Here is a 57,671-nt window from a genome sequence, read left to right on the forward strand (position 1 = left end):
TGAAAAAGCTGTCCTGCATCAAGTAATAAGAACAGCCAAACAAAAATAGTTCCTCATATTTTGCCGTTTGTAGAGCTAATATCGAGGGCCAGCTAATTGAACACCGTTTATTTGGAAAAAGGGAATGTGACACGATTTTTGTCACATTCCCTTTTCGCTTCTTTTGAAAATTGGATGAGATAAAAATATGCCAATTGGCTGTTTTTCTTTTTTGAAAATTTCGTTATACTCTTATTCATGGAGGGAAATGTTATGAAAAGAATCTTGACGATTGGTGGTTCTGATCCATTTGCTGGCGGAGGAATCCAAACAGACTTAAAAACTTTTGAAGATTTTGGTCTATTCGGGCTAAGCGCCCTGACATCTATAGGGGTACTAGATACGAATGGGCGATTTATCCTGGAATCTATTCCTTCAGAATTGCTTGAACGACAGTTGGCTTCAATTGATCAAATGACTTCATTAGATGGAATCAAAATCGGGTTATTGAATTCAAGTGAAGCAATCATGGTTGTTCGAGACTTCATAAAAGCAAAACAGAATATCCCAATCATTTTAGACCCTGTTTTGGCATTCAAAGAAACTGAAACTGTGATCAATCAATTATATATTTCGCAGCTCATCGAAGAACTTTTTCCACTTGTTACGATGATTACGCCTAATTTGGCAGAAGCTGCTTTACTTTCTGGTCAAGCTCTCCCCTCTTCGTTGATAGAAATGATCCATCTCGCTAAAGAGCTCACTGCTTCAGGAGCAAAAAAAATTGTAATAAAAGGCGGCACAAGGATGGCTGGCGAACAAGCTGTGGATCTTCTCTATTCAGTTGACCATCATGAGGTGTTTTCTCAGAAAAAAGTCGACACCCCAACAGTAAATGGTGCCGGTTGTGCCTTTTCTTCTGCAATAACAGCGGATCTTGTATTAGGATTAGATGTTTCAAAAGCCGTAGTAGAAAGTAAAAAATTTGTTGCCCATTGTATTTCCAATGGCGTGCTGATGAATGATCATACAGGAAGCGTCTGGTCTGGCGGTATCCAAAAAGGAGGAACGATAAATGAAAACTAAACAACTAACAATCTATGCGATGCTGATTGCGTTGACCGTTGCACTTTCATTAACTATTTTGATCCCTGTGCCGGCTACGAACGGTTTTGTGACATTATGTGAAGCTGGAATCTATACTGCTTCTTTTCTTTATGGTCCAATGGGTGGATTAGTTGTCGGTGCTTCCAGTGGTCTATTAATCGATTTGATTTCAGGGTATCCGCAATGGGCTATTTTTTCATTAGTGATTCACGGATTACAAGGATATGTTGCCGGATCTTTCAGCAAATCTTCTACTCGCATGTGGCTATTTGGTCTTTTTTTAGGAAGCTTAGTTATGATCGTCGGCTATGGTATCGCCGGTTGGATTTTGTATGATTGGCCGGCTGGAGTGGCTTCTATCCCCGGGAATATCTTTCAAAATCTTATCGGTATGGGTCTTGCCTTTCCTATAACTGCAAGTCTTCAACGTATTCAAGCACGGAAGCAATATTAATTGAAAAGAAGGTTTTAGAGAATGAAGTTGTCAGAAAAAGAATTGAAAGTTCAATTGACTGAAATAGTTAATGACGTATTGGCTGAAGCACACTTGAAAAAAGGAGATCTCTTTGTTTTAGGGTGCAGCACAAGCGAAGTCGTCGGTGGACATATTGGAAAAAATTCCAGTGCGGAAGTTGGTCAGTGGATCATCCGTACATTAAAAGAGTTGTTAGATCCTAAAGAAATTGCGTTAGCTGTCCAAGGTTGCGAACATCTGAATCGAGCATTGGTGGTAGAACGAACAGTGGCAGAAGCAAAAAAATTCGAAATCGTCTCTGTTATCCCTGCATTACATGCTGGAGGTGCTTGTTCTGTTGCTGCTTTTGAGCAGTTCAATGATCCTGTCGAAGTGGAGCATGTAATTGGGCAAGCCGGCATCGATATCGGTGACACTTCAATCGGTATGCATATCAAACATGTCCAAGTGCCTGTCAGACCTCGTTTGAAAACCTTGGGACAAGCCCATGTGACAGCCCTTCGCTCTCGTCCTAAATATATTGGTGGTCCTAGAGCAAATTATTAAGATGGGTAATTGACAGACCAATCAGAAAAACTTCCTCGAAAAGTCCAACTATTGAACTTTAACGAGGAAGTTTTTTAATTGTTTGTTTTATAAAGACGAGCTTCATAAGGTGCTAGTGTTCCTTTTTTTTCAAAGTTTCCGCTAGAAGAATTTGACAAGAGTAATGTCCATGACTGATCTGCTTCTTTTGGGAGTTCATAGTCAGCAAATGATTCCGTCAAGTTTACCATAATAAGATACTGTTCATCTTCTAAATTTCTTTCATAGACATATAGTTGTGGATGTTCATGAAGATATTCTTTATAAGAACCGTATATCAGGCCTTTATTGATTTGTCTAATGCGGATCATGTTCTTATAGAATTGCAAGATCGAATCCGGTTCATGTTCTTGTTGTTCTACATTGATCGTTTTGGTATTTGGATTAGTGATCATCCAAGGCTCATGTGTTGAAAAGCCAGCATATTCTTCTGAAGTCCATTGCATGGGTGTTCTGCTATTGTCTCTGGTGGTTTCGCGAATAATATCTAATGCTTCTTCTCTTGTCTTACCTTCCGCAAGAAGCCTTTCATATAGTCTTTTCGAATCCACTGCATCAACTTGATCGATCGATTCAAAAGGCATATTCGTCATTCCAATTTCTTGTCCTTGATAAATAAATGGCGTTCCTTGCAAAAAGAAATACATCATAGCGATTGCTTTTGCAGACATAGCCCAAAATTCGGGACGGGTATCTCCGAACACAGAAACGGCACGAGGAACATCATGGTTTTCCATATATAAAGCGTTCCATCCGATACCATCTAGGGAAGTTTGCCAAGCACTTAATGCATGTTTTAACTTAAGGACGTCTAATTGCCCTTCTTTTTCTTGCTGCCAAATATGGATATGATCGAATTCAAAGATCATATCGAAATAACCGTCTTTTCCTACCCATTCCGGTCCTTCTTCTGCAGTAACGCCGCTTGCTTCTCCGACTGTCATGATATCGTACTCTTCAAAAATATGTTTCAAATCAGTCAAATGTTCTTCGATTCCTGAGACATTTTGAAAGGGTGAAAAAGGGTTCTCTGTGGCATTTACTGAATATTCATCTTTTTTTACATGAGAAATCGCATCTAAGCGAAATCCGTCTATCCCTTTATCTAGCCACCATCGAATCATATTGAATAGTTCCTCTTTCAATTTCTCACTTTCCCAATTTAAGTCTGGTTGTTCTTTCGCAAAGACATGCAGATAATACTGTCCTGTTTCGTGAGAATATTCCCAAGCAGAGCCGCCGAAAATCGATGTCCAATTATTTGGTTCTTTGCCATCTACTCCATCGACCCAAATGTAATAATCTCGATAAGGGCTTTCTTTGGATTTCTTCGATTCTTCAAACCATTGATGCTGATCTGAACTGTGGTTGATGACAAGATCCATAATGACTTTGATTCCCAGTTCATGTGCTTCTTTCAGCAATAAATCAAAATCTTCCATCGTTCCGAATCGCTTTTCTATGTCTTGATAGTCACTTACGTCATAACCATTATCAATAAATGGAGATTGATAGATTGGATTGATCCAGATAAATCCGATGCCAAGATCTTTCAAGTATCCAAGTTTTTCGCGGATCCCATTGATATCTCCTTGACCATCGCCGTTGCTATCTTTGAAACTATCCGGATAGATTTGATAGCCTACTGCTTCTTTCCACCATTTTTGTTCTTGTATCATATCGTTTCACTCCTTTAACGGTCCCTCTTGATTATAACCGATTCTATTTTAGAAGTATCCTTGTTACCGGTAACTAGAAACGAAAAGCTCAACGAATCTGCTAAGTGCATTCGTTGAGCTTTATTTTATCATAGATAACGGGCAATCAATTGAATCATTTGCTTGGGAAATTCATTTAGGTCAGTAATATCTACAAAACGGCTTTCACCGTAGATCGTCTTGATTTCTTCTTTGTCTTGACCAATAGCTGCGGAAACAAATAATATGCCTTGACGCTCGTATTCTTTCAAAACAGACTGGATGTCCTCTTTTGCTTTTTTGCCAGTATAATCTGGCAACGCCTTTGGCTGACCGTCACTAATATTAAGCAACAGTTTGGTTGTGGCGGATTGTCTGTTTAATTTTTCCGCTGCTAAACGAAGGGCCGCTCCATCACGATTGTTTTGTCTTGGTTTCATAGTGACTAATTTTTCATTTAACCATTGAAACCCGTCTTCAAATTCTTTATAAGAAAACAAAGAAGTTTTTTCTCTTACTGAACGGTCTGCTGTATCCCCGTAAATCAACAAGGGGATATCGACTTTCTTAGCAAATTCGGCAATGGCAATCGCTGCTTTTTTTGCCGCTTCGATCCGATCATCCCGTATCATTGATCCAGATTCATCGATCCGCACAGCTACCGCTAAGGAAGGCTGCTCATGTGGCGGGTTCTTTTTGTCATAATTTCTCAAATCACCATATGCTACTCTGCTGGCGTTGAACCGCTGGCCTTCGTATTTTCCTTTTTGGTACGTCTCTGTTTGTTCATTATCCAGTAATTCTAAAATTTGTCGGCTAAGTGATTCTACTATCGGCATGACTTGCACTTGTAGCTCACGTGCTTCCTGCGTTTTTCCTTGGAAAGCTGGTCGGTGAACGATGAGACCTTCTTTTTCATGAATCGTTTCCTTCATGATTTGTCGCGCTTCTTTATTCAATTGCTTCTTGATTTCCTTATCATGTGTTTCCATGTCAGAAGCAGACATTTCTTGGAAATCCTCTTCTGTTTGTTGTTGTTCCTTCTGATTTTTCCCTTCGATATCGCTCCTGCGTTCTTTTTGCATTTGAGGAGGCATCTCGTTTTTTTCTGTTGTTTTCTCTAGTCTCTCTTCTCCCTCATTTGGTTCTTCAGCAGACAGTTGTTTCTTTTCATCTAAGCGCAAAGTTTCTTCAGCATCTTCAGTGATGTTTCGTTCGTTTGCTTCTTCGGCGCTGATAGTTCTTCCTTTTGCATGCTCAGATTGAGGTTCTATTTGAGGATAGCCCCATTTTTCTTTTCTCAAAATGTCTTGAAGTTCCAATAACAATCCACTCTCAGACAAAGCTTGCTCAAGGATCGCCAATTCATCTGGATCAGTGGATAATTTATACAAAACTTTTGGATAAATCGACTGGAGTAAATCTTGTCCTTGCTTATAGGTATTCGCCCAATAAAAATATGAACGCATTCCTGCTACACCTTTGATGGCATTTGCTTTTGCAGTTTCATCCAATAAACGGATAATCTCTGCCATCTTCATAAGGAGTTCTTGATTTTGAATCATGGTTTTCGCCATCGCACGTTCTGCCATGACTTCTAAGGCAGGAAGATCCATTTTTTCCGCATGCTGCATCCGATCTCTTAAGGATTCATTTAAGGGACGATTTCCTTGATAGTTTCGATTTGTGGTAATGACAATAATACAATCTGGATGGCGACGAATGATTCCTGTTGGCAAATTCAACATCCCATTTGGTTCGAGCGCTGAGTTAAGTGCGACAAGAACAGAGGCATCACGGATGACAGTCGGCTCTTGGATCTCTAATAGATATCCTTTTTCAATCGCTCGAACGATTTCAGAAGGATAATAACTATAATGGATTGCCTCTGGATAATCGGCTTCGATTCTTTGAACTAGCTCTGCTAATTTTTCTTTGGCAGAAAAAGGATCAATGCCGTAATGGTTCTGGATCAGTGTCAGTACAGCTTCAAGTGTATCTGTTTGGTAAATAGCTTCCAGCAATTCTTGGTCTTGTTCTTTATCGGAATCTACTACAGGTAATAAGGCGCCGAACACATCTGATTTGTCCATATCTGCAAAACAGGTCACTTTTGTATAGGGAAGTTGCAAATCAGCAGATAGTGCTTTTGCTAATTGTGTCTTACCCGATCCGGCGTCTCCTTCTAAAAGAACGTTACTGATTTTCATTTCAGGATCTTGCCAATTTTCTTTGATTTCGGAGGCGATCCGCCACTCTTCTGCACTTGTCCGATGGCTTTTCGGTTTCTTCCAGATCATTTGCTTTTCTAGCCGTGAAAAGGTCCGGTTTTCTGTTAGTGAGAAATTCTCCATGCTTCTCTTCCCCTTTTGATCATCTCTGTCTATTAATATCCTAACTCATCTAAAAGACGTTTTAAAATACGGAATCGTTCCCCAATCAGTTCTCCGTCTTTTTGTAGTGTATCGTAATACAAAATAATGTCTTCATCGATCTTTGGATTTTTGGTATCTACCTCGACTGTCATCCGGTTTCCCTGCAAACCAATGATGTCCACAACTGGATTTTCTGGATCATAGAATTTTTCATAACGATAAGCATCTTGGAAATATAAACTTCCTTGTGCAGCTAAGATCGCTAAGTCTAAAATACGTGTAATTGGTAATTCTTCTGATTGTCGAGACCATTTTTCTCCAGTATGTCGCCATACTTTACCTGATATGTCGACTTTTCCACGGTCATTCCATTGAGCGAGACCCAGAGAAAGACCTTTTGCGTCCGTATGCAATGCATTTCTTCCATCAACTTTATCGTAGTCTTCTACAACGAGCACTGGTTTATGTTTTAAATTTGTAGGTATTTCCATGATTTTAACTCCTCGTCTTTCTATTTTTAGTAAATTAGTAAATCAGTAGTTTACTAATTTACTAAACTATATGCGACATTATAAATGACTGAAGAGAGAAATGCAAAGAAAAAGAGCCTGTTTGTTAGAAATACATAAAAACATCATCTTGCTCTTCTGCACGTTCATTTATCGCGTGAATAAAGAGCAAGATGATGTTAGAATATTTTTGGTATGTTTTTTGAATAAAAGGAATTATTGCGCTGAAATGGCGATGCCGATGGCTTTTTCGCCTAAATGTGTACCAATGACTGGTCCAAAATGGCCAACTTCGATTTCTGCATTTGGATACTTTTTCTGCAATTTCTCTTTTTCCGCAATCGCTACTTCTAAATTGTTTGCATGTATCACGTAAAGTTTGACTGGCGGTTGTATTTCGTTATTTCTTTTGCCAATGATTTCTTCAGCCCGAGCAAATGCTTTTTTACTTGAACGGATTTTTTCGAATAAAACAATTTTTCCTTCAGAAAATGTCAGGATCGGTTTGATTTTCAATAAGCTACCAATCAGCGCAGCGCCATTGGTCAATCGCCCTCCCCGTACTAAATTGTTCAAATCATCTACAATTAGATAAGCGTAAGTATTATCTCGAATTCGATCGACATGCGCAAGTATCTCATCAAGGGGCTGACCTTCATCGTTTAAGTCTAAGGCAGCTTCTACCATATGTCCCATCGGCATACTAGTGATCTTAGAGTCATAAGGAATGACCGTTACTCCACTGATATCGTCTTTCATCGCAAATAAGGTGTTGACGAAACCAGAAATACCTGAAGAAAGGTGGATACTTAAAATCGTGTCATACCCTTTCTCTTTCAATTCCTCATATAAAGCCAAAACTTCCCCTACGACAGGTTGTGAAGTAGTAGGAAAATCTTTGCTGTTTTTTAAAAGTCCATAATATTCATCCGCTTCGATATCGATTCCTTCGTTATAAATTTTCCCATCCATAATCAAAGGGATTGGAATCACGAATAAGTCGGGATGGTTCTTGATACGTTCCGGCAGATATGCCGAACTATCTGTAACTACTGCAAGTTTCATGTGTTTAATTTCCTCGTTTCAAAGAATTTTTCCAGACCTCATAACTATATCACAAGTAAGATTAGATATGAAACTAAAATTGGAAAATAGAAAAACGACAAGCGTAATCATACGAGTTGCCGTTTTTCTAGTGACAGCAAAAAGACGACTAGTTAGCCTATTCTTTGCTTCCGCTACGATGTTTAACATTTTTCAACATTCGGAACCCATTTTTTCCGAATTGAGAAAATAAAAATACTAAACCCCCAATACTTCCTAAAGCCACACAATAAACCATTGCATAACTTTTTGATTCCATTGACAATCGCTGATTCAGCAAAAAGAAAATGATAAAACATACCGCAAGCATAATCAAGGTAGATCGGAAAGTTTTTAAGAAAAAACTGCTGATTTTTGCTAAAGGTGCTATTCGGTATTCTTTGCACATAAAGTGATAGCCACGAACAAAGACGATACCGAATGCCAAGCCATTTGATAAGCTCATTCCGTATCCGCCAACTAGTCCTAATCCGATTACTTGGAAGATGACTTTCAGGATAATTGCTTCTACAGTTAGTCGAATCGCAAAACGATGGTGGTTCAGAGATTGAAGCATCGTAGACAGGATCGTGAATAAAGAGAAAAACAAAGAAGCTAACAAAGCCATTTGGAAATAACCAACACTTTCAGGATCATAACCAAAAAACAATGTGTATAATGGTCCAGCTAATAAAGACATCCCGGTCAATGAAGGAAGAAGGATCAATAACGCAATCGAAAAACTGTCTCCTACTGTCTTTTCGATTTGTAAACGATCTTTTTTCTTCATTGTGCTTAGTATTGGCAAACTACTTATAGCAACCGTTCCTACCATGGAAATCAGGATCAATGTCAGTTTGTTTGGATTAACAGAAGCACGACTGAATAAGAATTCCAGTTGCTGATCTGCAATCTCTGGACGGAAAAAGTGAAGCAGTGGTTTCATTGTTACTTGGTCGATCATTTGAACGATAGTAATGACGGAGCCGACAAAAATGAACGGTAGTGTTTCCCGAATAATAGAGACAGAGGCAGATCGGTTTTCTCTTTCGAAGTAACGGCTGGAAATCAAAAAGTCTTTAAGTTCAAAGAAGTCTTTTCTGCGTCCGACGATATACATATGGATAATCGCAGCTAATCCACCGAAGAAAGAAGCAACTGTACTGATCAATACAGCTTCTAATATGGTTCCGTCAGTCAATACGCGCAAGTAATAAGTACCAGCCAAGATAACGATCACTCGTACAGCTTGTTCAATAATCAAAGAAGTTCCATAAGGTCGTAAATCGTTTTTCCCTTGGAAGTATCCTCTCATTGCACTCAAAATCGGGATAGCAACCAAAGATGGGCATAAACTTCGGATAGCTAGTATCCCGTTGTTAACGTTAGCGATTGGACTGATTCCGGCTAATAAAGGAGCAAATAAATACATCAACGCAGCAGAGGCGATACCGATGACGAACATGATATTGATCGTACTCCGAAAAATCAGCCGACAAGCAGCGTTATCTCCTTCTTTTGTTGCTACAGCTACTTTTTTTGCAATCGCATTTGGAAATCCGACTGTACCAAGCATCAGGAACAATCCATAAGGAAGGTAGCCAACATTGTATAATGTCGTAGCAAGCATACCATCTTGATTGTTCCCCATCATACTTAGCCAGGGAATCAAATAGACTACCCCTAAAACTTTACATAGAAGATTAGCAAAGGTTAGCCAAAATGTTCCTTGCATCAATTTTTTATTCATCTAAATTCCCTCAACTATTCTTTCATAAAATAAACATCTTCCCTATTATAGCAAAAAAACATAGAAGGACAAATCCCTCTTTAATTCTTAAAACAAAAAAGAGCTTGCATCATAAGCCAACACTAATCTTTTTATCCGAACAAATGAATTTGCATCCACAATTGGCTGATGCAAATGCAGTTTGGATAGATCAGTTTGAACAACTTATGTCGCAATCTCTGTTTTTTAGGGAATAAAACAGTTTAAAGCATGGACAGTAAAAAGACAGACGCAAGTCCTGTCAAAACTGACAATGCCATCGAACGTGTTTTGTAAGCCACACCTGCTACTAGAATCATTGCAGCTATTTTGATATTCCAAGCAATATCCAGATGTTCATGAGTAATGAAGACATCTTTAAAAGCTAACGCCGCAAACAATGCTACTGGTACATACTTCATCCAGTCACTAAACCAAGCCGGCACTTTTCGATGAGTAAAATAAAGCATCGGGAACAAGCGCGGGATATACGCAACGATGAACAGACAAGCAACTAAAAACAGCAAATATAGTTTAGTCATGATGGTTGGCCTCCTGTTCCGGGAAGTTGAAGAGCGGTTCATTGACATCTTTGCCGCGATCCCTTAGTTTCTTGGCTTTTTCTTTTTTAAATGCCTTCTCCAACATAAATCCGGCAAATGAAGCAATAACAGTAGCTGCAATCAAGCCGAATGTGTTTTGGAATAATACCATGAATATCACCCCTAATACACCTGAAAACAAACCTGTAAAGATCAGTAGTGCGTTTTTCATTTGCATGACAAACATGAAAATGAACATAGCAGTCAAAGCAAAATGGACAAGGTCAGCATCTACTCGAATCACCGAGCCAAAAAAATTACCGATCATGTTGCTACCAGCCCATGCAGCCATTGAGAACCAATTGACATATAAAGCTTTTCTTTTGTTCCAAGAAGGGTCAGTTGAAAACTTTAAGTAGTTCACTGCATAGTTTTCATCATTCAGTGATTGAGAAAAGGCAGCTAAAAACGTCCGCTTTTCTTTTTTCATAAAACCGGCAAGACTTGCTCCTAATAATGTATAGCGTAATTCTAAAAAGAAAACCATCAATAATGTCGTTGCAAATGACGCTTGCGTCGTAAGCATAGATGCAACTAAAAACTGCGCGCCGCCGGAAAAGACCAGAATCGATAACAGCCCTGATAAGAGAGGATCAAATCCAACTTTTTGCAACAATACTCCGCAAGCTAATCCCACTGGTATATAGCTTATACAAAGCGGCATCACTGCATGCAAAGCTTGAAGCCATGGCGCACTTTTCTTTTTGTTCATTAAAATATCTCCTTTAATTACAACAAATAAACAGCGGACTCATTGTAACATAAATTCGCTAAATTGTAGCCGTTTTATTTAAAAACAAGATTATATTTTTCTCATTTTTGCTTCAATTCATGAACATACGTTTTATTTGTGAGAATAATTTGGGTCATATTTATCTGTTTCAATGTATATATACATCTTCTTGTCAGGAAGAGACTGACGCATATTTTTTTCAATATCATTGATAATCGAATACGTTTCATTTTCTTTGTTTCCAACAATATCTGCTTTTGCAGCGACTAAAATTTCCGTTGGACTTAAATGAACGGTTTTGATATCAATTAGCCGACTGATCTCAGGTCGTTCAAAGGCTAACTTGATTTTTGACAAATCGCTTGCTGTCACACTTTCACCAATGATCAGACTATAAAATTCTTTTGCTAGGAAAATCGCAGCTCCCATCAGTAAGAAACCAATTAGTAATCCGCTGATAGCATCAAATGCAGCAATCCCGGTTGCATAAGTCAAGATTGTTCCCGCTAAAGCCAAGACCAAACCGATTACAGCACACAAGTCTTCCGTAAATATAATCAGTATTTCACTATGTCGACTTTCGCGTAAAAAGCGCATCGTGGAAAGATTTTCAGTATTCAATTCTTTGATTTCTTTCATTGCGACACGCAAAGAACTTCCTTCGATTACCAAACCAAATAACAAAATGGCAATGACAATGATTGGATTACCAACTTCATGGGATGGATGCGTCAATTTTTCAAAAGCTTCCATCACCCCTAGTGCTCCCCCACCGAAGAAAAGCATCATTGCGACGATCGTACTAAAAAAGTATTTTGCTCGACCTTCACCAAATTGATGCAAGTCGCTCTGACCTTTATTAGCTTGTTTATCGCCAAATAGCAGCAAAATCTGATTACTACAATCAACGATACTATGGATGCTTTCATTCAGCATGGCGGCACTGCCACTGATTGCATAGCCGACAAATTTGCTGATAGCAACTAGAATATTAGCCCCTAGAGCAGCAATTACGGAAAACATTCCGCTTTTTTTAAAATTTTCCATATTCTTTTCCTTCTTTCGTCAAGTGAACTGACTAAAGTGCGGCAATATCCGCCCTTTAACAGTTTTTATGAAACTTATAATTTAGATAAATTGAAAATGACCGATTGTCCATTGTTCAATTCGATCTCTTTTGCCCCAGTAGTAGCACTTTTCCCATCCACAGTAAACATCCAATAGGTTTGATTCTTTTCATCCTGAGAACGCCCTTCAAGCGAAGTGATGAAGCCATCATTTTCCTCGACTTCAAAATTTTGTTTCAAAATAGTCAGTAAAGTTTCTCCTTTTTTGAAAGTCACTTCTTTTTTCAAAAAGTTTTGACCATTTTCTTGTAACGTGATCGTTGCTTTTTGCGATGTTTTTACTTCCTCCTTTTGGTTGGAAGTCGATGGTGTGTTAGTTGTACTACAACTTGTCAACATGAGTACACTGACACTCATTGCAAGCAGACTATAAATTATTTTTTTCATTTTTTCCTCCTGAATGATTGTAAAAACGTTTGACGACTGGCAGAAAAACAAGGAAGAACACAACATTACCTATACTGTGCATCAGATCAAACGACACCCCTTGAAGGTAATAGACCCAAGGTTGAGGTAAATGATAGAGCAGCGTATCGAAAACAGTCATCCCTATTCCATAAACTATACCTGCTAGAAAAAAGCAGGTTCCTTTTAACCAGAGATTCCTTCGAATTGTTCTTCTCGAGCAGAAAATTGAAAACAACGCCAGAACGACGGTATAGCTGAGCCACTGACCGAAGACCCATGGACCCACACCAAAATAAAAACTGCTGATTGCGATAGAAAGACTCATGACAATTAGCGCATCTTTCAAGCTTAAGTAAAGGACAATAAACAAAAAAATAGCAGTCATTGGCTGGAAATTCGGAATAAATTGAAAAGCGATCCTACCTGCTACACAAGCAGCAGACAATAAGCTAAGCTGGGCGATTTTATTTGTGGACATTCTTGATGTAACTCCTCCTTCACCAGCAGATGATTCACGTTCATTCAGTACATACAGAAAAGACTTGTGACAATTATTCTGGATAACTGCCGCAAGTCCTTTGGAACAGAATTATCTGAATGACCTCTGGTAATCCAACTTATCCAATCAGGACTTTCTCACCATTAACGGAACCAAGAATTCGTAATTGATAAAGAAATCAATGACGGATCGTGGGTAATCTCCAGATGAGATCGACAAGACCGTTTGATCTTTTTCGTTTATTGCTATCGTTAAAGACTGTCCTTTATCTAATCGTACTTGATAAGTAGTTTCGTTGATCTTTTCCATATCATAGGATGGATTTTTCATCGCCACGATAAAAATATCATCCAATACTTCATTCGTCAATTCAAATTCGCTCTGAAGGTTCAAACGAAGTGGCTTCGTATTGTCTAGTAGTGTCTGATTAACTGTAAAACCAAGTGTTCTAGCGTGGGCTAATAATTGATTCAATTTGTGATTAGAGATCGTGATCTGTCCTGCTGAGAATACTCGATCAACTGACCAGTATCGGATCAAAGAAAGCACTCGATCATCCTGGACATCGATTTCCATCGTCTCTGGTGATACATTTAGAAGACTCATCGATTCCACTTGGTATCGTTGATCGATGGTCGGTAATACAAAGGAAAAGACTAATTCGTTTTGTCCATTCAACGTATAATTGATAGAGAAATGTCTTGTTTTCCATGTGTCATAAGCTGAATTTGATCGTTCCAGACCAATATCATTCAACGGTTTCAGTAATTCATACGTGAAGTATTCGATCAGACTTGTCTTTCCAATCGTTGAGATCGGTTCTTCATTCAATATAAAGCGGTCATATGATTCTAATAATTCGGGAAAATCTGATTCCATCAAATATTTTCTCATACGTAAATCCGCTAATTCTGCTTCCGCTGTTTCAATCAAACTGACGATATCTTGATGATCTTGCTCTTTTCCTTCTAAATACCCGGGATTTTCTGATACTTCATAAGCACGGGTATTTTCTGAAGTATCCGTATTCGTCGGAGTTACTTTTTCTTTTTCATGGATTTTTGTTTCTTCTGGCATAGGGACTTTTTCTGTGTCCTCCAGTGGATTACTTGTTTGTTCCTCTAATGAAGTGTTCGTTTCTTCATGATCTTCTGTCTGTGCTTCATTTTTTGTCCATTCTGCTTCATCGTGTTCATTCATACTCGGAACCTCCTTCATTAGATTGATTATTAGGATTTTCATTACCAAGATAATTCATCAAGAATTCATGGATTGCTTGACCAAATCCCTCTTTGCTACCGAAATAGCGACTGATTTGCCGTTGCTCTTTTTCTACGATGGCTGCGCGAAGCTGGTCCGCTCTTGCTTCTTGTTTCAATGCTTCTTTTTGCTGCTGGATTGTTTCAGGTGTCTCGATATAAGGAAGCCAGCCTAATTTTTCATTAGATAGCACTTGCTTCTTCTTCTCTAATTCTTGAATTTCTTCCTCGATTTTCTTACGATTCAAGAATCCTTTATTATCATCCAAATCAGTCATCTGCCGATTGATTTCTTTTATCTGTTCGTCTAAACGTTCGATCTCTGTCTGAGCTGTGATCACCTTTGCGTCTAGCTCATTGATTTTTTTGTCATAGTCCGTTGTCTCCGGTTGGGAATATTTCTCCCACTCTTCATCGATCTTAGGCAAAACAAAAATTTCTGGCAGACTTGCATCGATACCAATTGTAGGGCGATCATGGTAATAAGTGCCGATTTTGTAATAGCTCATCGTTGGTGAGATGCTTTCTACTTGTTCCATAAAAGGAAATTCTTGCAAAAAACGATCATGGATCTTACGCATCAGCAATTGGTCAATCTCGTGATTTTCATTTGAGCTTCGTTTTAATTCTTCATTCAATCGGCCGTTGTACAAACGGTAGATCTCAGGAATATCTTCTTCGCGGACAGCTTTTTCAAAAGCCTGTAAATCTTCTAATAATTGGGAAAGATTCATGCTTGCTTTTTCTTTGATATCATAAAAAGAAGACGATTCTTTTGCTGTATCCTGATTCGTGCTCGTCTCCTCTAGTTCGCCTTGCTCGTAATTTGTGTTTGTATCTGGCTCTTTCATACTACTTGCCTCCTCTTACTCATCTGATTTTCACTTATTAATACTTCAATAGTACCATTTTCTGTAAAAAATTGTTATAAAAAAGAGCGGGCAATGCTCCATAAAACAGGCTGCACCAAAATTTGGCACAGCCTTTTTTTCGATCAACTAGTCTTTGATATCTGATTCATCTGATAGGACAGAATCGAATACAATGACTTTTATCATATTCTTTTATTTACTAGGCAGATCTCTTGTTGTGAAATGAATGCGCTGATGGTCATCACGAGTTAGTTGCGTTTCTTCGTTTAAATAAGTAAACGTCAATTGTTCTAATTCGGGATCTTCAAGCATTTTTTCATAACCGGTAAAAATCGAACGGATATAGTGTTTATATGCGTTTTTCTTTTTCTGTCTTTTTTTCATGTAGCACCTTCCTTATCAAAAACTATCATACCAATGAATAACTATCTAGACAAGTTGGTTTAAACCATTTTCTTTGTTTTTTTGAGGAATTTTGCTCTTCCAGTTGACGAATCCAAAAAAAAATGAAAAAATGCTTTAGTACTTAAGGAGGGAACCCAGTGAAAAAAATTGGTTTTGATTCAGATAAATATATTGAAGAGCAGTCCGCGTATATTTTGGAACGAGTGAACCACTATGATAAATTATATTTGGAATTTGGTGGAAAGCTAGTGGATGACAAACATGCGAAACGTGTACTTCCAGGATTTGAAGAAGATGCGAAAATCAAATTGCTACAAAAATTGAAAGATCAAGCTGAAATACTGATTTGCGTCTATGCCGGAGACATTGAACGTAATAAGATCCGCGGTGATTATGGGATTACTTATGATATGGATATCTTGCGGCTGATTGATGAATTACGCGGTTATGGATTATTGATCAACAGTGTCGTTATCACTCGCTATAGCGGCCAGCCTGCCACGAAAGTCTTTATCAATAAACTAGAAAGACGAAATATCAAAGTCTATAAACATTCAGCAATCGAAGACTATCCAGTCAACGTAGAAAAAATCGTTTCTGAAGATGGGTTTGGGAAAAACGAATACATTGAAACAACTAAACCAATCGTTGTAGTGACAGCTCCTGGACCAGGAAGCGGCAAACTCGCTACTTGTTTGAACCAACTGTATCATGAAAGCCAAAAAGGACATGCAGCTGGCTACTCCAAGTTCGAAACTTTTCCAGTATGGAACGTTCCGTTGAAACATCCATTGAACATTGCCTATGAAGCAGCCACAGTCGATTTGAAGGATGTCAATATGATCGATTCCTTCCACTTTGACGCCTACAATAAAGTAGCTGTAAATTATAATCGAGATGTTGAAACCTTCCCTGTAATCAAACGTATTATTGAAAAAATTACTGGTAAAGAATCTGTTTATCAATCTCCTACTGACATGGGTGTGAATCGTGTAGGATTTGGTATCGTGGATGATGCGGTTGTCCAAGAAGCTTCTAAACAAGAAATCATCCGCCGCTATTTCCAAACAGAGTGTGACTTCAAAAAAGGATTGATTGACGAAGAAGCAGTTAATCGAATAAAACTGATTATGGAAGAAGTCGGATTACGTCCTGAAGACCGAAACGTTGTCGTTCCTGCCCATGATTATGCAGATAAGATTCAAGCACAAAGTCCTACAAAAGATCCTTCTGCTGTGATTGCCATCGAATTACCAGACGAAGTCATTATTACCGGACGTACAAGCTCATTGATGGATGCGTCAGCGGCAGTCATCTTAAATGCAGTAAAACATTTAGCACATATTGCAGATGACATTCCTTTATTATCACCATTAGTTCTTGAAACAATACAAGGATTGAAATCAAAGACACTTCATTCCTCTTTGGATGCACTAAGCATCAATGAAGTCTTGATCGCTTTATCAATCAGTGCAGTAACGAATCCAATCGCTCAAGTTGCTTATGATAAACTAGCTGAACTTGAGGGAGCACAAGCCCACTCCACTGTGATGGTCAATAAAAATGATGAACAAACATTGAAAAAACTAGGAATCGATATTACTTGCGCACCTGTTTACCCTTCAGAAAATCTATACTACCAATAGAAAAAATTCACTTATAAAGTTTGAAAACGAAACTATTAGCATTAGCTTAAACAATAGTTTCGTTTTTTTATAACCATCACTAAGTGGATACACTTCTTGTCCCTTCTTGAGGGATATTCAGTTTGAAAGAAAAAACAAGAGTGTGATAAATTTTATTTCTCATACTTTAACTTGCTTTCCCTCTCTATTTGAAATACGAAAAAACAAAGGAACATCAGTTTTTTTAGCGTCTTTTATCTGTTTTTTCAATTTATTTTGGTTGCTTTGTATTCTAATGGAAAATGAATGCGTTTTACTCTAAAAAAGTAATGAAAATTTCACTAAAGATTAGTATTTTATTTACAAAACAGGTAAAATAAAACGGAATTTGGAATAGGAGTGATTATTTGAGTTATTTATTAGGTATTATTGGTTTATTTGTCACATTAGGACTTGCTTTTTTGATCAGCAGCAACAAAAAAGCAATCAAATTGAAACCACTAATTGTGATGTTCGTTTTACAGCTTGTTCTTGGTTTCGTATTGTTACGTACAACTTTTGGTACAGCGGTTGTTTCTGTATTGGCAAAAATGTTTGATCATCTTCTTGCTTTTGCTGGGCAGGGTGTTGACTTTGTTTTTGCCGGTGTAGCAAATAAAGGAAGTGCACCTTTCTTTCTTTCCGTATTGATGCCAATCGTATTTATTTCTGCTATTATCGGGATTTTACGTTACATCAAAATTCTTCCATTGTTTATGAAAGCCGTTGGTCTTGGGTTAAGTAAAATCAACGGAATGGGCAAATTAGAATCCTACAATGGAGTAGCTTCTGCTATTTTAGGGCAATCGGAAGTATTTATTTCCATAAAGAAGGAATTACCTTTCTTATCTGAGAAACGTTTATTCACCATGAGTGTCTCGGCTATGTCTACCGTGTCTATGTCAATCGTTGGATCTTATATGGCACTAATCGATTCTAAATATGTGATTACTGCCCTTGTTTTGAATTTATTTGGCGGATATATTCTGGCTTCGATTGTGAATCCCTATGTATTAGAAGAAAAAGAAGACGAACTAATTATTGAAGAGAACAAAGAACAGACCTTTTTCCAAATGTTGGGAGAATACATTCTTGATGGTTTCCATGTGGCAATCACGGTTGCTGCTATGCTTATCGGATTCGTTGCCTTGATTGCTATGATCAATGCTATCTTTCATGGGATATTCGGTATTACTTTCCAAGAGATCTTAGGTTATATCTTTGCCCCTCTTGCCTTCATCAGTGGAATCCCATGGAAAGAAGCAGTGGATGCTGGTAGTATCATGGCGACTAAATTGGTTACAAATGAATTTGTTGCTATGACAGAATTAGCTAACGGTCATTTCCATTTTACTGAACGCACAACAGCGATCATATCTGTTTTCCTTGTTTCATTTGCCAACTTCTCTTCTATCGGGATCATTTCCGGTGCGATGAAGGGGTTAAACGAAGAAAAAGGAAATCTTGTTGCAAAACATGGGTTGAAGATCTTGTTAACAGCGACTTTAGTCAGCTTTTTAAGTGCTATTGTGACTGGATTACTGGTATAATAAACAAAAAAGCAACGTTGCTTTCAAAAGCTTTGGAAATATTTCCAAAGCTTTTTCAGTTGCTTAAATATCAAAGGAGAAATGATGATGAATTATTGCTATGTGTTTATCGGTCCTTCTGGTTCTGGGAAAACTTCACTCGCAGAAGCTGTTTTTCAGCCGGAACAAAAGATCATTACTTACACGAATCGATCACCAAGACCTGGAGAAAAAGATCAAGAGGATTATTATTTTGTTTCTGACGATACATTCAATCAGATGATCAAGCGAGACGAGTTTGCAGAGTGGGATCAATATGCTCAACATAAATATGGTTCCAGCAAAGCAGAGATTACCAAAAAATTGAAGGAAGGAAATTGTTATGCCGTTTTGACGGCAAATGGTTTTTGGCATTTATACGAATATTTTGGCACGGTAGTCCGTCCGATCTTTATTACGATTTCTAAAAAAACATTACAATCGCGCCTGAAAAAGCGCGGAGATTCACCCGAACAGATTTCGGCCAGAATGGCAGTTTATGCAGAAGACTTAGCTCAACTGGAACGGTTGGCAACTATTCCCACACTTTTAGTCGTGTCAAACGATGGAGCGTTCCAAGAAGCAGCAGATAAAATAAAAAAAGGATTATTGATAGAAACAGATTAACTAAATATCCATAAGATAAGCTGAGAGGCCGCGACAAAAGTGATGTCACGACCTCTCGATGAACGGTGTTTCAGAAGTAGCTTCTTCGGAAATTATTTCTCGAAGCTCCCCTCCCCTCTATCACACCCTCTTAGCGATCAGCTGGTTGTTTTTCCGTATTATTAAGTCTTCATCCTTATGAAGATGCTTTTATACTCAATTGATTATTTTTTGATACGCTTTTCTTTCACCATGTTCAAAAGGGAATTCAATCATCCCTTGATAAGCGAATCCAGCAGAATAGATGGTCTTTTCCATCGGTTCATTAGCTGGATAAGTATCGATACGGACATCTTGGATATCTTTGCTGGCTGCAATCGTCAACAAATGTTCTAAGAACGGTTTTGCTAGTTTTTTCCCTCGAGTACTTTCTGCTAAAGCAACACGATGAATCGATAAATAAGGACCAGTTGATTCTTTCCAACTACCATCTATTTTTGTGTAAACGGGATCCACGCCTGAGACTAATGCAGCTGTTCCAGCAATTTGATCTTCGACTATTAATACATAGCTTTCTTTTCTTTCAATATCGTTCAAAATCGTTTCTTTTGTTGGTTTCTGCCCGTTCTGCCATTGGGGAGAGCCTTGCGAAGCAATAAATTCCGCTGCAGCATCAATAATTTTTACCACTTCTTCTACTTCTTCTTTTCTTGTTAGCCGAATATACACATCCAGTTACCTCTTTTCTGTTTCTTTTTCATTTATATTCTCTAATTTTTGGATCACTTCATACAGTTCAGGAACTGTTGAATAACTTCTAAGCCAATTTTTGGGATGATCCAGTAGTTGACTGATAAGTTCCAAATGATGCATTAGCGACCACTTTTTCAATACTCCGAGTCCTGGAAATTTTTGTTGCTGATAGAGAGCCAGTAATTCAATCATTCCTGAAGTGATCAAGAGCTGATGATGGTGACGCATGATCCATTTTTTCATTTTATCTCCTGCTTCAAGAAACTTCAATGCTTGATCTTTAGCGGAATCATTACTGTCAGAGACAAAATGCTTTACGCGGATATTACCGTAAGCATCGATATACGTTAGATGGATAGCAAGCGCTCGGCTAGGAAACCCTTTATCGAAATAACGGCTGCCTTCGATCGTGAAATCAGAAAATCCACTATATCCATCTTCGTGGAAAAAAAGATAGTCATCACTAAAAAAGTCATCTGTTTTATCTGCATAGCTTTCAACATGCTTTCTCGTTTGAAAAGAGTCACGGATCACAATTTTATTTTCGGGCAGCCAGATGCGAAAGCGACTAGCATCTGGTATCAAGAATTTCGAATCGACTCCTGCCAGCTGTTTCCATACCTCTGCGTCTTTTGGGTAGTGTTGTCCATCGAAAATCAGAAACGTTGGAGGGGAATTCAGTACGCCGTTAAGATTTTCTGGCGTTAAAATCTGTGCAGAGACGACAGAGCTATTTTTCTTGACTGTCCAACTGTGCACATGCTGATCGAATAATTTGAATTGTCCTACTTGGGGATTTTGGATCACAGCGATTGGATGGTGCTTTTTTTGAAATAATTCGATCACGTTTTTAAGCGTAGCGGAATCACGTACTGGTTCAATCACCGGATGGATTTTATTGGAGAGCAATCCTCGCGACAATGCTTCTTTTAATGCTAATAGGTCAAATTGTTTTCCTCTTAAATAAGGATAGTACATATTTTTCACTCCAATGGCTCTGTGGGCAACCGACGGATCTGCTGTTGCTGCCTTAAGTATTCATAATCATGTTGAAGCGCAGCAACTTCTTCTTGCAACTCATTGATTGCCTGACTAGCTATTTCCTCTAAAAACCGTTCATAATATCGTTCGTTAGAAAATGGATCTTGGTTTTCTGAACGTCTTTTCAATTCTTTGTACAATTGATCTGTTGGAAAATATTTTACGCCTCGCTCCATTTGCTTTGCTTTTCTTACTTCTCTGAATAAAGAAGCCATAAAACGGTTTGTCAAAGCTTCTTCCGGTACAGCAAGCTCCTTCTTTGCTGCTTTTTTCGCAATCATAAATGTACCAGATGCAGGCATTTCCTCTTCGATCGTGTACGGGCGATACACTAGTACACCTATTCCTGTAGGGATCTCTGTTTTCACTTCTTCATATAGTTTACTTGGTAAAACAAAATAATTATAATGCCCGACAAATGACAGTTTGGCTGTAGAACGAAAATCTGCTTTTGTCACTTTCAGCTCATAGCATCGCCATTCTCGGCTTCCATCAAATTTTGTCAAGCAGCTAAGCGTATCTACAATTCCTTGGTCATCAGGCATCGTGACTTCTTCTACGACTAAGCCGCCTTGCTCGATGCAATATTGGTATAATGAGGATTCTATTTCGATGGTTAGCGGAGTCTTCATGTTTTTACCTCCGAACATATTTTCGTCTTACATTTTACATGAAATGATTTTAAAATACTAGACAGAATACACAAGAAACAAAAATAGAAATGATGCTTGCCACGCTAGCACCATTTCTATTTTTCAGATTGACTGATGGACGGAACGTTTTTCTAAATACTGTTGCACTTTTTCGATCCCGATACAAATGACCCAATAAATCAATGCAACTAAAATATAGAGAGAAAAATAGTCGAATGTCCGACCACCTATAATCTTTGCTTTTTGAAATATTTCTGGCACTGTGATCGTTGCCGCTAACGAGGTACCTTTCACTAAATCCATAGCTACGTTACTGAGTGCCGGTACCGAGATTCGAAAGGCTTGCGGCAAAACGATATATTTCAAAACCCCAAAGAAAGAAAAACCGGAAGCTAAACCAGCGTCCCACTGACCTGAAGAAACGCCTGCTAGTGATCCTCGATAGATTTCACCAATAAATGCACTGCTGGTAATCGTAAAGCAGATGACTGAAGCCGTTAAGGCACTTAATTGATAAGGTAACCCGAAATATAGCAAGAACAGCAGGACTAGTGCGGGAATGCCTCTAAAGAACGATAAATAAAAACGGATAAATACATTCAAAGGTAGCCAATCTAACAGACCTAAAACTGTCAAAAGCAACCCTACCAAGTTTCCTAAAAGAAACGACACGAAGCCAATCCCTAATGTGTATACCAAGCCTTGCATGACGAAAGGAAGTGAAGTCCACATGAGGGAAAAATCAATGAGAGGAAAGTACATCAATCACTCACCGACTCAGTCATCGTTTCTTTCGGTTTGACTGAAACATCAGTTTGAAAATATTTTTCAGATATTTTCTTTGTCGTCCCATCTTCTTTCATCTCTTTTAATACGCCATCGATTTTCTTTTTAAGAGCATCATTTCCTTCTTTCAATAAAAAACCACTTTCGTTTTCATTGAAATAAACGTTCTCCAAGATTTTTACGGGGATCTCTGGTAAAGCAGATACGGCCATTTTCTGCAAATAATAATCATTTAGAATAACGTCTGTTCGACCGTTTGCTACATCGCTTAAATATTGATCATTCGTGGCGTTATCGTAAGTGACTAATTTAGCTCCGTGTTTTTCCGCTAAACGCATATAGCTAGTATTGGGTTCGCCAGCTGCTTTTTTTCCTTTAAGATCATCAAGTGAGTGGATTCCTGAATCATCTTTTTTTCGTACGATCATACTGTCAAATGAATATTTGAAAGGCTCTGAAAGGGAGAATTTTTTTTCTCTTTCTTTTGTGATACCAAAATCGTTCGCAGCAAAATCTGATTCTCCTTTTGAAACAGAAGTGATTTGTCCATCCACATTGTATTCTTTAAAGGAGATTTTGACATTTAAACGTTTGGCTACCTCTTTCGCCAAGTCTACGTCATAACCAACTAATTCATTTTGATCATTATAATAAGAAGCGGGAAATAGTGTGCCAGAAGTTGCTACTACCAATTCTTTCTTTTTTTCCACATTACTCCAGCTGTGATCTTCTTGGTTAGCGGCAGCTGTACCGCAAGCGCTTAAAATAAAAAAGGCACTAGTTATTAGAGCAAACAATCTTTTTTTCTTCATTTTTTCTTCTCCTTGTTTCTGCTATTTCCATGGATTTGGTAAATGGAACTGGTGACTTGCTTCAAATAGATAGCCGATTTGAAGCAGCAAATCTTCTCTTCCTCTGGCGGACATAAATTGAATCCCGAGAGGCATGTTTTCTTTTGTCAAATGAGTAGGCAAGCTGATTGCTGGTTGTCCAGTCAGATTAGCCAATTGTGTATAAGGCGTGATCTTCAAGCTTTCCTCAAACATAGAAGAAACAACTTCTAAAGCTTGTACTTCAGAACAATCATGGATGTGTTCCATCTGTGCTCTTATCGTATCACTTTGCAAATCTTCGCTGATTTTAGGGGCAGTAAATGCAGTCGTTGGTGAAAGGAATAAATCATATTCATGATGCAAGTTTTCCATCACAATTGCTGCATCATCCCATACATGCAGAGAATCAATGTAAGTAGCGGCAGAAAGTTTCTGACCATATTGGAACAAAGTCCAAGAGATCGGCTCAAGTTCTTCTTTTCTGACAGTTCGCTGGATGCCTGTTTCAATCGAGTGGATCATTGCTGCTGTCTCTGCGCCATTCATCTGATAATAAGACGTGATCAATTTACGACCATCTAGTGGGTAAGGAATCTCCGTCAAATCATGTCCTTCTTTTTCAAGGAAATCTACAGCTTTTTTTACAGCAAGTACTGCCTCTTCACTAATCTGTGAGTGGATCGGTGAATCGATACAAAAAGCTATCTTCAAACGTTTTTTTCTTGGATGTGTTTGCCACTCAACTGGCGATACTTGATATGGCGCACCGGTGTGGATGCTTCTCATTCCATAAAATAAAGCTTCCGTGTCTCTCATAGAAACCGTCAAACCGAAATCAATAGCAGCTCCTTGCCATCCTCGCCAAGCATATGGACCAACTGGCATCGTCCCTCGCGAAGGTTTCAGGCCAATCAATCCGCAAAACGAAGCGGGTATTCTAATAGAACCACCACCATCACTAGCGCCAGCTAAAGGAACGATTCCCGCTGAAACTGCAGCAGCAGCGCCTCCACTTGATCCGCCCGGTGTACATTCAAGGTTCCAGGGGTTTCTTGCTGGTCCATAGATGACGGGGTCTGTAATATTTTTGAAACCAAACTCTGGCGCATTGGTTTGTCCAAAAGGAACTAGCCCTATCGCTTCTGCTTGCTGTACATAATTGGATGTATGAGAAGCTCGATGTATTTCAAATAAACGAGATCCTGAAGTAGCAAGCCATCCCTTTTTTTCTTGACCGAGCATTTTTAAAGGGAATGGAATACCTGCCAATGGTCCTTTTTCCGACTGGGGAATCAATCGTTCAGTGGAACTATTCTCGAATGGTTCAAGTGCAACAAACGCATTCAATTCATGATTTTGTTTCTTTATTTTTTTCTGTACATCATCAGCTAATTCTTGAAAACTAAATTCTTTTTCTTTAAGTCCTTTCGCTAATTCTGTTGCATCTTTCATATTATCCTCCTTTTTGCCCCTGTTATTTTCCCACAAGTTCGTCTAACATACAATGAGTACGCTTGCACAAAAATGAACAGACAACCGTTTTTTATAAAAAAAGACGAAGATCATGATCGATCTTCGTCTTTTTACTAAGAAATAGTGCGTAATTTACCCTTAAATTCGTCAATAGACGCATATCCCTTTTCTGACATAATCTGAGTTAATTCGTTTGTGATTCTAGAAAAGATTTCCGGGCCTTCTTTGTGAAGCTCGGTACCAATCTGCAACATGCTTGCACCGCATAGCAGATGTTCAAATGCATCTTGTCCTGTCCGAATCCCACCTGTACCGATGATTTGGATTTCTGGTTTCAAACGCGTATAAAAAGCGCGGACATTTGCTAAAGCAGTCGGCTTGATATACTCTCCGCCAATGCCGCCGAACCCTTCTTTTGGTTTGATGACTACTGCTTCTTTGTCTGTATCGATATACAACCCATTGCCCACACTGTTGATAGCATTGACATATGTCAACGGGAATTGATTCAAGATATCTGCCATCTGATCAAAATGAGCAAAATCAAAATAAGGAGGCAATTTGATTCCTAGCGGCTTAGAAAAGATGCTGAATACTTCTTTCAGTGTTTCATAAGTGGCCTCAAAATCGTAAGCTAGTTGTGGTTTACCAGGCACATTTGGACAAGATAAATTTAGTTCAGTAATCCCCTTGAATCCACTTTTTTCTATTTCCCCAAGCATTTCCAAATTTTCTTGGACACTCATCCCGGCGATCGAAAAAAATAATGGTTGATTTGGGTTTTTCTGTGCTTTTTCATACGCAAGAGCATACTCTAGATAATAAGAAAAGCCTAAGTTTGGAAGCCCCATCGAATTGATACTGCCTAAAGGAACATCAAAATAGCGTGGTTCGGGATTTCCTTTTCGTTCATTGATTGTACAGCTCTTAGTGATAAATGCTCCTGCTTCTGAATGAGCCAGCTCGTCTAATTCCTGGGTAGTCATGCAGTGTACACCAGATGCATTCATAAAAGGGTTGGCAAAGGTATGATTGGCAAAGGTCGTTTCTAAACTCAAGTAAATCGCTCCTTCAAACAAGTTATTTTATCTAGTGTATCATGACTAAAAGAAAAATCAACTCTTGTTTTTCAACGAATTTCTTAATCATCCTGTTCGGTTGATAGTACTTCCCCTGTTTCACTATTGATCTTGACTGACGTACTTTGATTGCCATTTTTTACTTTGACTTCCCAATAAGTAGTACCTAGATCTTTATCCAGATCCCAATCGGTTGCTGTACCGCTTCCTACTTTATCGACAGCAATCTTTGCGGCTTCCTCAATCGTGATCAATTTATCAACAGCTAGACCATCTTCTTTTTTCTTTTGACCATTTTGATCCTCTCGATCTAGCGTTTCTGGATTCTCTGTTTCCATTTTTTCATTCTGAGCATCGATTCTTGCTTCATATTCTTTTTGATCATCGACACCTTCTATCTTGTAGAAGTAAGATCCCCAATCACTATCTAGTTCCAAACTAGTAATAGCAGTATCTGGATACTTATCTTTAAACAATTCAATCGCACGAGCTGCAGACACTTTGATAGCTGACTGGCCCATTGCCTCGCTCGAATTCTTTGTTTGACTAGACGAAGATGTACTTGCGTTTGTTGAGGATTCCGATACCTGAGAAGAGCGTTGTTCACTGCTGGAAGATGTATTCCCAGATGTTCCTTGATTGGTGTTTGATTGACAAGCAGCTAAAAACAAAGCCGCAAATAAACTAGTATAAATAACAGTTTTCTTCATTGATTCTATCTCCTTTATTATAAAATAGTATTCTATACAAGTATAACGAAGAAAAAAATTTCTGTCATGTTTAAAAATTAAAGAACAACGTTTTTATTATGAAAATAAAAAAGAAGCTAAGCTTTAGAGACAACCCTAGAAGTTAGACTAAAATCTCACTTCGGGAGCATCATAAAACTTAGCTTCCATTTATTAAATAATTAAATAGCTTTTAAACTGCCTTTTTATATCAATTATGCACGATGCATTGGGATATCATTATTTCCAGGTTGAACAAGCAAATATTGAATTACATCGATATTGCTTGACTCAAATGAAGCTGCACAAGCTTGTAAATATAGATCCCACATTCGATAGAAGGAATCACCCATTTCTTTTGTGACTTGATCTTGGACTTGATGGAAATTTTTTGTCCAATGTTCTAATGTCAATTGATAGTCACGACGCAAACTTTCTAAATCGATCAATTGCAAATCGTTTTTTGTAATATTATCAACTAACTCAGTAACACCAGGAACATAACCACCAGGGAAAATATATTTATTGATCCAAGCGTTTGTCGCACCGCCTTGTTGTCGGCTGATTCCATGGATCAAAGCTGTTCCTTTTGGTTTCAATAAATCTTTTACGACTTTGAAATAACCTTCAAGATTTTCAGAACCTACATGTTCGAACATACCTACACTTGTGATATGATCAAACGTTTCGCCTTTTAGTTCACGGTAGTCCATTAATAATACACGGCATTTATCTTCTAAATGTTCTTCTTTGATTTTTTTGGTGATCAAATCGTATTGTTCTTCACTTAGAGTGATCCCAGTTGCTTTGACGTTATATTCTTTGGCAGCAGTGAACATCAATGTTCCCCAGCCACAACCGATATCAAGCAACGTTTCGCCTTCTTTGATAAAGAGTTTGTCTAAAATATGATGGACTTTATTGATTTGTGCTTGTTCCAACGTATCTTCAGGTGTATTGAAATAGGCACAAGAATAAGTCAAAGTTGGGTCTAGCCAAAGTTTATAAAAGTCGTTACCTAAGTCATAATGCGCATGGATATCTTCTTTGTTTTTTTGTTTTGTATGTTTTTCTTTCTTTGGCAGCCATTTTAGATAATCTTTTCCTCGTAAAAAGCTGTTTGCTTGCTGATAAGCATCGTTGATCAATGCTTGGATACTTCCCTCGATCTCGATTCGATGATCCATATAAGCTTCTCCTAGTGCCAAAGAAGCGTTGCTTGTAATCTCTTTCATTGGGATTTCTTCATGGATATTGATTTTGATTTGGGGAGGAGTGTCCGTATCTCCGTATTGTTTCGTTGTACCGTCCCAATAATTTACTTCGACAGGGAGCGAGAAAGAACGTGAAAATAATTGATTGTATAAAGTTTTCTCTAACATGATTTTCCTCCTTAAAAAAACTACCCTATTACGTTAATACTAAAAAAGAAAAGAATCAACTAAGAAGTTTAATTTTTTCAGAAATTTTTCAAAAACTACTTTATTTTTCATTTTTTTCACATTCATTGTCGCACAAATCACTTAAACTTGTCATTCGACACGCTTATCTTTGAATTTTGTCTTAGCAAAAACCCATAAAAGCAGCAAGACAGTTATCATTGTTTGGACACTTAGCATCAAGATAAAGTCAAAGTGGATAAACCCTACAACTGCTGCTACCATGGATCCTATCCCCATAACATTCAGCATCAAATTTGCACTCTCTTTGAATGTATGAATGGATGAAAGTTGGCTTTTTCTTGTCATCCACAAGAAAAAGGAAGCCCCGAATAAAATGAGACTCGTCATGACAAATAGGACAAAACCAAGACTTAAACTATAAGATAAAATGATTGTTGGACGATTACTGGCATAAAATTCTCTTTCTAAAAATCGTTGGAAATCTTCGGGCGTACGTACAGAATCTGGTTGGAAAGATGGACTATAATTCATCGTATAGCGGCGTATACCAGATTTATCCTTTTGTTGGATCACCCATTGTTCCTTCTCAAAATCAATAAAAGTTCCATGATCGGATTGTTGTTTCTCAGATAAAGACACACCTACCAAAATTTCAGGGGTCACAGCTATCGTTTGTTGCGATGATTGTAGCCCAGTTTTAGATAATTCAAGTTCAGAAAATTTTTTGGTTCCTTGTTCATCGATCAGCGAATGAACGGATAGAAATTGTTCTAATGGAATCGCTTGGATCTGATTGGCGTAAAAAAGAGTCACAGGCATGACCATCAAGGAAACTAAAAATACAAATATCAAGAAAAATTTAGGCCATGATAATAGTTTGCGTCCCGCAAACACTTGAGTTGGCGTACGTAAAGTGGAAAAATAATTTAACGGAAATGTTTGCATGATCCTCTGCTCCTATCCTTTTGTTCCGCCAGATGTCAGGCCGGTAACAAAGTTCTTTTGTAAAAAGAAGAATAATAGACAAATCGGTAAAGCAATCAAAATTGCTCCAGCAGCAAAGAGGGAGACCCTTTGATTTGTCACATCAGAAATAAATGTTTGCAGGCCGACAGCAACAGTCTGATTTTCAGGTGTTCGAAGCAAGAACTTCGCTAACATGAAGTCGCCAAATGGTCCCATGAATGCCCATAATGCTTGAACGGCGAGCATTGGTTTGACAAGAGGTAATACAATCTGGAAAAAAATCCTGAAATGCCCTGCCCCATCAAGTTTAGCAGATTCATCTAAATCTATTGGTACTGTGTCAAAGTATCCTTTCATCAACCAAGTATTCATTGGAATCCCACCGCCTATATAGATCATCGTCAAGAACCAATACTTATCTAGCGCCTCTAATAGGAAAGCCATGACATAAAAGGCAGTCAATGCTGCCATAGTCGGTACCATCTGAATCACTAAAAAGAACATCAAACTTGATTTGCGGCCGATAAAACGATAACGGCTATACGTATAGCCAGCTAAAGTTACTACAGTTACTTGTACGATCATCGTTAGGACAGAGATGATTAACGTATTTTTATACCAAGTCCCGTAAAGTGTTTCACTGAACAGCCGCGTGAAATTCCCTAAAGTCCAGTCGCTTGAAAAATCCAAACTGAAAGCCGCAATGTTTCCTGACTTGAAGGCAGTACTTGCTGTGATCAAAAGTGGATAGATAATAATGACTGATAACAGCAAAAGAAAAAAGTAAGTAAAAAAGTGAGAAAGCCGTTTTTGGAATCGTGCACTCGAATGAAATTTTTTCATTGTTTAATCCCCCATATTGAACGCATTTGTCTTTTTGAACACTAGTAAAGATACGCAGATAACGATGATGGAGATAATCAACGTGATGGCTGAAGCCATAGAATACTGCGGAGAAGTTCCAGTCGTAAGTTTATAAATCCATGAAATCAGGATATCAGTAGAACCAGCTCCTCCACCCACGCTTCCGGGGCCTCCATTGTTAAATAGGTAGATCATAGAAAAATTATTGAAATTCCCAGTATATTGGGTAATAAACGTTGGTGCTGCAACTAGAAATACAGCTGGAAGTGTGATATTTGAGAAACGTTGCCATGCATTTGCTCCATCGATTTTTGCTGCTTCATACAAATCTTCAGAAATCGACTGTAAAATCCCTGTAACCATTACATAGATATAGGGAAATCCTAACCATCCTTGAACTAAGATGATTGCCACTTTCGTCCAGTTCGGGTCCGTTTTCCAAGAGATTGCACTGATATCTACAAAAGGAAGCTGGTTTATGAAAGGAATCACTTGAGTATTGATGGCACCTACGCTATCGTTGAATATATTCGAAAAACTCATGATAGTAATAAAAGCTGGGACCGCCCATGGTAATAAAAAAATGATACCGAAAATACGTTTGAATTTAATAAATTTCTGGTGAGCAACAACCGCTGTGAGAATACCAAGGGTGATTTGCAAAGTTGTTGCACATAACGTCCAGATCACGGTCCATGAAAAGACTGCAAAAAAAGTATTGCGATATGAACTCAAGAAGAAGATGCTAAAAAAGTTTTTAGCCCCTACCCAATCAATCAAACTGGCTGGTGGAATATGATTAAAGTCATAATTGGTAAATGCAGTAAATAATGTGACTAAGACTGGGAAAATGATGGTAAAAATCATGAGAAGATACGCGGGAAGTGTCAATAGATAAGGAAAACCTTCATCACCTATATTATGTATGACTTCCTTCATCGTCCGATTGATTTTTTTGCCCTCTTTACGCATCCTTGCTACTCGATAGGCGTCTAAAAGATTCAAAGCGTAAAAAATCAAGAAAATGATCGTAATGATGAATTGCAAAGTGCCTTCAATCAAAATAAATAATGAATGATCTTCCATTGGTATACTTCCCAAAGTAATCAATCCTATCAATGCATGAAATCCGCCCAAGAACATCTGACCAATGAATAGGACGAATATGGCGAAAAAAACGATACCTTTAAAAGTTTGGCCATTTACAAACTGCCCCATCCCCGGAATAAGTGAACAAAGCGTGATTTTTTTTTCGTTGATCTGGCTTGTTTTATCTTGCTGCATCTGAATGCCCCCTCTAAACTTGCTAAACCGCAAACTACTTTTAAGATAATGGCAACAAGAGCAAGATAATTTCCCATCTCGCTCTTGCCACCTCTATCTGAAGCACCTGTTCCATTTTTTATAAAAATGGACGGTTATCATTTTAATCAGTATTTTTGTTCTATGGCTTCACTGATTGTTTTCACTGCTTCATCTGCGGATTCTTTTGGTGTTTTTGAACCTGATGCTGCATCGAACATCAAGTTTTCTGCACCTGTCCAAACTTCACCCATTTCTGGGATGTTTGGCATTGCTTGAGCTGTTTCATATTGTTCGATTACAGCTGTTGTTAATTCATCGTTTTTAGCCTTGGCTGTTTCCCGAGCTTGTTGGTTTGCAGGGATTTCATTTACCATTTCAAAGAATTTCTCTTGATTCTCCTGATTCGTTACATAATCGAGCCATTTTTGAGAGAGATCTTTGTTTTTAGCGTAATTGCTGACTACCCATCCTTTTCCTCCGCCAAATGGTTGATAAGGCTGTCCATTGTTTAGAGTAGGGATTTTTGCAACACCATAATTGATATTGTTTTCTTTGTATGTTTGCGCTTGCCATGGGCCGTCAATAATTGCTGCAGTTTTGTTGGACATGAATTGCTGGCTGGCGAAGTCTCCTGCACTTTTTATGTCTTGCATTCCCTTAGGCCAAACATTTTGGAACCAATCTGTTGCATAAGAAATTCCTTCTACAGCACCTGCATTATTCAAACCGATATCAGAAGGATCTGTACCATCATCACCGAATACATAGCCGCCGTAACCTGCAATCAAACCATAGGAATAATAAAAGTCAGTCCATTTAGCTAAAAATCCTGTATTTTTTCCTGCTTCTGACTCAAAAGCAAAACGACTGTCTTTGGATAGATTTTCCAAATCTTTAAACGTCGCTGGTGCTGTATCGACTAAATCTTTGTTATAGTACAAAACAAGGGTCTCAATTACTGCAGGCTCTCCATAGATTTTTCCACCATAAGTCACTTGGGCTTTGTCTGTTTCATCGTAAGCTGATTCATTTCCCAGTTTTACTTCCGCCAGATGTCCTTGCTGTCCTAACGCACCGATCCGGTCATATGCTGCCATCATAACGTCAGGTCCCTTTCCAGCAGGCCCATCTAACGCTAATGATTCCAACTGATCGAACATGTCCTTTTCTACCAGCTTGATCTTCACATCGTTTTCTTTTTCGAATGTATCTTTTATTTCGTTTATATAATCTTTATATCCAGAATCAACGGAGACTGTTAACGTTTTTCCTTCTTCCGCTTCCCCTTCTGCTGAAGAATTACCATTGCCACAAGCCGCTAATCCGCCTAAGATTCCTAAAGAGACTAACCCTAAACCTAACTTTTTCGCGCTTCGTTTTTTCATCTTCATTTCCTCCTGTGTATTCAACGTGCTGTTACACCATTATTATAATGGGCATAAATCTTTATTTGCAAACGCTTTCTTGTTGTTACCGGTAACAGTTTTTCAGCACATAATCAAAAATCCGTATTGCTGTATCTCTGCTTTTCCATCTTCTAATAACTGACAATTTTGACTAAGAATAACCTCATTTTCCTGTTCTACTATCCAAGGTTCTTCTGACTGACTGAAGTAAATATGGATAATCTGCCCCTGTAGTTCACGTATAAAATAAAGCTTATCTTCACGATCATTTACTATTAGCCATTGGGTAGCCCCTTCAGAAAGAATCTTAGACAACTGTTTCCTAAGAGAAACGAGTTCTTTTATAAAACCAAGCAGTTCTAGATCTTGTTTTTCTTTTTCCCAGACCATACATTTTCGACAATCTGGGTCTTCTCCACCAGTCATCCCTACTTCTGTCCCATAATAGATACAAGGAGATCCTTTTTGAAGAAACATAAAAGTCATCACAGATTTCATCAATTCCTTGTTCCCATTACAAAGAGTCAAAATCCTTGCAGTATCATGAGAATCTAATAAGTTAAATGTCCCTTCGTTCACCTGATCTCTGTAAAGCATTTGCTGATGATTCATTCCGCTAACCATTTGCGAAGCTGTAACTTTCTTTTTTGCAAAATAATCTTTAATTGAATCTGTAAATGCGTAATTCATTACTGCGTGGAATTCATCCCCTTGCAGCCAGGCCTGTGAGGAATGCCAGATCTCTCCCAGGATATAGATATCAGGTTTGATGACTGTGACTTCTTCTCTGAATTTTTTCCAAAAATGATGATCCACTTCATTAGCAACATCTAGTCGCCATCCATCAATATCGAATTCTTTTATCCAATAGGTGGCAATGTCTAGTAAATATTTTTGAACCTCTGGATTTGCTGTATTTAGTTTGGGCATAAATGGAGTAAAAGCAAAAGTATCATATGGGATATTTTCAGCAGTTTCTGGCACATCAGTCATCTGATAGGAATCTACTGGGAAAAAGCGGATATGGAACCAGTCTTTATAGATTGATTTTTCTCCGTTTTCGAGTACATCTTGCCATTGGGGCGAATGGATACCCATATGATTGAATACAGCATCAAACATGATACGTATCCCTCGTTTATGAGCTTCATCAATTAAGTTTTTTAAAAGTTTTTTATCTCCAAACGCGGGATCGACTTCATAATAGTCGATCGTATCGTACTTGTGATTGGATGTAGCTTTAAATATGGGACAAAAGTATATTCCATTGATACCAAGGTCTGTCAAATAATCCAGATGATCCATCACACCTTGTAAATCCCCGCCAAAGAAATCTTCACGATCTGGCTCTTTGCTTCCCCAAGCCAAAGTATGCTCGGGGTCATTTGCTTTATCCCCATTTGCAAATCTTTCAGGAAAAATTTGATACCATACTGTTTCTTTCACCCATTCTGGTACAACGAAGCGATCAATTTGGTGGAAATAAGGCATTCGAAAATAAAAATTTGGTTCAGCAATCACATTTTCTCGATAAGGAAAAATTCCTTGATCACCATAGAAACAATCCGTGCTGTCTTCTCCAATAACATGGAACGCGTATTGTAATCGTCTTGTTTCACTTGTCAATTCAACTTCCCAATAATCATGAATATTTGTACTTAAACATTTTTTCATTGGTCGTTCTTTTTGATACCATTTTTCAGTTGTTATGGTATATGGATCTCCGCTTAACACATATACTTTTTTGATATCATTCTTCCGAGTACGAAGCCGGATACGGAATTTTGTATTCGTATATAGAAATGCATATTCACTTTCCGGTCGATGATAAATTGCAGCTGTGTCCATTGATTTCCTCCTTGCGATTTAATATTACGTCCTCACTATAAGTGATAGAGATAGAAAAGACAACGCTTTCAAAAATGTTATCGGTAACAGTTTTTTTGACACTTTTCCATTACTTTTTAAACGAATTCAACAGTTAATGAAAAAACTTTTAAAAGTTTTTAAAGCTATTTCCTACCTATTTCGAGTTCTATAGTTATCTTAGTTTCTCTGCTTCTCTGCTCTCTATATTCGATGCTCCTAATTAAAAAAGTTTTTAAGAGTTTTTGTTTGATCAAGTGATTTCAGATAAGTTGAGTATCCTAAATTAGCCAAGCCTAATTTTTTTCTTAAACGAAGTTAACTTATGGTGAAAAATAAGTTATAATAAGATAAGAATACTGTTAATCAACTAAAGGAAGTGGATAAATGAAAGAAACAAGACAATTTATATGGACATATGCCAAGATTATTTTTGCTCTCTTTATATTAGGAGTCGCTATCAATATGTTTTTAGGGCCTCATCATATCGCTGCTGGTGGTGTCAGCGGACTAGGAATATTACTGGAAGCTGCTTTCGGTTTTGACCGTGCTATAGTCATTTTAGTATTGAATATCGTTATGTTAGTGCTAGCTCTTCTGTTTTTAGGTAAAAAACCTTTTTTCAAAGTGCTTTTTGGAAGCTTAGTTTTTCCTTTGATCATCGCGGTAGTTCCAGAGATGATAATCACTTCAGATCGGTTGTTATCGGTCATTTTTGGAAGTGCGATTTTTGCTTTAGGAGTGGCCATCTTATATAAAAATAACTCTTCCAGTGGTGGCACGACGATCCCTCCCCTCGTTTTTAAAAAATATTTCCACTTGAACACTTCGATCGGCCTATTTCTTACAGATGCTTTCGTCGTTTCTCTCAATCTGTTTGTTTTTGGAATAGAAGAATTTCTTTACGCTATTTTATCTATTGCAATCACTTCAATTGTCATGACCTATATCGAAACAGGTATCAATCGGAAGAAATCCGTCATGGTCATGAGCGAACATTCTTTGGAAGACATCCGCCTTCGCTTAAGTGCTGAAATCGGACGCGGGCTTACCTTGCTGGAGGCAAAAGGCGGTTATAACCGAAAGTCAAAAGAAGTGTTATTGATCGTTGTGACCGACCAAGAATTTTCTCGAATGAAACCTCTGATAGAAGAAATTGATCCAAGCGCCTTTGTCATTGTCAACAGCGTAGCAGAAGTAATGGGACGCGGATTTACTTATCATCCAATCGAATGAGTTGGTAAGTAATCAATCCCATTCTTTTGAATGCGTTTTCTTTAACTGGTATAATAATAGAAGAAGTAAGTAAATGCACGATTGAAAAAGAGAGGAGATTTTTATGCATAAAGGAACAGAAATCGATTTTGTAGTAAACGACAGTTTGAAAGCTCTAAAACTTTATCGAACGATCTTTGATGAAATAGAACTGATTGAGGCAACAGAGTATCCTAGAGGCAATAATGAAGTCATTTTTTCCTTGTATGGCACGCGGTTCCATATGCTGGATGAAAATCCACCCCTTGGTCTGACTGCCCCTACTGCTGAACATCCAAATACGATCTGGTTCAATATCATCGTCTCTGACATTAAGGACACACATAATAAAGCATTACGAAATGGCTGTGTAGAGATCCAAGAAATGACAGAAATGATGGACTTTGGTGTGACCAATTCGATGTTCAGGGATCCTTTTGGTTATTTATGGATGCTTCATCAGGTTCATCGTGAAGTAAGTTTTGAAGAAAGAAAACAACTTTTTGAAAAATATATGTAAAGTTTATGATGAGATTAGTTCTTGTCACTGATATTTTTTGTAAATGTTCTTATTAGAGGAAGCAAGTTTGTTCCATTTGCTTTCTCTTTTTTCCTTGAACAATCAATTTCTTTGCTTTTCATAATTAAGTTGTGTACAATTAAATTGTACCAAATATAATAAAAGGTGGTAATCTTATGAAAAAAATGTATTCTACAAAAATGATCAACACAGGCGGACGTTCTGGAGAAGTCCATAATCCTGATCACACATTCGAATTAAATATTGCAGCTCCTGGTAAACGTGTTGAAAACGCAACAAATCCTGAACAATTGTTTGCAGCTGGTTTCAGTGCCTGTTTCAACAGTGCATTGGAGTTGATTAAACAACAAAAAAATATTTCTGGCGCTTCTACTGTCAGCGCACAAGTTTCTCTTTATTCCGAAAGTGAAATGAGCTTTGTCTTAGGCGTAGAGATTGAAGGATCTATCGAAGGTCTTTCTCTAGAAGAAACCCAAGAATTATTAGAAGCTGCACATAAAGTGTGCCCTTATTCAAAAGCGACAGCTGGAAATATCGAAGTTACTCTAAAAGCTGTTAGTGAATAGACTTTTTTGTGTAAATCCGCTATGATACACTATAGTAAAACAGCGGAGGTGGAAAAATGGAAGATCTATATTTAGCTAATCAAGTATGTTTTCCTTTATATGCCGCCTCTAAGGAGATCATCAGACACTACACTCCCCTTCTCAAACCGCTGGATCTTACCTATACCCAGTATCTTGTGATGCTAGTTTTATGGGAAAAGAAAAAGGCTACAGTGAAAGAGCTAGGAAATGATTTGTGTCTGGATTCTGGTACGCTAATTCCCTTACTGAAGAAGTTAGCAGAAAAAAATTATATCAAGCGTCAGCGTGAAACGGATGATGAAAGAATCGTAAATGTTACGCTCACTTCTCAAGGAGTTGCGTTGCAAAAACAAGCAGAAGGTATTCCACAAAAGATCAAGTCTTATCTTCCACTTGAACAGGAAGAATTGGATACACTGCAACATCTGACCCGAAAAATGCTAGATAATTTTCATCAAGACCAGAAAAAGGGCTGAAACTGCTAGATGAACGATTTTATGAGGAAAACCAACTCATAAGATAACGTCATTTAGCAGTTTTTCTTTTTGCTCTTTCCCTTTCTTATTTTCGTATTCCATCATATAATGAATAACGTGTTTATTTTTGTTATTTGGAGGTTGTCAAATTGTCCGTTTATCAGCGTTTTTTGGCGAATGAAAAAATACGCCGCCTCACTGTTTTATTATCTGTCATTTTTGTACTTTTCTTAGTAAAAAGTATGATTACAACCATTTTACTCACATTTATCTTTACTTACTTGATGATCCACCTTGTTCAAATCATTCAGCGATTTGTCCGAATTCCTACAGGTATTTTAGCCATCATGATTTATACATTGATCGTTTATCTTATCTATCTGGCATTCACAAAGTATATCCCGATGCTTATTCATCAAACATTCGATATGATCCAATCTGTTATTGATTTTTACGAGCATCAACCAAAAGATGCAGATCCAGTTTTACAATACATCCACAATTATATCGAGCGGAACGATTTCTTTGAACAGCTTCAAAATGGTGCGTCAATTGCGCTTGGCTATTTACAAGATATAGGAAAAATGGCAGTGGCGTTCGCTATGTCGTTCATCTTAAGTTTCTTTTTTATGATTGAAAAGCAAAAAAACGATTTTATTCTCACGGTTATTTCTAAAAAGTGAATTTTCTTGGTTCTTTCAAGATCTATATTATTTCGCCGATAAGTTTGTCAATACATTTGGTTTAGTATTAGAAGCTCAATTTATTATTGCTCTTTTAAACACTCTGCTCACAACTATTGCCTTGGCCGCATTTGGCTTTCACCAACTGCTGAGCTTAGCAATTATGATATTCATTCTAAGTCTGATCCCAGTAGCAGGCGTTATTATATCTTGTATTCCTCTATCTTTCATTGCTTATTCCCAAGGAGGAATCAGAGATGTTGTTTATATCCTGATGACGATTTTGGTTGTGCATCTGATCGAATCTTATGTACTGAACCCAAAATTAATGTCTAGCAAAACAGACTTGCCGATTTTTTATACATTCGTTGTCTTGCTTGTTAGTGAACGATTCTTTGGCGTTTGGGGATTGATTGTCGGCATTCCGATCTTCACCTTCTTTTTAGATGTGCTGAAAGTGAAAAAGATTCCAAATCATTCACCAAGAGAAATAGATATCCTTTAAATTAAAAATGTAGAAAGATAAAAATTAGAACGACCCTAAATATCAGATTTAGAATCTGTTATTCAGGGTCGTTTTATTAATACTTTTTTTCGTTTGAAAAAATGTGTTCTCCGACATTCTTCAAATGTCAGTGTCATCTATTTTGTTTAAATCTTTTTACAGAAAACATTGTTGTTATACTTAATAGAATGATTCCGCTCCACAGTATGACTTTATTTTGTGCTTCTCCAGATTTTGGCAGCTGTTTATTTTTCATATCATGACTAGCAAGGATTGTATCATTGCTACTTTTTAAAGTCTCAGCTAGGTGAGGGCTATCAAATCGTTGTGTGTGTGTATTCTGCTTTTCTTCATTTATTTGTCGAATGGTTGTATTTATTTTTTGACTCTCTTTCTTTTCATCCTTTTGGGTGCTTATCTCTTTTGCCGTTATATTTGTTTCAGGTGTTTTTTCTGGCATTTCTGGGGCCACATCTGGCTTTTCTTCCGGAAACCTATTTGGTGTTTCTGGATTCTCAACCTCATTATCCGTGTCTGGTTTTTCTTCTGGTGTTACTTCGTTGCTAGAGTCTGTATCTGGTTCTGGACTGACATCTGGTTTTTCTGGATTCTCGGTTTCATTATCTGTGCCTGGTTTAGTTTCCGGTTTTGTTTCGTTTTCAGAGTCTGTATCTGGTTCTGGAGTCACATCTGGTTTTTCTTCGGGAGTTGTTTCAGGTTTTGATTCATTGTCTGGCTCTGGCTTCATTTCTGTATCAGGCTCTTCACCAGGTTCTATTTCCGGTTGCTGTTCTCCGTCTGGATTTTCTGTAGGCGGTATATCAGGCTTGTTTTCATTTTCTGGTTTATCCGTTGGTTCCCCAACAAGATCTCCTCCTCCTGAGTCGCTTGCTGAATCTTGCTCAACTGTCTGCCGTTGACTATATGGCGTCAGATAATGAAGATCGTTCGGTGACCCATCTGATACTTTGACAGTAAACAGTGCTGGTTTTAGCAAGTCCTGATTTAATGTGACGGTGAAAGTAAATGTTGCTTGCTTGTGTTGGATAGACAAAGTATTCTCGTCATAACTGATCAATAAAGCAGGGTCAACATTCTCAAATGTAACAGCTGATTGTCGTATCGGTGCTAAGTCTCCCGAATAATCAACTGTTGCTTTGATGGTCGCTGTTTGTCCTTTTTTTAATTTTGTGACACCTGAATTGAAGGAAGAAAATTCATCTTGGAAAGTAATTCGATTGACATTGGCCCATTTGATTTCTGCCCAATTTGCTGTTTCTATCTCCTCTGTATGCACTGTCTGATTTATAGTCAGCGATAAGCTTAAGGCTGTAAATGTTGAGATTAAGATGGTTGGATATCTCATAACTCTCTCACTCCTTGATTTTTTTGTATGCAAGAAATAAGATAGTAGAGATTGTGCCTATATGTTTACTGTCTTTTTGTCTAGATTCATGAAAAAAACAGTAATATTTTCAAGTTTTAACAATTTAACTAAAAAGGAGCGCCCTTCATGCAAACCCAAGAAGCGATAAAAACGTATCTTTTGAAGAAAAAAAGCAATACAAAATTAGATATTTTTCTTTTCCTGTCTGAACATCGTTTCTTTATTACTACACAATATTTAGCAGATCATTTCCATATGTCTGAATCAAATTTTCTATTATACATCAAAGAATTAGAACAAGATTTTGAGCGTCTAAATCTAACAAAACTGCATATTGATAAACAAAAGCCTTTTTTGAAGTTGAATTTTGAAGGAATTGATCCGGCTTATTGCTACTATCGTCTATTTGGAAGGTACTGCAACGAATCGGTCAGTTATCAGATCTTGACTTCTTTGTTCAGTTGTCAGACAAATTCGATTATCAGTTTAAGTCAGCAAACAAACTATAGTGCCTCTTATCTGTATACGAAAATGAAAAAAATCAATGCATTTTTAGCATTGTATGGTTTGTCTGTCTCCTTTTCTAATAATGGAAGAAAGTCCTTTTCTGGAAAAGAAGTACAAATCCAATATGCAGCATTAGATATTTATTGGAATATCTTTTCAAGTACTGCTGCAGATTTTTATGATGAAGATCCACAGGTAGTTGCTTTTATGATGAATACTTTTTTTAAAAAAGAGGTACTTGACCGACTGAATAGCGGTATGATGGATAAATTGTATTTGCTGTTGAAAATATGTAAAGAGAATTTTCCGGCTACTTCTGTGAAAGGTGTACAAAGAGAATTTGAGGAGTATGAATATATTGACTTTTTTATTGATCCCTCTGTCGATATTTTGCGCCCCAATCTGCCAATTTGTCGCGAACAACGCATCTTAGTGAATATTTTAGCTCGGCTCTCTATCACGAAAATCGAATCAGAAAAAACAAGTTTGGAGCAATACGAACTTTTAAGAAAAGCAAATGTTCCTCATGTTCTTTATTCAAGAAAAATGGTGGAATCCTTTTGTACAGTATTTGATTTGTTTATACCTGAAAAAGAAAAAATTCTTTACTCGTTGGCGTTCGCACGAAATAAACTTTATAATGGATTTCTTAACTTCAATCAACCAAATACGCCCCTTCCTACTTTTATGCTTTATCAAGAGCATAACGTATTGAAAGAAATCCAAACAGCTATCGAACGATTTTACATGGATTTCAGAGAACAAAATCAACATATGCTGCCAGATATTTTAGAAAAAGAAAATGTGCTATGGATGGTCGAAGATCTAGTACATTTATATGATCGTTACAAAAAACAACCGCTGATCGTGATTGGTGTGAACTATACGCGTGATTTTTATATCAGTAAAGATTTGATTGTTAAGATAGAACAAATTTTTTCAAATGAATCGATCAAAATACAAAACGATTTTATGGAGAACTGTAACATCGTTATCAGCGACTGCCCTTTGAAACAGTTGCCTTCCCACATCAAAAAAATATATATTTTAAAGGGAATCATCACACCAGAAGATTGGAAAAAAGTGATTATGAGGATTTCAGAATACATTTTTGAATTAAAAGAAGAGGCTCTTATGAACCAATCGGAAAAAGAAAATCAAGATAACCTCTAGTTCCTAGACCAAAGAAGTGACATAAATCCGAATGCTTTTTAACAGTATACGGATTTATGTCACAAAAGTTTGAATATCTTTTTCGTTTACATAATAAAATTATAAATTATTTACTGGTTTTCTTTGCGTTCATTTCCTTTTTCAATTGCTTCACATAATCCATTTAGATATACCGCACCTAATGCTCGATCATATAAGCCATATCCTGGTCTTCCTGTCTCATTCCAAATCATTCTGCCATGATCAGGGCGGATGTATCCGTCAAATCCATTGTCATACATTGTTTTTAGTATACGGTACATGTCTAATGAACCGTATTCTGATTTATGCGGTGCCTCATAGAAATCTCGATTAGCTAAAAATTTGATATTTCGAACGTGAGCAAATGGGATCCGGTCTCTTTGGCAAAATTCTGCTAAAATTTCATACACATCATTTTCTGGATCTTCTGCAATACTTCCTGTACAAAGAGTGATTCCGTTAGAAGGACTGTCTACTACTCGGCACAACCAATCTAGATCTTCTCGATTCTTTACGATTCGAGGTAATCCAAAAATCGAGTACGGCGGGTCATCTGGGTGTACAGCCATTTTGACCCCTACCTCTTCACATGTCGGGATGATTGATTGAAGAAAATAGGCAAAATTTTCTCGAAGTTTTTCTTCGTCTACTGATGCATACGCTTCAAGCAAAGATTTGATATGAGCTAAGCGTTCAGGTTCCCACCCCGGCAACTCGAATTCATTGCTGGACTGTTCGATGCGTTCGACGATTTCTTTTGGATCATCTGGAATATCAGCGGATATAAAAGCTAACGTAGATGAGCCATCTTCTAAGCGGTAATCATGATCAGATTTGACCCAATCAAATACAGGCATAAAATTATAGCAGATGACTTCTATTCCATATTCTGCCAAGTTTCGGATTGTCTGCTTATAGTTTTCGATATACTGCTCACGGGACGGTAATCCAATTTTAATGGCATCATGCACATTGACGCTTTCGATAACCTTTAGTGTCAATCCACGAGACTCAATTTCTTCTTTTAATTCTTTGATCCGTTCCCTAGGCCACACTTCTCCTACTGGTATATCCATCAATGTGCCTACAATACCTTTGACTGCAGGTATTTGTCTGATTTCATCTAAAGTAATCTTTTCCTCTTGCGAACCGTACCATCTAAAAGTCATTTCCATTATAAAGTTCCTCCATGTTCTTGTAAGTAATTCTGTAATGTTTTTCGTACGGCATTGGGTCCTGCCAACATTTTGATGAACATTTCTTCTATTTTTCTGCCAATCTCAGCTTGATAAAGATCTACACCAAAAATTTCTTTATTTGACAAAATAGGAGTAATTTTCTCTTGGAGATGTGAGGTATCTTGCGTACCCAATTGAATATCAGAAAGCCTGTGCTGAAGTTCTATCAGCAAAGGATCTGGACTCGGTGTGAATGGTTTTCCTTGATCATCAAGGCCAATAAGGTATCGAAGCCAAGCAGCGAGAATCAATGGAATGAACACAAGAGTCTGCGGGTCCTTATTTTCTGTTTCCATATATTTTTTAATCGTCTCACCGTAACGAATCGCCACCTTTTGAGAGGTATCCGTGGCGATTCGCTGAGGCATGTCAGGAATATTTGGATTAGAAAATCGCACAGTGACTACTTCTTCAAGAAAGGTCTTTGGATCAATGATTCCAGGCGATTCTACGACTGGAAGACCTTCATTGTACCCGATTTCAGAAACTAACAGCGACAAATCTGGATCATTCATCTCCTCAGCTATACTCCTATAACCCAGTAAACAACCCATAATAGCTAAAGCCGTATGCAAAGGATTAAGACATGTTGTCACTTTCATCGTATCTGCTTTATCTACCGTTGCACGATCAGTCAAGAACACTCCAGCTTTTTCGAATCTGGGACGTCCGTTTGGAAAATGATCTTCCATGATTAAATAATGGATGTCTTCTGTATTGGCGAATGGCGCAATATTGGTTCCCTTTGCGGTTTGCAAGATCGACATATTTGAAAAGCCTTCTTCTGACAACATTCTGCTAACTGATATGGAAGGATTCGGGGTGATACGATCAATCATTGTCCATGGAAACGCAACGATTTCTTCATTCGATAAGTATTGTATAAATGTTTCTGGTACATAACCCTCCTTTTGCCATTCTTTTGCGATCGTTAGCAACGAAGTACGTAATTGACTGCCATTTTGTGAAAAATTATCTGTAGAGACAAGTGCAATCGGCCAAGCTCCCGATAAAAAACGTCTATAAAGTAGTGCAGCAAGAATACTCATCGTATGTGATGGCTTTTTCGGACCGTTTTTTATATCAACTGCAATCGGTCCTATATATTTATTACTTGTATCTTTCAATCGATAACCTTTTTCAGTAATAGCAAAAGTAACTAATTGTAAACTCGGATTTTCAAAGTGACCAATCATCTTAGCAAAGTGTTCCGAGCAATCTGGATGACAATACAGACTGTCGGCTGTCGCAGCTAATACACGTTTGACAAATTTTCCACTGCTTGGCATGACCACTTCAAGAATCAAATCATCAAACTCTCGGTAAGCCTTTTCAATTATTTCTTCATCGAATGTTTCACAAACAATGACACCAGTAGGCAATTCGCCTTGATCCGCTAAACGTTGAGCGATTTCTGCATGAAATCCTCGATAAAGATTTCCGCCACCAAAATGGATCCAGACAGGATTTCTTTGTCCGGTTTCTCTTAATGATGCACGGTCAAAATGAGGTATTTCTACTTCTTTTTGAGATAATTCAGGAATAAAGTTCTTCCAGTTGTTTAAATCAATCATTTTTCCCCTCCTAAACTAACATATCAGTTTTTGTCTTCAAATGAATTTTATGCAATAAAAATCGCTATGTCAATCAAAATTTTACTATTTATACAAATTTGCGAGTTAAAGTGACATATCAGATTGTTTTTCAGATCTCTTCTGTTATACTACGTTCATAGAAATGATTTTGGAGGTATAAAAATGAAAAGTAGCTTGCAATCTCAAGCTTATCAAGCGATTCGTAAACAAATCATCTATGCGGACCTAGAACCTGGAAGGAAAATATCTGAAAAAGCGTTGGAGGAGCATCTTTCTATCGGCCGGACCCCCATTCGCGAAGCATTGATTCAACTACGTCAGCAAGAACTCGTGTACACAGTTCCTCAAAGTGGTACGTATGTTTCAAGAATCAATCTCTATTCTGCAGAAAATGCTCGCTTTGTTCGAGAACAATTAGAACAGCAGATCATGATCGAATGCTGTTCCAAATTGGACAATCAAACACGAATAGTGTTAGAAACGATTTTAGAAGAACAAGAAAAAGCAGCCCAAATAAAGGATGAACGTGCGTTTTTTCGTGCAGATAATTTATTTCATGAAGCTTGTTTCGAAATTGCCGGCAGAAAAGAAGTTTGGAACTGGTTAGATGACCACAATACCCATTTAGAACGTTTTCGTTGGTTAAGAGTGACCATCCAAGGGCTTCCATGGGAAACGATCATGGAACAACATGAAGATTTATTCAGAGCATTAGTCGATAAAAAACCAGAAGAAGCTCGTTTTCAAACGGGATTGCACTTGCACATGATGCTGAAAGAACAAGAAACTGTCACTCAACGTTATCCTGAGTATTTCAAGTAGTTGTATTTTTTTGTGCCTCTTTCAATTTATAATTAACCAGCGTTTTTGAGTAATCTTTATTAAATAACAAAATATTCATTGACTTTCTAACTCCAACTAAATTACAATTATTATAAATAAATAATTATTATTGGAGGTTTTACTATGTCATTGATTGGGAAAAGAATCGAAGAATTTAACGCTCAAGCTTATCATCAAGGAGAATTTTTAGAAATTAGCGAGAAAGACCTTATGGGGAATTGGAGCATCCTATGTTTCTACCCAGCAGATTTCACTTTTGTTTGTCCCACTGAACTAGAAGACTTACAAGAACAATACAGCACCTTGAAATCTTTGGGCGTTGAAGTCTTTTCTTGCTCTACAGATACCCATTTTACTCACAAAGCATGGCATGATACATCAGATGCTATTGGTAAAATCGAATACACGATGATTGGCGATCCTTCGCATCGGATTTCTCGTATTTTTGATGTGTTGGATGAAGAACAAGGATTAGCTCAACGAGGAACATTTATTATTGATCCAGACGGCATCGTTCAAGCCATGGAAATCAATGCAGATGGAATTGGTCGTGATGCTAGTGCACTGATTGATAAGATACGGGCTGCTCAATATGTACGTACCCACCCAGGTGAAGTTTGTCCGGCAAAATGGAAAGAAAGTGGCGAAACATTGAAACCAAGTTTTGATCTTGTTGGAAAAATTTAGGTGGTCGACATGTTAGATAAAGAAACTAAACAAAACCTCGAACAATATTTAGCACTGATTGAATCTCCTATTGTTTTTTCTGTTAGTTTGGATACTAGTGAAAATAGTCAAAAATTAGCAGAATTTACGAAGGAAATATCAGAAATGTCTCCTAAAATCTCTTGGGAAAAAAAAGAGTTGACGCGGACACCTAGTTTTTCTATCAGCCCTCTTGGCAAAGAAAGTGGAATTGTTTTTGCTGGTATCCCCCTCGGTCATGAATTTGCTTCTTTTTTACTAGCACTGTTGCAAATTAGTGGACGGGCACCGAAAATTAGCGAATCTTTGAGTCTCAAAATCAAACAAATCAAACAAACGCTGCATTTTGACAGTTATGTCAGCTTGACTTGTCATAATTGCCCCGACGTTGTACAGGCATTGAATATATTAGCTGTATTAAATCCAAATATTACTCATACGATGATTGAAGGCGGTATGTTCCAAAAAGAAATCGATGATAAACAAATCATGGCAGTGCCAACAGTGTTTTTAAATGGTGAAGAATTTAGTAGCGGACGCATGACGATCGAACAAATCGTTGAAAAAATCACTGGTCCTTTGGTTGAAGAAGAATTATTTGAAAAAAAACCTTATGATGTATTAGTGGTCGGTGGCGGACCAGCAGCTAGTAGTGCAGCTATCTATGCCGCACGTAAAGGAATCCGCACAGGGATTGTTGCTGACTCCTTCGGTGGACAAGTCGTTGAAACCCTGGGAATTGAAAATATGATTGGTACCCCTTACACAGAAGGGCCAAAATTGATGCAGCAAGTAGAAAATCATGTGCGTAGTTACCCTATCGATATTATGATCAATCAACAGGCTGTTTCCTTAAATAAAGAGCAACATTTTATCAATATCGGCTTGGCTAACGGCATATCACTTCAAGCAAAAACGGCAATTATTGCGACAGGTGCACACTGGCGTTCTATCAATGTACCGGGCGAAAAAGAATTTAAAAATAAAGGAATTGCTTATTGTCCACACTGTGACGGTCCTCTATTCAAAGGAAAAGAGATTGCTGTTATCGGTGGTGGTAATTCTGGTGTTGAAGCAGCAATCGATTTGGCTGGGTTAGCAAAACATGTATATGTTCTAGAATTCTTACCAGAATTAAAAGCAGATCAAATCTTACAGGATAAACTAGTCTCTCTTGCGAATGTCACTGTTATCAAAAATGCAGCGACGAAAGAAATCAGCGGTACGAATCAGGTAGAATCTCTCTCCTATATCGATCGCCGTACGATGGAGATGCATACGCTAGCTGTTTCAGGAGTATTCATTCTAGTCGGCTTACTTCCTAATACGGATTGGCTAGATGGAACGATCGACATGAACCCAAGAAATGAAATAGTGACCGAGAAAAATGGCGCAACGAATATCCCCGGCGTTTTCGCAGCTGGTGATTGTACAGATAGTCCATACAAACAAATCATCGTTTCAATGGGTTCAGGAGCTACTGCAGCTTTAGGAGCATTCGATTATCTGATGCGCACTTGAGCTATGAAGATTGTGCAAAAGACAGATAGAGGTTGTGAGCCTGCCGTTCAGCTCCGAGTCACAAGGAATTGGCAGGAGAACACCGTTTGTTCGGAAAAAAGGATTGTGACAAGAATTTTGTCACAATCCTTTTTGTCTTTTTTTTGAATAATCACTTTTTCTTCTCTTTTTTTTATATACTATAAGTAGTAAATAGTTTGAGAGAAGAAAGGTGACTGATTATGGCGCAAAATCGTATTTTTAAGACAAGTTTTGCAAGCGTTTATCCTATGTATGTAGCAAAAGCAGAGAGAAAAGGTCGTACAAAAGAAGAAGTAAATGAAATCATTTGCTGGCTGACAGGTTATTCCCAAACAGAACTAGAAGATCAACTACAAAAACAAGTGACTTTCGAACAATTTTTTGCGGAAGCCCCTGCCCCCAATCCTTCTCGTTCTTTGATTACAGGTGTTGTTTGTGGTGTGCGAGTAGAAAATATCGAAGATAACTTGATGAAAGAAATTCGTTATTTAGATAAAATGATCGATGAGCTAGCAAAAGGCAAAAAAATGGAAAAGATCCTCAGAAAATGATTTCCCCCAAGAAGCTCTTCTCCTTCGCTCATTTTGTAACGTTTGATTTGGTAAAATGACTAGTTCACGTTAAAATAAGTCAAAGGAGGTTTTCTTATATGTTTGAGACGATTAAACAAAATATTCAAAAATACGCCTTATTAAGAGCAGCTGTTTATATTATTTCTGGGATTGCGATTGTGCTAAACCCTTCTGCTGTTTTTCATTTTATTGGTTATCTGATCACTGCCTATCTTGTTTTGCTTGGGTTGTTGAATCTTTTTGAGGCTTACCGTTTTAAAAGGAAAACAGGTTCTTGGAGTATCGGTCTGTTTAGTGGTCTTTTTTTCCTGATCTGCGCGCTGATCGTTTATGCTTTTGCACCTGCAATTGTTTCTATCCTGCCGATTCTTCTTGGATTAGCTGTTATCATCAACAGTTTGTTCCAGTTGTTCTTCAGCATGAATACAAAAGCTAAAAGTTGGAGTGTTTATAGTATTCTGTTGTTGATTGGCGGATTCGTCTTATTGTTCAATCCATTCAAAAGCTTGATGGTTCTATTTCAAATATTCGGTTTCATCTTGATTTTCATGGGCATCCAGGAGATCATCAATTTTATCAGAATAAGAAAAATGACTATACGTTAATCGTTTTTAGTTATTAAAATAGACTGTTTAAAAACCAACAATCCAAAAAAAATACTTTTGGATTGTTGGTTTTTTATGAGTATATTTTCCTATTTTTTCAATAATATATGTTATGCTAAGTTCGGGCTATATTTTATACAAAGGAATGATGAGAATGGAATTTATTGGTATTTTATGCCTGATATTGATTTCAACAACGATTGGCTCACATATCTCTAGGAGATTAGGTATTCCAGCAGTAATCGGACAATTACTTGTTGGTGTTTTGCTAGGACAAGCTGGATTGAATTGGGTCAAACCGGATATTCTAGTCCATGACTTCTCGGAGATTGGTGTAATCTTATTGATGTTTTTAGCTGGTCTGGAAAGTGATTTATCTCTTTTAAAAAAATATTTCCGACCAGGCATGTTTGTTGCTTTGCTTGGAATCATCTTCCCTGTTGTTTTTGGCTGGCTAACAGGCGAGGCATTCCAAGTTTCGGGAAATGAAGCGATTTTCTTTGGAATTATTCTTGCAGCAACTTCTGTCAGTATTTCAGTTGAAGTATTAAAGGAACTAAACGTGGTGAATACGAAAGAAGGCTCAACTATTTTAGGTGCTTCTGTTGTAGATGACATTTTAGTCGTTTTAGTCCTAAGTTTCAGTCTATCTTTTCTCACTGGGGAAGCTTCTAGCAATGCTTCTTTACCGCTTGTTTTGATTGAACAGCTCGTTTACTTTGTTTTTATTTTCTTATTAGTCAAATGGATTGCACCCTTCTTGCTTTCATTTGCAGAAAAAGTGTACGCAAATTCTTCTATTATCATCGTATCGCTAGTTATTTGTTTAGGTATGTCTTACGTAGCGGATCTTGTGGGTCTTAGTTCTGTCATTGGTGCCTTTTTTGCTGGGATAGCAGTCAGTCAGACGAAGGTCAAAGAAGAAGTATACCACAATGTTGAAGCTTTAGGATATGCAGTATTTATACCAGTATTTTTTGTCAGTGTAGGATTAGAAGTTGATTTTTCTGACTTTGGTGAGCAGCTGCTCTTTATTTCTATATTGACGCTTGTAGCGATTTTGACCAAATTGCTTGGAGGGTATTTTGGTGCTCAGATTGCCGGTTTTTCTCAACATAGTTCATTGATGGTCGGTGCTGGTATGATTTCGCGTGGAGAAATGGCTTTGATCATTTTGCAAATTGGACAGCAAAGTCAATTGATCGAACCACAGTACTATTCACCTTTAGTAATCGTGATTTTATTAAGTACACTTATTTCTCCGCTTGTTCTAAAATATTTTACAAAAAAAGTTTATGAAGTGTGAGTGACCCAGAAAGAGGTCGTGAACCTGTCGTTTATTCGAAAAAAAGGACTGTGACGATACTGTCACAGTCCTTTTACTATAGTTAAGAAGTCGTTCTTTATTGATAATTTTGATTGAGGTATTGTAATAGTTCGGGTGCTCGTTTAGTTGCTGAATCATCATCTTCTTTATTTTCCAACATGCTAACCATCATATACCCTTGGTTATCAGGGTTGAAAGCAAACAAGAAACTGTTCTCTTTCCCTTTTTCATCCTGTTTTTCTTTGATTTCCGCTGTACCAGTTTTCGCTGCCAATGGAATCCCTAAAGCAGAAAGAGAGTGTGCTGTACCATTTACATCTTGCACAACTTCTCTCAAATCTGGCACGATCGTCTGTACCGCTGTTTCACCGATGACATTCTTCTTATCTTTTGTCTCTTTATCTGCAATCAATTTAGGATAGACAAGTGTGCCATTGTTGGCAAAAACAGAATACATTGTTGCTTGCTGAATAGGATTAATTAGAAGTTCACCTTGACCATATCCAGTATCAGCTAGCAAGATATCTGAATTAAAGCTCTCTTCATTAGAAATTTGTGCTGGATTCATACTGATTGGCAAATCAAGGTCTTCACCAAAAATGAATTTATCCAAACCTGCACGTAAATTCTTTTCCCCCATTTTCAACGTTTCTTGCGCCATATATATATTATCGGAATAAATCAAAGCAGTTTTTAAGTCTACTTGTGACACATCACTAACACGAGTTACTTGATATGATCCCCAAGAACTGTCTTTTTGCCATTTAAGCCCGTTGATCGTCAACACTTCATTTGGATCGATAGTGCCGTTGTCGAGACCGATTGCTGCTGTGATCATTTTAAACGTAGATCCAGGAGCATAACCTGTCGCAAATCGGCTGATGAATGGTTGTTCAGGATTTTCTTCATAAGCTTTGTAGTCTTCTTGTGAGATCCCGTTTGTCATTTTGTTTGGATCATAGCTTGGAGAGCTAGCAAGCGCAAGAAGATCACCGGTTTTTGGCGTTGTCGCAACAGTCGATCCAGCTTTTCCTCCTAGACTGTCGAAAGCTGTTTTTTGTGCCTTCGCATCGATTGTCAATTTGATATCTTTGCCGTTTTGGACTTCATGCTCGATCAGGACCTTTTTCTCAACACCGTCTGCATCTGTGATGCTTAATTTTCCACCTGTAGTCCCACGAAGATCCTTATCAAAAGCCATTTCCAAACCAGCTCGTCCGATTTTTCCATTACTACTTAATTCTGGATTTTTATCAATATCTTCTGCTGTGATACCTCCCACGTAACCAATCAGTTGAGTAGCTGCTTCACCCAAAGGATAATATCTGCCGTCTACTTCTTGGATGGTAGCTCCAGCTGGAAGTTCTGGCGTTGCTCCATCAATGATTTTCAATGGGACAAAGTAATCGGGTTGTACCCAACTTTGTGAAATAGCCTGATTGATAGCATCTTCTGTTAAGTCGAATGCGGAAGCAATGGCTTTAATATTGGCTGTTTTTTCGTCCCCATCTCCAAGTTTACTTGGAACGACTCCTAATTGTTTTAGTTTGCCGGTTGTTGCTAATGGTTCCCCATTTCGATCTAAAATGTTCCCTCTTGCTGCTTCTTGCGTGGTCAGGCTTACTTTGTCATTTCCTGCCATTTCTGGAAAAACCAAGTTAGGCTGCCAGTTGATTGTGGTTTGACCATCAGTTCTGTCTAATGTTCCTTTATAAGAAAGATCTTTCAATTCACCTAATGAGGTATTCATCTTTGCTTTATAAGAAAAATTGTAAGTAGACTCATCTTTTTTATCTACTTTTAGATTTGATATCTCAAGTCCTTTGACATCGGCAGCACCGTATATATTTTGGTATTTTTCTAAGATCTCTTTTTCAGATAGTGCACTTTTATTTGCTGCCTTTTTCGATGCCATTCCTGCAGCTTTGTTATACTCTCCTTTGTTCAAAGCTTGGACAAATTGCTCAACCGTCTTTTCTCCAGCTTCTACTGCTTGGGTTTCTTGATAGTGCCGGTAGTAAAAATAACCGCCACCTGCAGCTGCTATTAAGATCACTGCGCCGGCAATATAAGCGCCTGTTCGATTTTTGCCGTGCTTGTCACTTCTTTTCATTTTTTCCTCCTTCTCTTGCTTGCCATTCCTTTATTTTCACTATTTATACCTGTTTATTCTAACATAATAAAAGAAGTCAGAACATAACATAGATTGTTATTTCTAACTTCTTTTATTTTATTTTCTTTACTTAATTATTCAGAAATTTTTTGATTGCTTCTTGGTTTTTGGTCAAATCTAATTCCAGAACACTTCCGGAAGGCGTATTGTCGTTGAAGTCCCAACTGCCGTCTACTGGTACGGATAATGTATCGATCTTTTTATTATCGTCTTTGAGGAAATCCATACCGCAATCCAGTAGCACACTCTCAGGAAGGTTCGTTTGGATACTGCCAAGTAGTTTTCCCACTGCTTTCGGTAATTTAAATATCGAAGTGACGTCTTTCAGCTGCTGAGAGATCGCTTTAATCACTTGTTGCTGTCTTCTAATCCTCCCAAAGTCCCCTTCTTCGTCTTCACGGAATCGAGCATACTGCAGTAACGTATTGCCATCCATTACTTGCTTCCCTTTTTTTATATATACGCCATCTAAATCTAAAGATTTTTCTGCATCAATCTCTACTCCATCAGGAAACAGTTCATTGACGCAATCGATAAAATCTTGAAATGTGATACTTGCATAATACGGGGCTTCAAATTTGAAATTTTCCTTTAATGTTTGGTTTAATAAATCAACTCCTCCGTAAGAGTACGCTGCATTGATTTTATCCATTCCGTAACCTGGTATATCGACATATGAGTCTCTCATGATAGAGATTAGTTTTGCTTGTTGTGTTTTCTGGTCGTATTGTGCAACCATAAGTGAATCTGAGCGACCATTTTCGTCTTTCGAACGGGCATCCGAACCAATCAAAGCCACGTTTAGTTTGGTAGGGACACTTTTCGGCTCTACCTTTTTCACAGTTGAGGTCTGTTTTGCAGACGAAAATCCATGGACAAATTCAATCGAAAAAAAGCCGACTACTAGTGTAAGCAGTAACAAAACAGATAATATGATTTTTTGAAATACTTTCATTGCGAATTCCTCTTTCTAAAAAGAATCTCTCGCTTGAAAAATAAAAGATAGTCCTTTATGATAATTCAAACTGAGAGATTCTCAGTTTCTCTTTATTGTTTTTCAGGTCGATAGAGCGGCAACTCTTCGGCCTGTATCTTCGAAGAAATATTCAACGTGATTCCGATTCCTAAAGAAAGGATCAGATAACTTGTTCCTCCATAACTAACAAATGGTAATGGCACGCCAGTCATTGGCATAAGCCCTGCGATACTTCCCACATTCATTATCGTTTGAACGAATAGCAAAGTTCCGAATCCTAAAAAAAACAATCCAGCTTGTTGATTTTTACAACGACTGCTTAAACAAAAGATTCTCATGCATAATGAGAATAATAAGAAAAGTACACACAATGCACCAATTAGCCCAAGCTCTTCTGTAATGATCGAAAAAATAAAATCTGTTTCTGTCTCTGGAAGATATCCCTTTTTTGTGATACTGTTTCCTAATCCTCTCCCCCATATGCCACCATTGTATAGTGCATAAAACGAATGAGTCATTTGATAGCCCGCACCATGACTATCTATGAAAGGATCTCTTAAAGTCGCAATTCTTTCATAAGCATGATTGAACATCTGGGGAAGCCAGCCTTTGTTTCCTAAATATAATACTCCGCCGGCTGCTCCAATCAATAAGGCAGAAAAAGTAACAATCAGATAGATTCCTTTTTTAAATGGAACTGCTGCTGCCCAAAAAATGACCCAAGCAATCGAAAGAATCATCAATGCTCCAGCAATCTTTGGCTGGAATAAAATCAGCAAAGTTATGCCTACTGTAATCAGGAAAGGTTTTTTTAGATTTTTTGGCGGATTATTTCCGTCACGAAAAAACCAGCTTAGATAAAAAATCAGAAAAAGATTTGCTAATTCTGAAGGCTGGAATTGAATGCCAAACAGAGAAATCCAACGTTGTGCGCCATTGACAGTGACACCGAATATTCCTACTCGTACTAAGATTAAAAAGAAAATCGATAAAGCTAAACCATATCCTGCTATTTTAGGGTGAAGTAAATAGTGCAGTTTGATTGAACGAGCTAAGAAGATTACGCCCCAACTCAAAAATATGAAAATCAGTTGGCGCAATAATAGACTTTTTGTATTTTCATCTGCTTGCAATAAGCGATAAGAACTAGCACTGTATACTTCTAAAAGACCGATCATGGACAAAGTCAAATAAGGACCCAAAATCCACCAATCGATCTTTTTTCTTTTTTTCACCGCATCTCCTCCTCACACAGTAATCCACTTGTCAGGTGAGGAGCGAGTTTGTCTCATCAAATAAGTCAGTCTTGAAAATATAAAGAAAAGGTCAGAAACCTTTTCGAACAAGAATTCTGACCTAGCATCATCTCATCGTCCGAGTTTTAGCACTATACAACGTAAAGAAAACATTCTTAGCTATTGGAAAAAGCCTTAATCCGACAGTTTCTGTTTTACCCATTGGCGACTTTCGACGTTTCTGGGCAATAGCCTATGTTTGTATAGGAGCCTCACCTAACAAGGTTATTACTATATTCTATTTACGAGTCCATGATAGACTTTTCCTAATGAATAGGCAATGGAATTTGAAATGAAATAGTGAAATTTAACAATCTTTAATATTTTTTAGGAAAAAATAACAAATAACGAAAAAGAATCCTAACGCAGTTTCTTTCAATTGTGCCAGGATTCCTTGATAATTTTTTTATTTTTGATGTTTTTTTATATGATTTTCACTTTTCGGAATAAATACTTACTTGTTGAAGTAATTGAATAATCCGCTAATCGTGTGGTCTGTTAATCCTATTTCTTTGCCGTCTAAAGTAACTTTTGTGACGACAAAATGATCTTGCAATGGCGGAACTTCTAAATACTGCCCTTGCAGAAAATCATTCACTGTTTCGTATTCTTTTTCCATTTCTTTTGAATCTGCTGATGGTTTATAACTTATTTTTAACATACCTATTACTCCTTCCTATTGGGGACGTGCGATCGTGAAAATTTCTCCTATTGCTGCATAATCATTTCCTGCCAAACGGCTTATAGCATTCAATTCTCTTGGGTCGATTCTTCCCGTCTTTTCATCATAGACTGTTTCATTCAAATGATATTTCTGTACTTCTAATAAAAATAAATCAGCTGTTACTTTATTTTTATTCCGTATCTCGACATGTTCATATAAGGTGGTCTCAAAACGAACTTTTGCTTCTGTCAATGCTGGAACTGAAACGATTGCTGAATCTGTTAAAGTCAATTCAGTCAAGTGTAGTTCGCTTTCCTCATTAGGCAGATTAGCTGCTGTTTTATTTGCTTCTTCTACGTTGTCCTCATCAAGGATATGGATGACCGCTTCTCTTGTCTCAAGAATGTTTTTTGCTGTGTCTTTTACTGTATCTTGTTTTCTCTGGATCGCCAAGGATAAGATAGGTGGATTCGAACTGACGATATTGAAGTAACTGAAGGGTGCGATATTCACTATATCATTTACGGATTTAGTCGTTACTACTGCAACTGGCCTAGGGATAACTGAACCAATCAGCAACTTGTAATTTTCACGTTCTGTCAATTCTGAAGGACTTCGTTCAAACATGGTCTCGCCTTCTTTCTATAAAATTCGCTAAAAAGCAGATCTGCGAAGACAAAAGGAAAAGCAATGCTTTCCTCTTCTTCTTAGAATCTGCTTTAAACTATCTATTAATTTTTCTTTTTTGTCAAGAATCTGTGCCGTACGTGTTTTTTAGTTCTTTGCTTTATTCGCAGCTTCAACATATCTTTTAGTGATGAATTGCGGACGGGTGATGATGGATCCAATGACGACTGAAAAAGCACCTAATTCATAGGCTTTCTCTACTTGTTCTGGAGAGTCAGTATGTCCTTCCATGACTACTGGTATATTGACTTGTTCTATGATCTGATTCAACAAATCAAAATCAGGCGTCTGTGTCTTTCGAGAATATTCTGTATATCCTGCTAATGTCGTAGACAAGAGATCGAAACCATCTTCTTGTGCTTGAAGCGCTTCCTCAAAAGTCGAAATATCTGCCATGGCTAATCGACCGTGATCGTGGATCATTTGGACAAGCTCAGCTGTTGCTTTTTCTGTCGGACGTTTACGAGAAGTTGCATCGAGTGCAATGATCTCAGCTTGCGTCTCCAAAAGTTCTTTCACTTCTTTTTCTGTCGCAGTAATAAATACTTCTGACCCATCGTAATCTCTTTTAATGATCCCTATGACTGGCAAATCAACGATTCGCTTGATTTCATTGATATCTTCTGTTGTATTTGCGCGAATACCAACTGCTCCGCCTTCTTTTGCAGCCAAAGCCATTCTCCCCATGATAAAAGAACTGTGTAATGGCTCATTTTCCAAAGCTTGACAAGAAACGACAATCCCACCTTTTATTTTTTCCAGTACATCCACACTATCTCCTCCAATGACGTTCTCTAGAAATACATCTTCTTATAAAAATGTAACCCTTTTCTATCTAGGAGTCAATAAAGGAGCTATCTTTTTTCTTTTATCAAGAAAGGCTTGCTAAAAGAAAATCACTTCAAACTCTTCATATACGATCAGCTTCTCTTCTGTAAATGCCATGTTCAGTGCTTCTTTGTAGACATGCTTGAAAAAGTCAGTATGGACTTTCCGCCAATAAGCTAACGTTCGATCTCCTTCTCCTTCTTTCCAAGCATGTTCTTCCGTGATTTCACTAAAAGGCAAGATAGTCACATTTATATTTTTGATGATACAAACTGGTTCATTTTTTCCATTCAGAACCACATCTAACTGGCCCACTTTTGGTAAAGGTTCCTTCTCTTTTTTGTATAGATCGTATCCACTTGATGTACCGGTTTTTATTTTTTTTACAACTAACTCACTCAATTCATCTGCCATTTCTTCTGTATTCCCAAATGAAAAAAAGCTTAGTTTTTCTGATTGATACCTAGGATATTCTTCTTGAAAATTTTTGAAATATTCTTCTACTTTTTGATACATAAGAGCATCTACTCCTTTGTTTCATATAATAAAAAACCATCCAGATACTAGTATAAACGATTATCTGGATGGAAAATACGATGTATTATTGAATATTTAAGACACGTAGACTATCCTCAACGATTTGGCTTGGTGTCAAATGATAACGTTCATAAAGTTTAACTGTTGGAACACTATCTGTGAATTCTTTCTTTGCACCGAAATTCAGCACATGCATTGAAGAGTCACCATAATAACGACTGATTTTTTCGCCAAATCCGCCTGATAAACTACCATCTTCTAATGTGATGACTAATTCATGGGCTTCTTTTAATTTATCTAATGTTTCTACATCATTTTCTGTAATTGTTCCTGGATTGATCAATGTTGCTTCGATTCCTTTTTCTCTAAAAGCTTCCATTGTTTCTTTTCCTAGTCCAAGAAAACCACCTAAAGCTAAAATTGCCACTTTTTCGCCTTTATTTACTGTCTGATAGGCTGGAATACTGTAATCA

Annotated in this window: 55 protein-coding genes, 1 pseudogene and 1 riboswitch (1 of these 57 running past the window's edge); of the genes and pseudogenes, 18 read left to right on the forward strand and 38 right to left on the reverse strand. The window is 37.7% G+C overall.

The genetic code is table 11. The features are described 5' to 3' along the window. Positions 1–252: 252 nt before the first annotated feature. From ESP02_RS01890 to ESP02_RS01900, 3 genes are read left to right on the forward strand one after another with little or no spacing between them, the layout of a single operon-like run. Positions 253–1,065 carry a hydroxymethylpyrimidine/phosphomethylpyrimidine kinase gene (locus ESP02_RS01890; protein ID WP_038398926.1) on the forward strand — a complete coding sequence of 271 codons (813 nt, stop codon included), beginning with the start codon at positions 253–255 and terminating at the stop codon, positions 1,063–1,065. Continuing rightward, positions 1,055–1,540 (forward strand): ECF transporter S component, encoded by a 486-nt coding sequence (locus ESP02_RS01895; protein ID WP_002290784.1) that lies wholly within the window; start codon positions 1,055–1,057, stop codon positions 1,538–1,540. Before ESP02_RS01890 ends, ESP02_RS01895 begins: the two co-directional genes overlap by 11 nt. A 21-nt stretch (positions 1,541–1,561) precedes the next feature. Continuing rightward, positions 1,562–2,107 carry a TIGR01440 family protein gene (locus ESP02_RS01900; RefSeq protein WP_002290783.1) on the forward strand — a complete coding sequence of 182 codons (546 nt, stop codon included), beginning with the start codon at positions 1,562–1,564 and terminating at the stop codon, positions 2,105–2,107. A gap of 74 nt (positions 2,108–2,181) precedes the next feature. Here ESP02_RS01900 and ESP02_RS01905 read toward each other — a convergent pair whose 3' ends face one another. The 13 genes from ESP02_RS01905 to ESP02_RS01965 form a co-directional block, all read right to left on the reverse strand. Next, complete coding sequence (locus ESP02_RS01905; RefSeq protein WP_038398927.1) at positions 2,182–3,825, reverse strand: alpha-glucosidase; 1,644 nt, start codon at positions 3,823–3,825, stop codon at positions 2,182–2,184. A 128-nt stretch (positions 3,826–3,953) separates the two neighbouring features. Then, on the reverse strand, positions 3,954–6,197 hold the full coding sequence (locus tag ESP02_RS01910) for an AAA family ATPase (RefSeq protein ID WP_038398929.1): 2,244 nt from the start codon (positions 6,195–6,197) through the stop codon (positions 3,954–3,956). Between the two features lie 32 nt (positions 6,198–6,229). Further along, positions 6,230–6,709 carry a DUF6530 family protein gene (locus ESP02_RS01915; RefSeq protein ID WP_002400217.1) on the reverse strand — a complete coding sequence of 160 codons (480 nt, stop codon included), beginning with the start codon at positions 6,707–6,709 and terminating at the stop codon, positions 6,230–6,232. Positions 6,710–6,943: 234 nt separating this feature from the next. Next, positions 6,944–7,792, reverse strand: a complete 849-nt coding sequence (locus tag ESP02_RS01920; protein ID WP_002290771.1) for a DegV family protein — start codon at positions 7,790–7,792, stop codon at positions 6,944–6,946. 157 nt (positions 7,793–7,949) lie between these two features. After that, positions 7,950–9,560, reverse strand: coding sequence for a polysaccharide biosynthesis protein (locus ESP02_RS01925; RefSeq protein WP_002329213.1), 1,611 nt, complete (start codon positions 9,558–9,560; stop codon positions 7,950–7,952). 242 nt (positions 9,561–9,802) lie between these two features. Continuing rightward, positions 9,803–10,120, reverse strand: a complete 318-nt coding sequence (locus tag ESP02_RS01930; protein WP_002400221.1) for an AzlD domain-containing protein — start codon at positions 10,118–10,120, stop codon at positions 9,803–9,805. Then, positions 10,113–10,892 (reverse strand): AzlC family ABC transporter permease, encoded by a 780-nt coding sequence (locus ESP02_RS01935; protein WP_002400222.1) that lies wholly within the window; start codon positions 10,890–10,892, stop codon positions 10,113–10,115. The genes ESP02_RS01930 and ESP02_RS01935 overlap by 8 nt, the downstream gene beginning before the upstream one ends. A 132-nt stretch (positions 10,893–11,024) precedes the next feature. Continuing rightward, positions 11,025–11,960, reverse strand: a complete 936-nt coding sequence (locus tag ESP02_RS01940; RefSeq protein ID WP_002290766.1) for a cation diffusion facilitator family transporter — start codon at positions 11,958–11,960, stop codon at positions 11,025–11,027. 74 nt (positions 11,961–12,034) lie between these two features. Then, positions 12,035–12,427 (reverse strand): DUF4430 domain-containing protein, encoded by a 393-nt coding sequence (locus ESP02_RS01945; RefSeq protein WP_002400223.1) that lies wholly within the window; start codon positions 12,425–12,427, stop codon positions 12,035–12,037. Beyond that, the gene (locus tag ESP02_RS01950) at positions 12,408–12,926 is read right to left on the reverse strand and encodes a hypothetical protein (RefSeq protein WP_002290764.1); all 519 of its coding nucleotides are present in this window, start codon (positions 12,924–12,926) and stop codon (positions 12,408–12,410) included. The genes ESP02_RS01945 and ESP02_RS01950 overlap by 20 nt, the downstream gene beginning before the upstream one ends. 147 nt (positions 12,927–13,073) lie before the next feature. Further along, positions 13,074–14,147 (reverse strand): hypothetical protein, encoded by a 1,074-nt coding sequence (locus ESP02_RS01955; RefSeq protein ID WP_038398932.1) that lies wholly within the window; start codon positions 14,145–14,147, stop codon positions 13,074–13,076. Beyond that, positions 14,140–15,057 (reverse strand): hypothetical protein, encoded by a 918-nt coding sequence (locus ESP02_RS01960; protein ID WP_002345109.1) that lies wholly within the window; start codon positions 15,055–15,057, stop codon positions 14,140–14,142. Before ESP02_RS01960 ends, ESP02_RS01955 begins: the two co-directional genes overlap by 8 nt. 213 nt (positions 15,058–15,270) lie before the next feature. Next, positions 15,271–15,462 carry a hypothetical protein gene (locus tag ESP02_RS01965; RefSeq protein WP_002290760.1) on the reverse strand — a complete coding sequence of 64 codons (192 nt, stop codon included), beginning with the start codon at positions 15,460–15,462 and terminating at the stop codon, positions 15,271–15,273. A gap of 158 nt (positions 15,463–15,620) precedes the next feature. Between ESP02_RS01965 and ESP02_RS01970 the strand changes: the two genes are divergently transcribed. The 3 genes from ESP02_RS01970 to ESP02_RS01980 all read left to right on the forward strand — a co-directional run bounded on the left by ESP02_RS01970 (position 15,621) and on the right by ESP02_RS01980 (position 19,342). After that, a complete protein-coding gene (locus tag ESP02_RS01970) occupies positions 15,621–17,129 on the forward strand; it encodes a DUF1846 domain-containing protein (RefSeq protein WP_002400225.1) in 1,509 nt (502 codons plus the stop codon). 386 nt (positions 17,130–17,515) lie between these two features. Beyond that, the gene (locus tag ESP02_RS01975) at positions 17,516–18,697 is read left to right on the forward strand and encodes a NupC/NupG family nucleoside CNT transporter (protein ID WP_002314996.1); all 1,182 of its coding nucleotides are present in this window, start codon (positions 17,516–17,518) and stop codon (positions 18,695–18,697) included. Positions 18,698–18,784: 87 nt separating this feature from the next. Next, complete coding sequence (locus ESP02_RS01980; RefSeq protein WP_025478286.1) at positions 18,785–19,342, forward strand: guanylate kinase; 558 nt, start codon at positions 18,785–18,787, stop codon at positions 19,340–19,342. Between the two features lie 195 nt (positions 19,343–19,537). Here the strand turns inward: ESP02_RS01980 and ESP02_RS01985 are convergent, their stop codons facing one another. From ESP02_RS01985 to ESP02_RS02050, 14 genes are all read right to left on the reverse strand, one after another. Beyond that, positions 19,538–20,050 carry a GNAT family N-acetyltransferase gene (locus ESP02_RS01985; RefSeq protein ID WP_002400227.1) on the reverse strand — a complete coding sequence of 171 codons (513 nt, stop codon included), beginning with the start codon at positions 20,048–20,050 and terminating at the stop codon, positions 19,538–19,540. A 6-nt stretch (positions 20,051–20,056) separates the two neighbouring features. Next, complete coding sequence (locus ESP02_RS01990) at positions 20,057–21,052, reverse strand: sce7725 family protein (protein WP_038398933.1); 996 nt, start codon at positions 21,050–21,052, stop codon at positions 20,057–20,059. A 5-nt stretch (positions 21,053–21,057) separates the two neighbouring features. After that, a complete protein-coding gene (locus ESP02_RS01995) occupies positions 21,058–21,747 on the reverse strand; it encodes a hypothetical protein (protein ID WP_002290743.1) in 690 nt (229 codons plus the stop codon). A gap of 123 nt (positions 21,748–21,870) precedes the next feature. Further along, positions 21,871–22,530 carry an amino acid ABC transporter permease gene (locus ESP02_RS02000; RefSeq protein WP_002400229.1) on the reverse strand — a complete coding sequence of 220 codons (660 nt, stop codon included), beginning with the start codon at positions 22,528–22,530 and terminating at the stop codon, positions 21,871–21,873. Continuing rightward, on the reverse strand, positions 22,530–23,366 hold the full coding sequence (locus ESP02_RS02005) for a transporter substrate-binding domain-containing protein (protein WP_002400231.1): 837 nt from the start codon (positions 23,364–23,366) through the stop codon (positions 22,530–22,532). Before ESP02_RS02005 ends, ESP02_RS02000 begins: the two co-directional genes overlap by 1 nt. Positions 23,367–23,387: 21 nt before the next feature. Beyond that, positions 23,388–24,839 (reverse strand): amidase, encoded by a 1,452-nt coding sequence (locus ESP02_RS02010; protein ID WP_025478289.1) that lies wholly within the window; start codon positions 24,837–24,839, stop codon positions 23,388–23,390. 134 nt (positions 24,840–24,973) lie between these two features. Further along, the gene (locus ESP02_RS02015; protein WP_002329225.1) at positions 24,974–25,918 is read right to left on the reverse strand and encodes a dihydroorotate oxidase; all 945 of its coding nucleotides are present in this window, start codon (positions 25,916–25,918) and stop codon (positions 24,974–24,976) included. A gap of 83 nt (positions 25,919–26,001) precedes the next feature. Then, on the reverse strand, positions 26,002–26,649 hold the full coding sequence (locus tag ESP02_RS02020; RefSeq protein ID WP_002336406.1) for a PepSY domain-containing protein: 648 nt from the start codon (positions 26,647–26,649) through the stop codon (positions 26,002–26,004). Positions 26,650–26,882: 233 nt separating this feature from the next. Further along, positions 26,883–28,049, reverse strand: a complete 1,167-nt coding sequence (locus ESP02_RS02025) for a cyclopropane-fatty-acyl-phospholipid synthase family protein (protein ID WP_002290735.1) — start codon at positions 28,047–28,049, stop codon at positions 26,883–26,885. Between the two features lie 150 nt (positions 28,050–28,199). Continuing rightward, positions 28,200–29,015: a hypothetical protein gene (locus tag ESP02_RS02030; protein WP_002400235.1), complete on the reverse strand. Its 816-nt coding sequence runs from the start codon at positions 29,013–29,015 to the stop codon at positions 28,200–28,202. A 12-nt stretch (positions 29,016–29,027) separates the two neighbouring features. Further along, a complete protein-coding gene (locus ESP02_RS02035) occupies positions 29,028–29,879 on the reverse strand; it encodes a sugar ABC transporter permease (protein WP_002290731.1) in 852 nt (283 codons plus the stop codon). 3 nt (positions 29,880–29,882) lie between these two features. After that, a complete protein-coding gene (locus tag ESP02_RS02040; RefSeq protein ID WP_002400236.1) occupies positions 29,883–31,184 on the reverse strand; it encodes a carbohydrate ABC transporter permease in 1,302 nt (433 codons plus the stop codon). Between the two features lie 146 nt (positions 31,185–31,330). Then, on the reverse strand, positions 31,331–32,590 hold the full coding sequence (locus ESP02_RS02045; RefSeq protein ID WP_025478290.1) for an extracellular solute-binding protein: 1,260 nt from the start codon (positions 32,588–32,590) through the stop codon (positions 31,331–31,333). Between the two features lie 102 nt (positions 32,591–32,692). Next, entirely contained in the window at positions 32,693–34,459 is a 1,767-nt protein-coding gene (locus ESP02_RS02050; protein WP_038398938.1) for a glycoside hydrolase family 13 protein, read from the reverse strand. 405 nt (positions 34,460–34,864) lie between these two features. Here ESP02_RS02050 and ESP02_RS02055 point away from each other — a divergent pair, with 405 nt between their 5' ends. The 5 genes and pseudogenes from ESP02_RS02055 (at position 34,865) to ESP02_RS02075 (ending at position 38,523) form a co-directional block, all read left to right on the forward strand. Continuing rightward, positions 34,865–35,713, forward strand: a complete 849-nt coding sequence (locus tag ESP02_RS02055; protein ID WP_002400241.1) for a YitT family protein — start codon at positions 34,865–34,867, stop codon at positions 35,711–35,713. A 103-nt stretch (positions 35,714–35,816) separates the two neighbouring features. After that, a complete protein-coding gene (locus ESP02_RS02060) occupies positions 35,817–36,251 on the forward strand; it encodes a VOC family protein (protein WP_038398940.1) in 435 nt (144 codons plus the stop codon). A gap of 176 nt (positions 36,252–36,427) precedes the next feature. Next, entirely contained in the window at positions 36,428–36,838 is a 411-nt protein-coding gene (locus ESP02_RS02065) for an organic hydroperoxide resistance protein (protein ID WP_002290719.1), read from the forward strand. Positions 36,839–36,894: 56 nt separating this feature from the next. After that, a complete protein-coding gene (locus tag ESP02_RS02070) occupies positions 36,895–37,335 on the forward strand; it encodes a MarR family winged helix-turn-helix transcriptional regulator (RefSeq protein ID WP_038398942.1) in 441 nt (146 codons plus the stop codon). Positions 37,336–37,484: 149 nt separating this feature from the next. Then, a pseudogene (locus ESP02_RS02075) lies at positions 37,485–38,523 on the forward strand (AI-2E family transporter). Between the two features lie 133 nt (positions 38,524–38,656). Here the strand turns inward: ESP02_RS02075 and ESP02_RS02080 are convergent. Continuing rightward, positions 38,657–39,889, reverse strand: a complete 1,233-nt coding sequence (locus ESP02_RS02080) for an LPXTG cell wall anchor domain-containing protein (protein ID WP_025478292.1) — start codon at positions 39,887–39,889, stop codon at positions 38,657–38,659. Positions 39,890–40,036: 147 nt separating this feature from the next. Between ESP02_RS02080 and ESP02_RS02085 the strand changes: the two genes are divergently transcribed. Next, a complete protein-coding gene (locus tag ESP02_RS02085) occupies positions 40,037–41,590 on the forward strand; it encodes a helix-turn-helix domain-containing protein (RefSeq protein ID WP_002400247.1) in 1,554 nt (517 codons plus the stop codon). A 110-nt stretch (positions 41,591–41,700) separates the two neighbouring features. Here ESP02_RS02085 and uxuA read toward each other — a convergent pair whose 3' ends face one another. Beyond that, entirely contained in the window at positions 41,701–42,786 is a 1,086-nt protein-coding gene (gene uxuA, locus ESP02_RS02090; protein WP_002400248.1) for a mannonate dehydratase, read from the reverse strand. Next, positions 42,786–44,423, reverse strand: coding sequence for a mannitol dehydrogenase family protein (locus tag ESP02_RS02095; protein WP_002400250.1), 1,638 nt, complete (start codon positions 44,421–44,423; stop codon positions 42,786–42,788). Before ESP02_RS02095 ends, uxuA begins: the two co-directional genes overlap by 1 nt. A 183-nt stretch (positions 44,424–44,606) precedes the next feature. Between ESP02_RS02095 and ESP02_RS02100 the strand changes: the two genes are divergently transcribed. From ESP02_RS02100 to ESP02_RS02125, 6 genes are all read left to right on the forward strand, one after another. Further along, positions 44,607–45,266, forward strand: a complete 660-nt coding sequence (locus ESP02_RS02100; protein WP_002400251.1) for a GntR family transcriptional regulator — start codon at positions 44,607–44,609, stop codon at positions 45,264–45,266. Positions 45,267–45,410: 144 nt separating this feature from the next. Next, positions 45,411–45,974: an alkyl hydroperoxide reductase subunit C gene (gene ahpC / locus ESP02_RS02105; protein ID WP_002400252.1), complete on the forward strand. Its 564-nt coding sequence runs from the start codon at positions 45,411–45,413 to the stop codon at positions 45,972–45,974. Positions 45,975–45,983: 9 nt separating this feature from the next. Beyond that, positions 45,984–47,513: an alkyl hydroperoxide reductase subunit F gene (ahpF, locus tag ESP02_RS02110; protein WP_025478293.1), complete on the forward strand. Its 1,530-nt coding sequence runs from the start codon at positions 45,984–45,986 to the stop codon at positions 47,511–47,513. Between the two features lie 221 nt (positions 47,514–47,734). Continuing rightward, entirely contained in the window at positions 47,735–48,085 is a 351-nt protein-coding gene (locus ESP02_RS02115; protein WP_038398943.1) for a DUF2200 domain-containing protein, read from the forward strand. Between the two features lie 98 nt (positions 48,086–48,183). Continuing rightward, positions 48,184–48,711, forward strand: coding sequence for an HdeD family acid-resistance protein (locus ESP02_RS02120; RefSeq protein ID WP_002373323.1), 528 nt, complete (start codon positions 48,184–48,186; stop codon positions 48,709–48,711). Between the two features lie 154 nt (positions 48,712–48,865). Further along, positions 48,866–50,017 (forward strand): cation:proton antiporter, encoded by a 1,152-nt coding sequence (locus tag ESP02_RS02125; protein ID WP_002319954.1) that lies wholly within the window; start codon positions 48,866–48,868, stop codon positions 50,015–50,017. 97 nt (positions 50,018–50,114) lie between these two features. Here the strand turns inward: ESP02_RS02125 and ESP02_RS02130 are convergent, their stop codons facing one another. The 8 genes from ESP02_RS02130 to ESP02_RS02165 form a co-directional block, all read right to left on the reverse strand. Further along, positions 50,115–52,151 (reverse strand): penicillin-binding transpeptidase domain-containing protein, encoded by a 2,037-nt coding sequence (locus tag ESP02_RS02130; RefSeq protein ID WP_002373322.1) that lies wholly within the window; start codon positions 52,149–52,151, stop codon positions 50,115–50,117. Positions 52,152–52,281: 130 nt separating this feature from the next. Beyond that, entirely contained in the window at positions 52,282–53,166 is an 885-nt protein-coding gene (locus tag ESP02_RS02135) for an LCP family protein (RefSeq protein ID WP_038398947.1), read from the reverse strand. 92 nt (positions 53,167–53,258) lie between these two features. Continuing rightward, a complete protein-coding gene (locus tag ESP02_RS02140) occupies positions 53,259–54,422 on the reverse strand; it encodes an FtsW/RodA/SpoVE family cell cycle protein (protein WP_002374707.1) in 1,164 nt (387 codons plus the stop codon). A gap of 124 nt (positions 54,423–54,546) precedes the next feature. Beyond that, positions 54,547–54,713: riboswitch (M-box (ykoK) riboswitch) on the reverse strand. A 223-nt stretch (positions 54,714–54,936) separates the two neighbouring features. Further along, complete coding sequence (locus ESP02_RS02145) at positions 54,937–55,143, reverse strand: hypothetical protein (RefSeq protein ID WP_002324866.1); 207 nt, start codon at positions 55,141–55,143, stop codon at positions 54,937–54,939. A gap of 15 nt (positions 55,144–55,158) precedes the next feature. Continuing rightward, positions 55,159–55,773 (reverse strand): flavin reductase family protein, encoded by a 615-nt coding sequence (locus tag ESP02_RS02150; protein ID WP_002374706.1) that lies wholly within the window; start codon positions 55,771–55,773, stop codon positions 55,159–55,161. 147 nt (positions 55,774–55,920) lie between these two features. Continuing rightward, positions 55,921–56,604: an N-acetylmannosamine-6-phosphate 2-epimerase gene (locus ESP02_RS02155; protein WP_002374704.1), complete on the reverse strand. Its 684-nt coding sequence runs from the start codon at positions 56,602–56,604 to the stop codon at positions 55,921–55,923. A 114-nt stretch (positions 56,605–56,718) separates the two neighbouring features. Then, positions 56,719–57,177 carry an ASCH domain-containing protein gene (locus tag ESP02_RS02160; RefSeq protein WP_002374702.1) on the reverse strand — a complete coding sequence of 153 codons (459 nt, stop codon included), beginning with the start codon at positions 57,175–57,177 and terminating at the stop codon, positions 56,719–56,721. Between the two features lie 85 nt (positions 57,178–57,262). Beyond that, a protein-coding gene (locus ESP02_RS02165) for a 1-deoxy-D-xylulose-5-phosphate synthase (RefSeq protein ID WP_025478518.1) crosses the window boundary here: on the reverse strand, positions 57,263–57,671 show its 3' portion. 1,355 nt of this gene lie beyond the right edge of the window; 409 of the gene's 1,764 nt are visible here — the last part of the coding sequence; its start codon lies beyond the right edge, outside the window — the gene reads right to left on this strand; its stop codon occupies positions 57,263–57,265.

Source organism: Enterococcus sp. NBRC 3427 (assembly GCF_007996925.1).
Taxonomy (GTDB): Bacteria; Bacillota; Bacilli; order Lactobacillales; family Enterococcaceae; genus Enterococcus_B; species Enterococcus_B lactis.

Bases quoted from the DNA above. Each gene is read 5' to 3' on its own strand.
- ESP02_RS01890 (WP_038398926.1), top strand. From the start codon at position 253: ATGAAAAGAATCTTGACGATTGGTGGTTCTGATCCATTTGCTGGCGGA.
- ESP02_RS01895 (WP_002290784.1), top strand. From the start codon at position 1,055: ATGAAAACTAAACAACTAACAATCTATGCGATGCTGATTGCGTTGACC.
- ESP02_RS01900 (WP_002290783.1), top strand. From the start codon at position 1,562: ATGAAGTTGTCAGAAAAAGAATTGAAAGTTCAATTGACTGAAATAGTT.
- ESP02_RS01905 (WP_038398927.1), bottom strand. From the start codon at position 3,825: ATGATACAAGAACAAAAATGGTGGAAAGAAGCAGTAGGCTATCAAATC.
- ESP02_RS01910 (WP_038398929.1), bottom strand. From the start codon at position 6,197: ATGGAGAATTTCTCACTAACAGAAAACCGGACCTTTTCACGGCTAGAA.
- ESP02_RS01915 (WP_002400217.1), bottom strand. From the start codon at position 6,709: ATGGAAATACCTACAAATTTAAAACATAAACCAGTGCTCGTTGTAGAA.
- ESP02_RS01920 (WP_002290771.1), bottom strand. From the start codon at position 7,792: ATGAAACTTGCAGTAGTTACAGATAGTTCGGCATATCTGCCGGAACGT.
- ESP02_RS01925 (WP_002329213.1), bottom strand. From the start codon at position 9,560: ATGAATAAAAAATTGATGCAAGGAACATTTTGGCTAACCTTTGCTAAT.
- ESP02_RS01930 (WP_002400221.1), bottom strand. From the start codon at position 10,120: ATGACTAAACTATATTTGCTGTTTTTAGTTGCTTGTCTGTTCATCGTT.
- ESP02_RS01935 (WP_002400222.1), bottom strand. From the start codon at position 10,892: ATGAACAAAAAGAAAAGTGCGCCATGGCTTCAAGCTTTGCATGCAGTG.
- ESP02_RS01940 (WP_002290766.1), bottom strand. From the start codon at position 11,960: ATGGAAAATTTTAAAAAAAGCGGAATGTTTTCCGTAATTGCTGCTCTA.
- ESP02_RS01945 (WP_002400223.1), bottom strand. From the start codon at position 12,427: ATGAAAAAAATAATTTATAGTCTGCTTGCAATGAGTGTCAGTGTACTC.
- ESP02_RS01950 (WP_002290764.1), bottom strand. From the start codon at position 12,926: ATGTCCACAAATAAAATCGCCCAGCTTAGCTTATTGTCTGCTGCTTGT.
- ESP02_RS01955 (WP_038398932.1), bottom strand. From the start codon at position 14,147: ATGAATGAACACGATGAAGCAGAATGGACAAAAAATGAAGCACAGACA.
- ESP02_RS01960 (WP_002345109.1), bottom strand. From the start codon at position 15,057: ATGAAAGAGCCAGATACAAACACAAATTACGAGCAAGGCGAACTAGAG.
- ESP02_RS01965 (WP_002290760.1), bottom strand. From the start codon at position 15,462: ATGAAAAAAAGACAGAAAAAGAAAAACGCATATAAACACTATATCCGT.
- ESP02_RS01980 (WP_025478286.1), top strand. From the start codon at position 18,785: ATGAATTATTGCTATGTGTTTATCGGTCCTTCTGGTTCTGGGAAAACT.
- ESP02_RS01990 (WP_038398933.1), bottom strand. From the start codon at position 21,052: ATGTACTATCCTTATTTAAGAGGAAAACAATTTGACCTATTAGCATTA.
- ESP02_RS01995 (WP_002290743.1), bottom strand. From the start codon at position 21,747: ATGAAGACTCCGCTAACCATCGAAATAGAATCCTCATTATACCAATAT.
- ESP02_RS02000 (WP_002400229.1), bottom strand. From the start codon at position 22,530: ATGTACTTTCCTCTCATTGATTTTTCCCTCATGTGGACTTCACTTCCT.
- ESP02_RS02005 (WP_002400231.1), bottom strand. From the start codon at position 23,366: ATGAAGAAAAAAAGATTGTTTGCTCTAATAACTAGTGCCTTTTTTATT.
- ESP02_RS02010 (WP_025478289.1), bottom strand. From the start codon at position 24,839: ATGAAAGATGCAACAGAATTAGCGAAAGGACTTAAAGAAAAAGAATTT.
- ESP02_RS02020 (WP_002336406.1), bottom strand. From the start codon at position 26,649: ATGAAGAAAACTGTTATTTATACTAGTTTATTTGCGGCTTTGTTTTTA.
- ESP02_RS02025 (WP_002290735.1), bottom strand. From the start codon at position 28,049: ATGTTAGAGAAAACTTTATACAATCAATTATTTTCACGTTCTTTCTCG.
- ESP02_RS02030 (WP_002400235.1), bottom strand. From the start codon at position 29,015: ATGCAAACATTTCCGTTAAATTATTTTTCCACTTTACGTACGCCAACT.
- ESP02_RS02035 (WP_002290731.1), bottom strand. From the start codon at position 29,879: ATGAAAAAATTTCATTCGAGTGCACGATTCCAAAAACGGCTTTCTCAC.
- ESP02_RS02040 (WP_002400236.1), bottom strand. From the start codon at position 31,184: ATGCAGCAAGATAAAACAAGCCAGATCAACGAAAAAAAAATCACGCTT.
- ESP02_RS02045 (WP_025478290.1), bottom strand. From the start codon at position 32,590: ATGAAAAAACGAAGCGCGAAAAAGTTAGGTTTAGGGTTAGTCTCTTTA.
- ESP02_RS02050 (WP_038398938.1), bottom strand. From the start codon at position 34,459: ATGGACACAGCTGCAATTTATCATCGACCGGAAAGTGAATATGCATTT.
- ESP02_RS02055 (WP_002400241.1), top strand. From the start codon at position 34,865: ATGAAAGAAACAAGACAATTTATATGGACATATGCCAAGATTATTTTT.
- ESP02_RS02060 (WP_038398940.1), top strand. From the start codon at position 35,817: ATGCATAAAGGAACAGAAATCGATTTTGTAGTAAACGACAGTTTGAAA.
- ESP02_RS02065 (WP_002290719.1), top strand. From the start codon at position 36,428: ATGAAAAAAATGTATTCTACAAAAATGATCAACACAGGCGGACGTTCT.
- ESP02_RS02070 (WP_038398942.1), top strand. From the start codon at position 36,895: ATGGAAGATCTATATTTAGCTAATCAAGTATGTTTTCCTTTATATGCC.
- ESP02_RS02080 (WP_025478292.1), bottom strand. From the start codon at position 39,889: ATGAGATATCCAACCATCTTAATCTCAACATTTACAGCCTTAAGCTTA.
- ESP02_RS02085 (WP_002400247.1), top strand. From the start codon at position 40,037: ATGCAAACCCAAGAAGCGATAAAAACGTATCTTTTGAAGAAAAAAAGC.
- uxuA (WP_002400248.1), bottom strand. From the start codon at position 42,786: ATGGAAATGACTTTTAGATGGTACGGTTCGCAAGAGGAAAAGATTACT.
- ESP02_RS02095 (WP_002400250.1), bottom strand. From the start codon at position 44,423: ATGATTGATTTAAACAACTGGAAGAACTTTATTCCTGAATTATCTCAA.
- ESP02_RS02100 (WP_002400251.1), top strand. From the start codon at position 44,607: ATGAAAAGTAGCTTGCAATCTCAAGCTTATCAAGCGATTCGTAAACAA.
- ahpC (WP_002400252.1), top strand. From the start codon at position 45,411: ATGTCATTGATTGGGAAAAGAATCGAAGAATTTAACGCTCAAGCTTAT.
- ahpF (WP_025478293.1), top strand. From the start codon at position 45,984: ATGTTAGATAAAGAAACTAAACAAAACCTCGAACAATATTTAGCACTG.
- ESP02_RS02115 (WP_038398943.1), top strand. From the start codon at position 47,735: ATGGCGCAAAATCGTATTTTTAAGACAAGTTTTGCAAGCGTTTATCCT.
- ESP02_RS02120 (WP_002373323.1), top strand. From the start codon at position 48,184: ATGTTTGAGACGATTAAACAAAATATTCAAAAATACGCCTTATTAAGA.
- ESP02_RS02125 (WP_002319954.1), top strand. From the start codon at position 48,866: ATGGAATTTATTGGTATTTTATGCCTGATATTGATTTCAACAACGATT.
- ESP02_RS02130 (WP_002373322.1), bottom strand. From the start codon at position 52,151: ATGAAAAGAAGTGACAAGCACGGCAAAAATCGAACAGGCGCTTATATT.
- ESP02_RS02135 (WP_038398947.1), bottom strand. From the start codon at position 53,166: ATGAAAGTATTTCAAAAAATCATATTATCTGTTTTGTTACTGCTTACA.
- ESP02_RS02145 (WP_002324866.1), bottom strand. From the start codon at position 55,143: ATGTTAAAAATAAGTTATAAACCATCAGCAGATTCAAAAGAAATGGAA.
- ESP02_RS02150 (WP_002374706.1), bottom strand. From the start codon at position 55,773: ATGTTTGAACGAAGTCCTTCAGAATTGACAGAACGTGAAAATTACAAG.
- ESP02_RS02160 (WP_002374702.1), bottom strand. From the start codon at position 57,177: ATGTATCAAAAAGTAGAAGAATATTTCAAAAATTTTCAAGAAGAATAT.